General features: G+C 44.3%; 61 protein-coding genes (2 of these 61 cut by a window edge). 8 read left to right on the top strand and 53 right to left on the bottom strand.

The window, feature by feature from the left end; all coding sequences use genetic code 11:
- The 3 genes from F0232_RS05030 to speA form a co-directional block, all read right to left on the bottom strand.
- Positions 1-7,998, bottom strand: the beginning of a protein-coding gene (locus F0232_RS05030) for a retention module-containing protein (protein WP_171750720.1). It extends 9,942 nt beyond the left edge of the window; the window shows 7,998 of its 17,940 coding nt (coding positions 1-7,998); the start codon lies at positions 7,996-7,998; the stop codon falls past the left edge of the window.
- A gap of 659 nt (positions 7,999-8,657) precedes the next feature.
- Entirely contained in the window at positions 8,658-9,587 is a 930-nt protein-coding gene (speB, locus tag F0232_RS05025; RefSeq protein ID WP_061032727.1) for an agmatinase, read from the bottom strand.
- Positions 9,587-11,494 carry an arginine decarboxylase gene (speA, locus tag F0232_RS05020; RefSeq protein WP_105057850.1) on the bottom strand — a complete coding sequence of 636 codons (1,908 nt, stop codon included), beginning with the start codon at positions 11,492-11,494 and terminating at the stop codon, positions 9,587-9,589. Before speA ends, speB begins: the two co-directional genes overlap by 1 nt.
- A 424-nt stretch (positions 11,495-11,918) precedes the next feature.
- Between speA and F0232_RS05015 the strand changes: the two genes are divergently transcribed.
- The 5 genes from F0232_RS05015 to F0232_RS04995 all read left to right on the top strand — a co-directional run bounded on the left by F0232_RS05015 (position 11,919) and on the right by F0232_RS04995 (position 18,301).
- Positions 11,919-12,623, top strand: coding sequence for a class I SAM-dependent methyltransferase (locus tag F0232_RS05015; RefSeq protein WP_017082744.1), 705 nt, complete (start codon positions 11,919-11,921; stop codon positions 12,621-12,623).
- A gap of 235 nt (positions 12,624-12,858) precedes the next feature.
- Positions 12,859-14,295 (top strand): coniferyl aldehyde dehydrogenase, encoded by a 1,437-nt coding sequence (locus F0232_RS05010; protein WP_061032729.1) that lies wholly within the window; start codon positions 12,859-12,861, stop codon positions 14,293-14,295.
- Positions 14,292-14,879: a TetR/AcrR family transcriptional regulator gene (locus F0232_RS05005; protein ID WP_061032730.1), complete on the top strand. Its 588-nt coding sequence runs from the start codon at positions 14,292-14,294 to the stop codon at positions 14,877-14,879. Before F0232_RS05010 ends, F0232_RS05005 begins: the two co-directional genes overlap by 4 nt.
- 493 nt (positions 14,880-15,372) lie before the next feature.
- Positions 15,373-16,947, top strand: a complete 1,575-nt coding sequence (locus F0232_RS05000; RefSeq protein WP_061032731.1) for an ABC-F family ATP-binding cassette domain-containing protein — start codon at positions 15,373-15,375, stop codon at positions 16,945-16,947.
- A gap of 115 nt (positions 16,948-17,062) precedes the next feature.
- Positions 17,063-18,301, top strand: coding sequence for a leucine-rich repeat-containing protein kinase family protein (locus F0232_RS04995; RefSeq protein WP_061032732.1), 1,239 nt, complete (start codon positions 17,063-17,065; stop codon positions 18,299-18,301).
- A gap of 131 nt (positions 18,302-18,432) precedes the next feature.
- Here the strand turns inward: F0232_RS04995 and F0232_RS04990 are convergent, their stop codons facing one another.
- The 6 genes from F0232_RS04990 to thrS form a co-directional block, all read right to left on the bottom strand.
- Positions 18,433-18,882 carry a hypothetical protein gene (locus F0232_RS04990; protein ID WP_105057259.1) on the bottom strand — a complete coding sequence of 150 codons (450 nt, stop codon included), beginning with the start codon at positions 18,880-18,882 and terminating at the stop codon, positions 18,433-18,435.
- 50 nt (positions 18,883-18,932) lie between these two features.
- Entirely contained in the window at positions 18,933-19,247 is a 315-nt protein-coding gene (yqfB, locus tag F0232_RS04985; RefSeq protein WP_061032734.1) for a N(4)-acetylcytidine aminohydrolase, read from the bottom strand.
- A gap of 208 nt (positions 19,248-19,455) precedes the next feature.
- Positions 19,456-19,809 (bottom strand): 50S ribosomal protein L20, encoded by a 354-nt coding sequence (gene rplT, locus F0232_RS04980; RefSeq protein WP_004733517.1) that lies wholly within the window; start codon positions 19,807-19,809, stop codon positions 19,456-19,458.
- A 42-nt stretch (positions 19,810-19,851) separates the two neighbouring features.
- The gene (gene rpmI, locus F0232_RS04975; RefSeq protein WP_004738430.1) at positions 19,852-20,046 is read right to left on the bottom strand and encodes a 50S ribosomal protein L35; all 195 of its coding nucleotides are present in this window, start codon (positions 20,044-20,046) and stop codon (positions 19,852-19,854) included.
- A 104-nt stretch (positions 20,047-20,150) separates the two neighbouring features.
- Complete coding sequence (infC, locus tag F0232_RS04970; protein WP_080566530.1) at positions 20,151-20,702, bottom strand: translation initiation factor IF-3; 552 nt, start codon at positions 20,700-20,702, stop codon at positions 20,151-20,153.
- 2 nt (positions 20,703-20,704) lie between these two features.
- A complete protein-coding gene (gene thrS, locus F0232_RS04965) occupies positions 20,705-22,633 on the bottom strand; it encodes a threonine--tRNA ligase (protein ID WP_171750719.1) in 1,929 nt (642 codons plus the stop codon).
- Between the two features lie 609 nt (positions 22,634-23,242).
- Here thrS and F0232_RS24935 point away from each other — a divergent pair.
- A complete protein-coding gene (locus tag F0232_RS24935) occupies positions 23,243-23,827 on the top strand; it encodes a phage antirepressor N-terminal domain-containing protein (RefSeq protein ID WP_105057260.1) in 585 nt (194 codons plus the stop codon).
- Between the two features lie 266 nt (positions 23,828-24,093).
- The gene (locus tag F0232_RS04950; protein ID WP_105057261.1) at positions 24,094-24,843 is read left to right on the top strand and encodes a hypothetical protein; all 750 of its coding nucleotides are present in this window, start codon (positions 24,094-24,096) and stop codon (positions 24,841-24,843) included.
- A gap of 180 nt (positions 24,844-25,023) precedes the next feature.
- Here the strand turns inward: F0232_RS04950 and F0232_RS04945 are convergent, their stop codons facing one another.
- From F0232_RS04945 to F0232_RS04735, 44 genes are all read right to left on the bottom strand, one after another.
- Positions 25,024-25,692, bottom strand: a complete 669-nt coding sequence (locus F0232_RS04945; RefSeq protein WP_105057262.1) for a hypothetical protein — start codon at positions 25,690-25,692, stop codon at positions 25,024-25,026.
- Positions 25,689-26,312: a 7-cyano-7-deazaguanine synthase gene (locus F0232_RS04940; protein WP_029225518.1), complete on the bottom strand. Its 624-nt coding sequence runs from the start codon at positions 26,310-26,312 to the stop codon at positions 25,689-25,691. Before F0232_RS04940 ends, F0232_RS04945 begins: the two co-directional genes overlap by 4 nt.
- A 1-nt stretch (position 26,313) precedes the next feature.
- Complete coding sequence (locus tag F0232_RS04935) at positions 26,314-27,624, bottom strand: nucleoside 2-deoxyribosyltransferase (RefSeq protein ID WP_105057263.1); 1,311 nt, start codon at positions 27,622-27,624, stop codon at positions 26,314-26,316.
- Between the two features lie 776 nt (positions 27,625-28,400).
- Positions 28,401-28,697 carry a MarR family transcriptional regulator gene (locus F0232_RS25010; protein ID WP_082242625.1) on the bottom strand — a complete coding sequence of 99 codons (297 nt, stop codon included), beginning with the start codon at positions 28,695-28,697 and terminating at the stop codon, positions 28,401-28,403.
- A 50-nt stretch (positions 28,698-28,747) separates the two neighbouring features.
- Positions 28,748-30,010 (bottom strand): tyrosine-type recombinase/integrase, encoded by a 1,263-nt coding sequence (locus F0232_RS04930; protein WP_105057265.1) that lies wholly within the window; start codon positions 30,008-30,010, stop codon positions 28,748-28,750.
- Between the two features lies 1 nt (position 30,011).
- Positions 30,012-30,986, bottom strand: coding sequence for a hypothetical protein (locus F0232_RS04925; protein WP_048666404.1), 975 nt, complete (start codon positions 30,984-30,986; stop codon positions 30,012-30,014).
- Positions 30,986-31,189: a hypothetical protein gene (locus F0232_RS04920; RefSeq protein WP_048666405.1), complete on the bottom strand. Its 204-nt coding sequence runs from the start codon at positions 31,187-31,189 to the stop codon at positions 30,986-30,988. Before F0232_RS04920 ends, F0232_RS04925 begins: the two co-directional genes overlap by 1 nt.
- Positions 31,186-31,554, bottom strand: a complete 369-nt coding sequence (locus tag F0232_RS04915; RefSeq protein WP_017101206.1) for a phage tail protein — start codon at positions 31,552-31,554, stop codon at positions 31,186-31,188. The genes F0232_RS04920 and F0232_RS04915 overlap by 4 nt, the downstream gene beginning before the upstream one ends.
- A gap of 2 nt (positions 31,555-31,556) precedes the next feature.
- Positions 31,557-34,298: a phage tail tape measure protein gene (locus F0232_RS04910; protein ID WP_105057266.1), complete on the bottom strand. Its 2,742-nt coding sequence runs from the start codon at positions 34,296-34,298 to the stop codon at positions 31,557-31,559.
- 112 nt (positions 34,299-34,410) lie between these two features.
- On the bottom strand, positions 34,411-34,974 hold the full coding sequence (locus F0232_RS04905) for a hypothetical protein (RefSeq protein ID WP_105057267.1): 564 nt from the start codon (positions 34,972-34,974) through the stop codon (positions 34,411-34,413).
- An 83-nt stretch (positions 34,975-35,057) separates the two neighbouring features.
- On the bottom strand, positions 35,058-35,546 hold the full coding sequence (locus F0232_RS04900) for a phage major tail tube protein (protein ID WP_105057268.1): 489 nt from the start codon (positions 35,544-35,546) through the stop codon (positions 35,058-35,060).
- A complete protein-coding gene (locus F0232_RS04895; RefSeq protein ID WP_105057269.1) occupies positions 35,539-36,708 on the bottom strand; it encodes a phage tail protein in 1,170 nt (389 codons plus the stop codon). The genes F0232_RS04900 and F0232_RS04895 overlap by 8 nt, the downstream gene beginning before the upstream one ends.
- Positions 36,708-36,905, bottom strand: a complete 198-nt coding sequence (locus tag F0232_RS04890) for a hypothetical protein (RefSeq protein WP_048616549.1) — start codon at positions 36,903-36,905, stop codon at positions 36,708-36,710. Before F0232_RS04890 ends, F0232_RS04895 begins: the two co-directional genes overlap by 1 nt.
- A gap of 85 nt (positions 36,906-36,990) precedes the next feature.
- Complete coding sequence (locus F0232_RS04885) at positions 36,991-37,344, bottom strand: tail fiber assembly protein (protein WP_231900996.1); 354 nt, start codon at positions 37,342-37,344, stop codon at positions 36,991-36,993.
- Entirely contained in the window at positions 37,328-38,122 is a 795-nt protein-coding gene (locus F0232_RS04880; protein ID WP_105057270.1) for a hypothetical protein, read from the bottom strand. Before F0232_RS04880 ends, F0232_RS04885 begins: the two co-directional genes overlap by 17 nt.
- A complete protein-coding gene (locus F0232_RS04875) occupies positions 38,122-38,658 on the bottom strand; it encodes a phage tail protein (protein ID WP_050650694.1) in 537 nt (178 codons plus the stop codon). Before F0232_RS04875 ends, F0232_RS04880 begins: the two co-directional genes overlap by 1 nt.
- Positions 38,655-39,305 carry a phage tail protein I gene (locus F0232_RS04870; RefSeq protein WP_105057271.1) on the bottom strand — a complete coding sequence of 217 codons (651 nt, stop codon included), beginning with the start codon at positions 39,303-39,305 and terminating at the stop codon, positions 38,655-38,657. The genes F0232_RS04875 and F0232_RS04870 overlap by 4 nt, the downstream gene beginning before the upstream one ends.
- Complete coding sequence (locus F0232_RS04865; RefSeq protein ID WP_105057272.1) at positions 39,289-40,269, bottom strand: baseplate J/gp47 family protein; 981 nt, start codon at positions 40,267-40,269, stop codon at positions 39,289-39,291. Before F0232_RS04865 ends, F0232_RS04870 begins: the two co-directional genes overlap by 17 nt.
- Positions 40,266-40,598: a phage baseplate protein gene (locus F0232_RS04860; protein WP_105057273.1), complete on the bottom strand. Its 333-nt coding sequence runs from the start codon at positions 40,596-40,598 to the stop codon at positions 40,266-40,268. The genes F0232_RS04865 and F0232_RS04860 overlap by 4 nt, the downstream gene beginning before the upstream one ends.
- Positions 40,595-41,188, bottom strand: a complete 594-nt coding sequence (locus F0232_RS04855; RefSeq protein WP_105057274.1) for a phage baseplate assembly protein V — start codon at positions 41,186-41,188, stop codon at positions 40,595-40,597. The genes F0232_RS04860 and F0232_RS04855 overlap by 4 nt, the downstream gene beginning before the upstream one ends.
- Positions 41,136-41,612 carry a hypothetical protein gene (locus F0232_RS04850; protein ID WP_105057275.1) on the bottom strand — a complete coding sequence of 159 codons (477 nt, stop codon included), beginning with the start codon at positions 41,610-41,612 and terminating at the stop codon, positions 41,136-41,138. The genes F0232_RS04855 and F0232_RS04850 overlap by 53 nt, the downstream gene beginning before the upstream one ends.
- A gap of 10 nt (positions 41,613-41,622) precedes the next feature.
- The gene (locus tag F0232_RS04845) at positions 41,623-42,147 is read right to left on the bottom strand and encodes a phage tail protein (protein ID WP_105057276.1); all 525 of its coding nucleotides are present in this window, start codon (positions 42,145-42,147) and stop codon (positions 41,623-41,625) included.
- Positions 42,128-42,454 carry a hypothetical protein gene (locus F0232_RS04840; RefSeq protein ID WP_105057277.1) on the bottom strand — a complete coding sequence of 109 codons (327 nt, stop codon included), beginning with the start codon at positions 42,452-42,454 and terminating at the stop codon, positions 42,128-42,130. Before F0232_RS04840 ends, F0232_RS04845 begins: the two co-directional genes overlap by 20 nt.
- Positions 42,454-42,795, bottom strand: a complete 342-nt coding sequence (locus F0232_RS04835) for a capsid cement protein (RefSeq protein WP_105057278.1) — start codon at positions 42,793-42,795, stop codon at positions 42,454-42,456. The genes F0232_RS04840 and F0232_RS04835 overlap by 1 nt, the downstream gene beginning before the upstream one ends.
- Positions 42,796-42,863: 68 nt before the next feature.
- Entirely contained in the window at positions 42,864-44,876 is a 2,013-nt protein-coding gene (locus F0232_RS04830) for a ClpP-like prohead protease/major capsid protein fusion protein (RefSeq protein ID WP_105057279.1), read from the bottom strand.
- Entirely contained in the window at positions 44,857-46,350 is a 1,494-nt protein-coding gene (locus F0232_RS04825) for a phage portal protein (protein ID WP_171750718.1), read from the bottom strand. Before F0232_RS04825 ends, F0232_RS04830 begins: the two co-directional genes overlap by 20 nt.
- Positions 46,343-46,564: a hypothetical protein gene (locus F0232_RS04820; RefSeq protein ID WP_105057281.1), complete on the bottom strand. Its 222-nt coding sequence runs from the start codon at positions 46,562-46,564 to the stop codon at positions 46,343-46,345. The genes F0232_RS04825 and F0232_RS04820 overlap by 8 nt, the downstream gene beginning before the upstream one ends.
- The gene (locus F0232_RS04815; protein WP_105057282.1) at positions 46,561-48,660 is read right to left on the bottom strand and encodes a terminase gpA endonuclease subunit; all 2,100 of its coding nucleotides are present in this window, start codon (positions 48,658-48,660) and stop codon (positions 46,561-46,563) included. The genes F0232_RS04820 and F0232_RS04815 overlap by 4 nt, the downstream gene beginning before the upstream one ends.
- The gene (locus tag F0232_RS04810) at positions 48,641-49,111 is read right to left on the bottom strand and encodes a hypothetical protein (RefSeq protein ID WP_048669324.1); all 471 of its coding nucleotides are present in this window, start codon (positions 49,109-49,111) and stop codon (positions 48,641-48,643) included. Before F0232_RS04810 ends, F0232_RS04815 begins: the two co-directional genes overlap by 20 nt.
- Before the next feature lie 99 nt (positions 49,112-49,210).
- Entirely contained in the window at positions 49,211-49,453 is a 243-nt protein-coding gene (locus tag F0232_RS04805; RefSeq protein WP_243645881.1) for a hypothetical protein, read from the bottom strand.
- Entirely contained in the window at positions 49,425-49,781 is a 357-nt protein-coding gene (locus F0232_RS04800) for a hypothetical protein (RefSeq protein ID WP_171750717.1), read from the bottom strand. Before F0232_RS04800 ends, F0232_RS04805 begins: the two co-directional genes overlap by 29 nt.
- Positions 49,782-49,795: 14 nt before the next feature.
- Positions 49,796-50,323 carry a lysozyme gene (locus tag F0232_RS04795; protein WP_105057284.1) on the bottom strand — a complete coding sequence of 176 codons (528 nt, stop codon included), beginning with the start codon at positions 50,321-50,323 and terminating at the stop codon, positions 49,796-49,798.
- The gene (locus tag F0232_RS04790; RefSeq protein ID WP_048663574.1) at positions 50,304-50,519 is read right to left on the bottom strand and encodes an HP1 family phage holin; all 216 of its coding nucleotides are present in this window, start codon (positions 50,517-50,519) and stop codon (positions 50,304-50,306) included. The genes F0232_RS04795 and F0232_RS04790 overlap by 20 nt, the downstream gene beginning before the upstream one ends.
- Before the next feature lie 299 nt (positions 50,520-50,818).
- Complete coding sequence (locus tag F0232_RS04785; protein ID WP_105057285.1) at positions 50,819-51,193, bottom strand: hypothetical protein; 375 nt, start codon at positions 51,191-51,193, stop codon at positions 50,819-50,821.
- 92 nt (positions 51,194-51,285) lie between these two features.
- Positions 51,286-51,615 carry a hypothetical protein gene (locus F0232_RS04780; protein ID WP_171750716.1) on the bottom strand — a complete coding sequence of 110 codons (330 nt, stop codon included), beginning with the start codon at positions 51,613-51,615 and terminating at the stop codon, positions 51,286-51,288.
- Between the two features lie 226 nt (positions 51,616-51,841).
- Entirely contained in the window at positions 51,842-52,951 is a 1,110-nt protein-coding gene (locus F0232_RS04775; RefSeq protein ID WP_105057286.1) for a hypothetical protein, read from the bottom strand.
- 1 nt (position 52,952) lies between these two features.
- Positions 52,953-53,411, bottom strand: coding sequence for a hypothetical protein (locus F0232_RS04770; protein ID WP_171750715.1), 459 nt, complete (start codon positions 53,409-53,411; stop codon positions 52,953-52,955).
- A gap of 88 nt (positions 53,412-53,499) precedes the next feature.
- Entirely contained in the window at positions 53,500-53,832 is a 333-nt protein-coding gene (locus tag F0232_RS04765; protein ID WP_253821935.1) for a hypothetical protein, read from the bottom strand.
- 234 nt (positions 53,833-54,066) lie between these two features.
- Positions 54,067-54,411: a hypothetical protein gene (locus tag F0232_RS04760; protein ID WP_105057289.1), complete on the bottom strand. Its 345-nt coding sequence runs from the start codon at positions 54,409-54,411 to the stop codon at positions 54,067-54,069.
- A 248-nt stretch (positions 54,412-54,659) separates the two neighbouring features.
- Positions 54,660-55,244, bottom strand: coding sequence for a hypothetical protein (locus F0232_RS04755; RefSeq protein WP_171750714.1), 585 nt, complete (start codon positions 55,242-55,244; stop codon positions 54,660-54,662).
- Positions 55,244-55,663, bottom strand: coding sequence for a hypothetical protein (locus F0232_RS04750; RefSeq protein ID WP_105057291.1), 420 nt, complete (start codon positions 55,661-55,663; stop codon positions 55,244-55,246). Before F0232_RS04750 ends, F0232_RS04755 begins: the two co-directional genes overlap by 1 nt.
- A complete protein-coding gene (locus tag F0232_RS04745; RefSeq protein ID WP_105057851.1) occupies positions 55,650-56,465 on the bottom strand; it encodes a hypothetical protein in 816 nt (271 codons plus the stop codon). Before F0232_RS04745 ends, F0232_RS04750 begins: the two co-directional genes overlap by 14 nt.
- 262 nt (positions 56,466-56,727) lie before the next feature.
- Positions 56,728-57,276 (bottom strand): toxin YdaT family protein, encoded by a 549-nt coding sequence (locus F0232_RS04740; protein WP_050650704.1) that lies wholly within the window; start codon positions 57,274-57,276, stop codon positions 56,728-56,730.
- Between the two features lie 70 nt (positions 57,277-57,346).
- Positions 57,347-57,541 (bottom strand): hypothetical protein, encoded by a 195-nt coding sequence (locus F0232_RS04735; protein ID WP_048617908.1) that lies wholly within the window; start codon positions 57,539-57,541, stop codon positions 57,347-57,349.
- 124 nt (positions 57,542-57,665) lie between these two features.
- On the opposite strand from F0232_RS04735, the gene F0232_RS04730 reads away from it, so the two are divergent.
- A protein-coding gene (locus tag F0232_RS04730; RefSeq protein ID WP_105057292.1) for a LexA family transcriptional regulator crosses the window boundary here: on the top strand, positions 57,666-57,671 show its 5' end (the start). The gene runs 657 nt beyond the window's last position; 6 of the gene's 663 nt are visible here — the first part of the coding sequence; its start codon is at positions 57,666-57,668; its stop codon lies beyond the right edge, outside the window.

Below are 57,671 nucleotides of genomic sequence, written 5' to 3'. Positions count from 1 at the left end.
CAACGTTGGTCCATCACCATCAACGATAGTGAGTGTGACCGTTGAAGAGGAAATATCCTTATCAAAATCAGATGAAGTAAACTCAATCAGCTTAACAATGTCGCCCGCTGAGTGGTCAAGATTACGATTTGGTTCAAACCTTACATCGCCATCCAAAGTGACAAACAGCGAACCTTCAGTGAAAACAAATTCCTGCTCACCGCTGATGTTTTGATTTAAGGTAATCGCAGACCCACCGTCATAAGTGAACTGTGTAATGGTCGCCCCATCAGCACTTTGCGTAGGTAAAACATCAACCGTCGAGGTAGTTGGTGTGCCAGTATTTGGCTCTGTGATGGTTAACGTGCCATCTTGCATCTGTTGAAGGTCATCTTGAATGGTGACAACAACATCACGCTTAACTGAGTCATCACCATCAGTATCAACCGCATAAACAGGTAAGTTGAAGTTAAGGTTGTTATTAAGTGCACCATCAAGGTGGTCGAGTGCCTCAATCAGCGTGAAAGTGAACTGACCTTTGTTAACACTATCAAAATCAATGGTGAATACATTAGTTACGTTACCAGCCCCGTCATCAGTAAACCCGATGTAGTCGCCAGGTGAAGCAGGATCTTCTTTTAGCTGAACAACAAGACCGTTTGATTTCAGCACATCACCTGGGTTGAATTCGTTGGTCGCGATTCTGAAGTGGCTTAAGTCATCACTGCCCACAGTGTAGGTAATGGTTTGTGTTGAACTCACCGCAGAACCACTCGGCGTTGAGCCATCTGCTAGGTTCACTTCCGATAAGTTCACGCTAGGAACAACATCGATGACCGGATCAATCCCATCTTGGATCGTCAATGTGACATCCGCGGTATCAGTATCGTTATCAAAGTCGTTGGTCGTTACAACAATCGTTCTAACAATATCACCCGCTGAATGATCTAGGTTTCGATTTGGCTCAAAACGAACTTCGCCTTCAATCGTGATGTACAGTAAACCATCGGTTACGGTAAACACCTGCTCTGTCGATACATTCGGGTCCAAGGTGACAGCAGTACCACCATCGTAAATAAATTGGGTGACCTTTGCGCCATCAGCACTTTGAGTCGGCATAACATCAATGGTTGGCGTAGTTGGTGTGCCCGCCACTAGATCAGCCAGTGACGGCTCAACAATATTCAATGACCCGTCTTGTACACCTTGTACATCATCGGTAATGGTCACTGTCATTGGTGACATCGCAGACTCATCACCATCGGTATCCACTGCTAAAACAGGTACATCGAAGTTTAACGTGTTGTTCTGTAAGCCATCCACATGGTCTAACGCTTCAAGCAGTGTAAACGTGTATTGACCTAAATTTGTGGTTGAGAAACTGATTGTAAACACGTTGGTTTCTACGTTAGCACCGTCTTTTACAAAGCCGATGTAGTTACCAGAGTTCGCTGGCTGCTCTTTAATCTCAACCTCTAATCCATTCGACTTCAAAGCCCCCGAAGTATTGAACTGGGCAGGGTCAATTCTGAAATGACTAACATCATCACTACCCTCGGTAAAGGTAATCACTTGAGTCATCGATACTGGATTGCCCGTTGGCGCAGAGCCATCAGCCAGATCGACCTCAGAAAGACTCACACTAGGAATGACATTGATGATTGGTAGGTCACCATCGGTAATAGTTAGCGTTACTGTCGAAGTCACCACATCACTATCAGAGTCACTTGAACTGACAACTATCGACTTAACGATATCCCCGCCCGAGTGATTAAGATCGCGGTTCGGTTCAAAGCGAACATCGCCTTGCAGCGTGATATAGAGCGAGCCTTCAGCAACCACAAACTTTTGCTCCCCCGTATTACTCTGGTCAAGCATAAACACGGTGCCATTGTCGTAATTGATTTGGGTGATAGTCGTGCCATCAGCCCCTTCTTGATCAAGAACGTTGACGGTCGTGGTTGTTGGCGTACCCGCGGCTAAGTCAGCCACTGTTGGCTCTTCAATGCTGAGAGCACCATCCACCATGACTTGAATATCATCGGTAATCGTTACAGCCAGAGGCGACATCAGAGAGTCATCGCCATCACTATCGACCGCGTACACTGGCAAGTTAAACGTTAGGTCGTTATTACCTTGAATTGGTGTATGGTCAATCGCTTCTAATAGCGTGAAGGTGTATTCACCTAAAGTCGTGCTGCTAAATGCAAGAGTGAAGACTGTAGTTTCTACATTTGAAATGTCTGTAGTGAAGCCAATGTAGTTGCCTGAACCCGCTGGCTCTTCTCGAATCTCAATAACCAAGCCATCAGATTTCAGCGTACCGCCAGTATTAAACTCACTCGGCTCTAAGCGGAATTTTACAACATCATCACTTTGGTTAGTAAAAGTGATGGTTTCTGTCTGGCTAACCGCACTGCCGCTTGGTGATGAGCCATCAGCCAGATCCGCTTCTTCAAGAGCAACACTCGGCACCGCATCGATAGTCGGGTTATCGCCATCGGTTATGGTCAAAGTAACGGTTGCAGTAACCGGATCGTTATCAAAGTCATTGGATGTCACGACGATGGACTTAACAATGTCTTCGCTCACGGAATGGTCTAAGTTACGGTTGGGCTCAAAGCGCATCTCACCTTGAAGGGTGATGTACAACTCACCTTCTGTGAAACTGAACTGCTGTTCGCCTACGATGCTCTGATCCAATGTTTTAACGATGCCACCAAAAGAAAACTCAGTAACCGTCGCACCATCGGCACTTTGGTTTGGCATTACATCAATGGTATTGGTTGTTACCGTACCATCAGCCAGATTTGGCTCAACAATATCTAACGTACCGTCTTGCATGATTTGAACATCATCGCCGATGGTTACATTCAGTTGAGACACCAAAGAGTCATCGCCATCGCTGTCTACCGCATAAACCGGAAGATCAAAGCTCAGATCATTGTTCGCTAGACCATCTGCATGGTCTAACGCTTCCAATAAAGTAAAGGTGTATTCACCAAGAGTCGTGGTCGAGAAGCTAATCGTAAACACTGGAATTTCAGCATTTGAACCATCAGTAATGAAGCCGATATAAGTGCCCGGGTTCGCTGAATCTTCTTTTATCTCGACCGCAACACCATTCGATTTCAGTGCACCACCAACATTGAACTCAGTAGGTTCAATACGGAAACGGGTCACATCATCACTTTGATTAGTATAAGTAATCGTCTCAGTTTGACTTACAGCACCGCTACCTGGTGCAGAGCCGTCAGCAAGATTGGTTTCAGACAGAGTAACACTTGGCACCGTATCAATGGTCGGGATATCACCATCGGTAATCGTCAGGGTGACTGTCGAGGTCACGGTATCTTTATCGAAGTCGCTTGAGGTGACCTCGATCTGTTTAACGATGTCTCCACCAGTATGATCGAGATTACGGTTCGGCTCGAAGCGAACGTCACCTTGGATAGTGATATACAGTGAACCTTCAGCAACAACGAACTTTTGCTCGCCAGTATTATTCTGGTCAAGCGTTAATACAGCCCCGCCATCATAAGTAAATTGTGTGATGGTCGCGCCGTCTGCCCCTTCTTGATCAAATACATTAACGGTAGTTGTCGTAGGTGTACCCGCAGCCAAATCAGCAACCGCTGGCTCGACAATATTTAGAGCTCCATCTTGCATGATTTGGACATCATCACCGATGGTCACATTCAACTGTGACACCAATGAATCGTCGCCATCGTTGTCTACCGCATAAACAGGAAGGTTAAAGCTAAGATCGTTGTTCGCTAAACCATCCACATGGTCTAATGCTTCTAACAACGTGAAAGTGTATTGACCGAGGGTAGTACTAGAGAAACTGATCGTGAACACGTTGGTTTCGACGTTCGAACCATCAGTCACAAAACCGATATAACCACCTGGTGTGGTTGGGTCTGCTTTTAGCTCAACCACCAGCCCATTTGATTTGAGCGCTCCACCTACATTGAATTCTGTCGGTTCAATTCGGAAACTCGCCACATCATCACTTTGATTAGTGAAGGTAATCGTCTCTGTTTGACTTACCGCGGCACCGCTTGGCGTAGAACCATCACTCAAATTAGTTTCAGATAAAGTAACACTCGGTACATTGTCGATCGTTGGAATGTCACCATCAGTAATAGTCAACGTCACCGTAGAAGTAACAACATCACTATCTGAGTCGCTTGAAGTCACGACTATCGACTTAACAATGTCTCCACTTGTATGGTCGAGGTTACGATTTGGTTCAAAGCGCACATCACCTTGCAGCGTGACATAAAGCGAACCTTCAGCAACCACAAACTTCTGCTCTCCCGTATTGCTCTGGTCAAGCGTAAACACGGTGCCGTTGTCATAATTGATTTGGGTGATAGTCGTGCCGTCTGCCCCTTCTTCATCAAGAACATTCACAGTCGTGGTTGTCGGCGTACCCGCTGCTAAATCAGCGACAGTCGGCTCTTCAATCGTAAACGCGCCATCTACCATGACTTGGATATCATCGGTGATCGTCACAGCAAGTGGCGACATTAGAGAATCATCGCCGTCGCTATCAACCGCGTACACTGGCAAGTTAAACGTTAGGCCGTTATTACCTTGAATTGGTGTGTGATCAATCGCTTCTATAAGCGTAAAGGTGTACTCACCTAAAGTCGTGCTGCTAAATGCAAGTGTGAATACTGTGGTCTCGACATTTGAAGTGTCTGTGGTGAAGCCGATGTAGTTACCAGAACCCGCAGGCTCTTCTCGGATCTCAATCACTAAGCCATCAGATTTCAGAGTACCACCAGTATTAAACTCAGTCGGCTCCAAACGGAATTTTTCAACATCATCACTTTGGTTGGTAAAAGTGATAGTTTCTGTTTGGCTAACCGCACTGCCGCTTGGTGATGAGCCATCAGCCAGATCCGCTTCTTCAAGAGCAACACTCGGTACCGCATCGATAGTCGGGTTATCACCATCAGTAATAGTCAAAGTAACGGTTGATGTCACCGGCTCGTTATCAAAGTCATTCGACGTCACGACTATGGACTTAACAATGTCTTCGCTAGCGGAGTGGTCTAGATTACGGTTTGGTTCAAAGCGCATGTCACCTTGAAGCGTGATGTACAACTCACCCTCTGTGAAAGTGAATTTCTGCTCGCCAGTGATACTCTGATCAAGAGTTTGAACAATGCCGCCAAAAGAGAACTCAGTGACGGTTGCGCCATCGGCACTTTGGTTTGGCATCACATCAATAGTGTTGGTGGTCACCGTACCATCAGCAAGATTAGGCTCGACGATATCTAATGTGCCATCTTGCATGATTTGAACATCATCACCGATAGTCACATTCAGTTGAGACACAACAGAATCATCACCATCGCTGTCTACCGCATATACTGGAAGATCAAAGCTCAGATCATTGTTCGCTAGGCCATCCACATGGTCTAGCGCTTCAAGTAAAGTAAAGGTGTATTCGCCAAGCGTGGTGGACGAGAAGCTAATGGTGAACACTGGGATTTCAGAGCCAGAGCCGTTAGTAATAAAACCGATATAAGTACCCGGATTAGAAGAATCTTCTTTTATCTCGACTGCAAGCCCTTGGGACGTCAGTGCACCGCCGACATTGAACTCGGTTGGCTCAATGCGGAAATTCGCCACATCATCACTACCAGAAGTAAAGGTGATCGTGTTGGTTGCGCTTACTGCACTTCCACTTGGTGAAGAGCCATCAGCAAGATTGGTTTCAGATAAAGTAACAGGTGGAATCAGATTGATTGCCGGATTTTGACCATCGGTAATACTTAACTCAAGCGTTGATGTATCAGTGTCGCCATCACCGTCTTCGGCTAAGAATGAAAACTGTTTGATGATAGTTTCGCTACTTGAATGATCGATATCACGAGCAACCTCAAAACTGAAATCACCGTTAAGCGAGATAGTGACCACGCCCTCAGTGAAACTGAAGGTTTGAGGAGCATCAGGCAGTAAGCTTTGATCTAGTGAATAATCAACACCATCGTAGTTGAATGATTGAATTGTCGAACCATCCGCACCTTCGAAATTAAACAGGTTATACGAAACAATAGTATCGCCCGCTAAAGTTGGCTCAGTAACTGACTCAACCTTATCAACGAGCTCAACAACATCATCTGTGACATTGACGAGAATCTCAGCGGCTTCTGGTGTACTCGAACCGCCAGATAGTGCAGAACGGTCTCCATCCGCGTCAACGGCATAAATAGGCAGAGCAAAGGTCAACAACGCGTCTTCAGCGCCTTGGTGAGAAAGCTCTTCGTACAGAGTGAATTCATAGTTCCCCAATGACGGACTATCAACTTTAACGTCAAAGACCGTAATTCTAGAGCCATTGACTTCAACATAGCCTTCGTAAGTTCTTACACCGTTAGTTTCATCAATAAGCTCAAGCAATACGGCTTCGCCATTAGACGTTAAAGAACCACCAGCATTAAACTCCGTAGGTTCAATCTCGTAATGATCGATGATGTCGCTTTCAAAAATATCGGCAGTGATGCTTCCGCTACCCGCTACGGGCGCGGTTCCCTCTTGAGACCCACCAACAATACCAGCTTCATCAACATCAATACTGTCAACATTGGTCACAACCGGGCTATCGCCATCAGTAATCTCAATGTTAATGGTATTAGTTACAACATCTTGGTCAAAGTCCGTAACCGTGATCGGCAGCGAAAAAGAGAGTGAGTCAGTGCCGATCTGTTCGATCGGATTAAACTGCTCAAATTTATAAGTGCCATCGGTATCAAGTGAGATAGTAAGGACCACCTCGCCACGACCTTGGATTGCCAGAGTGATCGTCGTGCCATCATCAGAAAGTCTGGCCAGCGTGTTCTGATTATCACTGAGCACACCATCAAATTGAGCCAGTGCGCTTGAGTCAAAAACAGCTGACTGTAGATTATCACTACCAATATTTGCAAAGGTGCCTTCAATTGCAGCACTGCTTGTTTCAACGTTATCGATAGACACGCTTTCGGCAGACGGATCTACCCCATCAAGGACGGTTACTTGCGCATTAATTGGTGTGACGAGCTGATTACCTGCGGTATCTTGGCCCTGTATGTCAAAGGCGATGTTAATTTGGTCACCCGTAAAGGAAACCTGTCCGCCACCAATCGACGGAACATGATCTATCGGCTGAGAAATGGTTGTGGTCAGCGATAATTCAATGTCATTTCCAACACTTACTGCTTCAATATCGATGCGCAGCACTTCATCTGTACCTTGAACACCAATAATCGAATTAGAGGCTGAATCATACGTAAAAGTAACCGGTTGGCCACTAGAGGTAATGTCGCTGTTGAGTTCACTAAGGAGCGAAGCGAGAGAAAGTGTTTCTGGAGCAAAAGAATCTGGGTCAAGCGCTAAGCTACCCGCAACAACGGTATCAGTAACCGTCACCGATTGAGGGTAAGTATTGCCTGAAATGGAACCTTCTGTCAGTGTTTCAGCGATGGATTGACCACCCGATGAGAGCGTGATCGATCTGAGCTCTTCTCTGTCTTCATCAACAGATTGATCTTCTAGACCAGAAGTTTCAAAGAAGGTCGAAGGATGAGTTTCTATGTAGGTGTAATCTATAGTAACAAAGCCTGCGTTTGCAGAACCCTGACCGCCACCAGCAGCCGTTGCTTCTAGGATTTGAGTTGGATCGGCACCGGCTAAAATGGCATCTTGAATCGCCGCAAGGTCGTCATCGTTAAATGATTCATCGTCAGCTTGTGCCAAGTCAATATTCACTTCTCCGGCGATTGGCGCATCTGCCCATGCCAACTCGGGGTCGACACAACCGACACAATTCTCACCAACCTCAACAACGCCATTAGGTACGCCTAAGAAAAGTTCTGCATCATGTGCAGTAATAACAATCTCGTTTTCACGGATGATATCGCCAACCGAAACTTTTCTGGCACTGCCGTCAGGCTTAACTACAACCACATTTCCGCTAGTAGCTTCAACAACTACAGTCTGACGCGAAACTTCGATATCCATATATCCCCCGATGTCACAAATCGCTTCTTAAAGAGCGGTGAACATTATTTGTAATAGCAATCTCAGGTTTGATTAACTTATCTCTCACTTCTACTAATCACCTTCAGATGATTAGTAGAAGTGGCAGAAAAGAGAATAAATTTCACCTGTTTTTTTATAGTTTACTTACCTTTAAGCCTAGTCTTCCCCATAAAAAATGCCATGTCTGTGCTAGTAGACGCCTTCTTACAAAGAAGTCTATTTTCTAAGGGTTTCCAGAACACTAGTTAAAAGTTAATAGGGTACTGATTTATATGCAAATAAACTCACAATAATACGCACCTCTGAATTTCATAAATTTATACCGCAATAAAGTTAACAAATCATTAGCGAAAATAAGGCATTAATTGAAGTGAGCTATGCATCAACAACTAAACAGCAACAATTCCCATCTTTGAGACAGTAAGCAGGCTATTGATTTATAGAAACCACAAAAAACCAATAAAATAAGTTGCATAAGAGATATTTGGCAGCAGATTAACCAACTTTTCCCATAAGCGTTATGGGGCTTTGTGATAGCTCAGTCAGTTGGATGGTTAGAAAACAAAAAAAGCCCACTAAGTTGAACCTTAGTGGGCTTTAGAACCAGTATATAGCGTTATGCTGTTACCGATGAAACATTATGATTTAGCGAGGCGATTTGCAGTCCAAACATAAAGCAGCTCAAGCGCAATCGTCGCACCAGCTAACGCTGTAATTTCGCTTTGGTCATACGCTGGAGAAACCTCTACAACGTCCATACCAACCATGTTGATGCCCTGCAAACCGCGGATGATTTTCAGAACTTTATCTGAGTTCAAACCACCACACACTGGCGTGCCAGTACCCGGCGCAAATGCAGGATCCAGACAGTCGATATCAAACGTCAGATACACTGGCTTGTCACCAACAATACCTTTCACTTGAGCAATGATCTCGTCTACGCTCATGTCGTTAGCTTGCATCGCGTTAATTACGTTGAAGCCATGACCTTCTTGTTTGTACTCGGTACGAATGCCGATCTGCACCGAATGTTCTGGCGAGATAAGGCCTTCGTTTGGGGCATGGTAGAACATGGTGCCATGGTCGTAACGGCTGCCTTGATTGTAGGTGTCAGTATGTGCATCGAAGTGGATCAACGCCATCTCACCGTACTTCTTGCCGTATGCTCTTAGCAAAGGCAATGTAATGAAGTGATCACCACCTAAACCAAGCAATGTTTTTCCACTGCTTAAAATCGCATCAGCTGCAGCCTCCAAACGCTGAGTTAGGTCTTCTGCGTCACCGCAATCAAACACAAGGTCGCCAGCATCAATCACCGAGGTATGCTCAAATACATTGAAGTCCCACGGGAATTTCTTACCTTCCCACGCCAAGTTTACCGATGCACGACGAATCGCATCAGGGCCCATACGAGCACCCGGGCGACCAGATGTCGCCATATCTAGCGGCGCACCCAAAACAACCACATCAGCATCGTTGTCGATTGGGTTTTGCACCAATGGACGACGCATAAATGTCATCGCATTGGAATACAGCGAATAATCTGGTTTCGTAAATAGATCGTTCATTAAAAATCCTCAAGATAGGTGTAACCCATCAAGCCTTGCTCTAGCTCTTCAAGTACGCTTTGCTGCTCTTGCGCTGGTACTTTCGCTGTTACCAATTCTTTGTAGTTCTGACGAATTAGGTCCATATCAATGTGAACGTAACGCATCATGTCTTCTACCGTGTCGCCTTCGTTGATGTAGTCGATGTTCGCTTCTCCGCTCTCATCAACATTCACCACAACACTGTGCGTATCACCAAATAGGTTATGCATATCACCCAAGATCTCTTGGTACGCTCCTACTAGGAAGAAGCCCATTAGGTATGGTTCATCTGGATTCCACGCAGGCACTGGCAACGTTGTTTCAATGCCTTGACCATCAACATACTGGTCAATCGTACCGTCAGAGTCACAAGTGATGTCCAATACAACAGCGCGACGCTCATCCGCATTGTCTAAACCGCTCAATGGCAATACAGGGAATACCTGATCAATACCCCAAGCGTCTGGCAATGACTGGAATAGTGAGAAGTTCACGAAGAACTTGTCTGCTAAACGCTCACTCAACTCATCCAAAATTGGACGGTGGTAACGGTTCTTAGTACTCATACGAGTGCTAAGCTCGTAGTTGATACGCAAAGACATCTGCTCAGCCCAAGCACGGTGCTGAAGGTTCAGCATACCGGTCGCAAATTGGTTGTGCGCTTCTGCAATATCACTCTGCGTATCGTTGTAGATCTCTATCAACGCACGGTCGTCGTTACCAGCATCGAGTTCTAAGAAGTTCTTCCACATGTTGTTAAGCAACAGCGGTGCGTCTGCTTCTGGCGCTGCCATGTCTTCCGGTGAGTAGCTTTCAGTACCAATCACGTTGGTGATCAACACAGCATGGTGCGCAGTCAGTGAGCGACCAGACTCCGAAATAATCACAGGTTGTGGCTGATTGTAGAGTTTACAAATATCCCCTACTGTCATCACGATGTTACGAGCGTACTCAAGCAAGCCGTAATTCATTGAGTTTGAAGATTGGCTACGTGTGCCGTCGTAATCGACTGCCAAGCCACCACCAACATCTAAGAACTTCAGTTGAGCGCCAATATCACGCAGTTCACAGTAGAAACGAGCCGCTTCACTCACGCCATTTCGCACGTCACGAATGTTTGCCATTTGCGAACCAAGGTGGAAGTGCACTAACTCTAGAACATCCAGTTGGTCTTCTGCTTTCAAGCGTTCAATAACGGTCAATACTTGTGATGCAGACAAACCGAATTTCGACTTCTCACCACCACTTGCTTGCCATTTACCTGCACCTTGAGAAGCAAGACGAATACGTAAACCCAAACGAGGTTTTACGCCAAGTGCTTTCGCTTCAGAAAGAACAAGATCAAGCTCTGACAACTTCTCTAGAACGATAAATACTTTGTGCCCTAGCTTTTCGCCAATCAGAGCAAGACGGATGTATTCTCTGTCTTTGTAACCGTTACACACGATCACAGAACTCGCTTTTTGAGCCAGCGCCAATACCGCTAATAGTTCAGGTTTGCTGCCCGCCTCTAGACCTAGCTGCTTTTGCTCTAATTGAGCTTGGCTCGCTAAGATCTCATCAACCACTTCTTTTTGCTGGTTAACTTTAATCGGATAAACCAATAGGTAGCGGTTGTCGTACTGATATTCTTCAATCGCTTGGTTAAATGCGTTACAGATATTGTGCACACGCTGATGCACTATTTGAGGAAAACGCACAAGAGCAGGTAAACCAATATTTCTTTGCTCTAACTGTTTTACGATCTTACTTAGTGGGACTTGATGATCCGTTTCGCTTGGTGAAACATACACTTCACCGTTGTCATCAATTCCATAAAAACCTTGGCTCCAGTGCTTTACATTATACTCAGCACGGATGCGTTCCAAATTAACCGAATTTTCCAATTCTAGAGACCTCACACTATAGGGCCATCGACAGAAGATACCTCTTTGGAATAGCGAGGTATAACCCAACAAAAAACGCTCAAAAACGATTTGTTGGCTGCATTAACCGATATTATGAAGAGCGAGTCCAACCATTGATATTTGTGGTTACGATTACGTTTTTTTATCGACAGATCGACTTAAAGTGACAGGTAAGGAATTACAAGGTTTTAGGGCAAAAAGCAGGCTGAAGCGCATTAAATATAAAGCACTTTCTCATAAAAAATCAGGTGAATAAAATAGCATTCACACCTAAAATTCTTGGCTATTTTGGTGATGTTAAGTCAGGTTTGTGACAAATATCGGCACTTCAATATCACAACTCTCGCTATCACTAAGATAGTCAGTATCCTGTTCTTCCATACCTATTGATGAGTGTTAAATCATGTCCGAAATGTACACCACCTACGCAAAGCAATACGACTCTGCTGCTCGCGATAATATTTATAATGCCCTATTAGAACGCCCATCAACCATAGCCTTACTAGACGATGTTAAAGGGCTCGATATTGTCGACCTTGGCTGCGGCTCAGGTATATACGCACAGTGGTTTATCGACCAAGGTGCCAACAAAGTCACGTGTACCGACCTGTCTCAAGATATGGTTGACCTAGTGAACGGAAAACAAATCCCCAATGTGACCGCATACGCGCAAGATGCTGCTCTTGGTTTACCTAAGGAAGCTGATAACAGCGCTGATGTCATCGTGTGCCCATTGGTACTGCATTACATTGAAGATCTAAAGCCTGTCTTTGATGACGTGTATCGCGTTTTGAAACCGGGCGGCTACATCGTGTTTTCCACTCACCACCCTTTTGCGGATTTTGAATGCACCCTTTCAGGTAACTACTTTGAACGCGAATTCATTCAAGAAGAGTGGAACACGGTTGGAACACCCGTTCAGGTAAGCTTCTACCGCCGTTCATTAACCGAGCTTTGCCAAGCTGTTAGTCAATCTGGCTTGCTGATTTCACAAATCACCGAAGGCACAATCGACGAGAAGGCCAAAGCCATCTCAGAAGAAACGTACGAGCGCTTATCGAAAAACGTTAACTTCATCTTTATGCGTTGCGAGAAAGTCTCAGCCTAACCCGCAATCAAATCGCGTGTGCCTTTAACTACACTAAAGGCACACGAACATTTCTCTGCCAAACCAGTCACTTCTTCCTTAATACCAACTTTTCCGTTGTTGCGCCCACTTAACTAAATCGCCAGTTCATTGCACAAAAAATAAACTTTTCTTGTCCATATCTTGTATTCGATCCTAACTTCTTGTAATTTTAACTGACCAACCAATCGGTCAGCCTTCGAATTTAGGGGATACTATGAGCCATAATCTAGACCTTGAACCAAACACGTCGAGCACCAACGACATGGATCAAATATTCAACCGACAACAAGATCACTACCGTAATAACGTTAATCCAACACTTGAGCAGAGACGAAATGATCTCTCAGTCTTGAAAAAACTATTAATGCGCTACCAAGAGCAGTTAATTGAAGCGGTATCAGAAGATTATGGCCATCGAGCAAAGCACGACAGCTTAATTGCTGACATCACCCCTTCCCTACACCAGATTAATTACAGTGATAAAAATCTTAAGAAGTGGTTGAAGCCTTCACGTCGTAAAGCCGGCTTGATGCTAACACCAGCCAAGATTACTGTGCATTATCAGCCAGTAGGTGTGGTTGGCATCATCGTGCCTTGGAACTTCCCAGTTATGCTCTCTTTGGGTCCTCTCATCACAGCATTGGCTGCAGGTAACACTGCAATGCTCAAGATGTCTGAGTTTACTCCTGCAACAAACCGTGTGTTGAAAACGATGTTGGCCGAAGGTTTCAGTGAAGAACAAGTGGCCATCATCGAAGGTGAAGCCGATGTTTCTGCTAAGTTTAGCCAGCTGCCGTTTGACCATATCCTGTTTACAGGCTCAACCTCTGTTGGTAAGCACGTAATGAAAGCAGCAGCTGCTAACCTAACGCCGGTTACACTTGAGCTAGGCGGAAAGTCTCCGACCATCATTGCGCCTGATTTCGATGTTGCTGACGCGGTAGAACGTATCCTGTTTGCCAAGAGCTTAAATGCAGGTCAAATCTGTGTCGCACCGGATTACATCTTGCTTCCACGAGAGAAAGTCGATGCATTTATCACCGCTTACAAGCGCTACTTCAAGAAGCTTTATAAAGCAGGAATTGAGAGCAAAGACTTAACCTCAGTGGTTAATATGCGCCAGTACAATCGATTAAAAGGTGTAGTTGAAGATGCGAAGTCAAAAGGTGCTGTGATACACACCGTTACCGAGCAGGCACAAGACGACGTGAACCACAGAATGACACCGCACCTTCTCACCGAAGTGAATGATGACATGGTGGCAATGCAAGAAGAGTTGTTTGGTCCTGTGCTTCCTATCGTGCCGTATGATTCAATTGACGAAGCGATAAGCTACATCACAACAAGAGAACGTCCACTTGCGCTGTACCTAATGAGTCACGACAAGAAAACCCAAGACCGATTCCTATCGGACACTCATTCAGGCGGCGTTTGTATCAATGACTCTTTGGTGCATGTAGCAGCAGAAGACGCACCGTTTGGTGGTATTGGCCCTTCAGGCATGGGACACTACCACGGTATTGAAGGCTTCAAGACCTTTAGCCATGCAAAAACCGTGTTGACTCGAGGCAAGATCAACTTCACTAAGTTGATGCACCCTCCATACAACAACCCAATCAAGAAAATGATGTTCAAAGTACTGAATCGATGATTACAAAAAGGCAAAAAATCCTAGATGCTGCGCTCCTACTCTTTTCCCAACAAGGGTTAGAGGGCACATCTACTGGGCAAATAGCGAAGACCGCCGGTGTAGCGAAAGCGACACTGTTTCATCACTTTGAGAACAAATCTCTACTGATTGATGAACTGTTTCGTGAATTGAAAGTAGAGCTATTTTCTACTCTGGCTCAGCACACCGAAATCGCTGAACAAAATCGCTATCAAGCCTTTAAATTCATGTGGATGACCGGAATTGAGTGGGCATTGGAAAACCCAGTCGCCATGAAATTCTTCACCAATGTGCACTTTGACCCAACGACTCAAACTCGTGAAGTCATTGTTTCGCAAATGTTTGCGTCACTCGATGACATCATTTTGAAAGGACAGCAGGCCGAAGAGTTGATGGTGTTAGACATTAATCTCGTGAGACACTTCATCCATAGCCACTTTTTGATCTGTGCGAACTGGCTTATTGATCAACAAGAGCCGCAGCCAGAGCAGTCAGAAATGTACATCAACGACAGTTTTGATATGTGCTGGCGTGCTATTGGTGGTCAAGCTCAGTCGTCCTGTTAGCTAGATTATCTGCGAGCTATAAGCTAAGTACCCTGCCATTTAGCAGTGTCAGATTTCATCGAATCAATAAAAGCGTCTCATCGGCGCTTTTATTATTTGGGTACATTTTAATCACTTTACCCTGTTGACTTTTTAAGCCCGCATTCAGTACCATTCCACCATCATTTCAAAGAGAATAACGCCATAATGAAGTACTAACATCCTGACATCCGATTTATTTTTTAAAAATCATTTGGACACTCGGGGTTAGTGGGCGTTACTTCGTCATCTATTTTCGCGACAAATTAGGCTCTAAAAAGATCCGCCGATTAACGGCCTGTATCTTCCAGAGCACACCTAAAAGACAGAAACCATCTCAATACCGCTTTCTCTCTTTCATTGGTCATCTACCTAAGTAACGCCTATGGCGATCTGTTGTTAGCATCCAGTTGGATCTTGCTCAGAAAAGCGCCTCGCCCCTTTTACTCGTTTATACGTAAAGGGAGGTATTTTTATGCCTACTATTTTAGCCAACAATCTCTCATTCCAACTCGATACTGGTGAATGGCTATTTCAAGACGTCACCTTCAATTTGAACTCAAGACTGACTGGCTTGGTTGGAAGAAACGGAGCCGGAAAATCGTTGCTACTTTCATTACTCACTGGGCAAGTGCAGCCGACATCTGGGAGTGTATCTAGACAAGGCTCGATTGGTTTCTACTCACAATTGCCTTCAGAACTTTTGGATAGCACGATCAGCATTGCTGATTTCTTAGGTATCACGAATAAACTCAATGCCTTGCGAGCTATCGAACAAGGCAGCTGCGAGCATCAACATTTTGACATCGTTGGTGACGATTGGGATTTGCAAGACAACATTCAGAGGCTATTGGCCAATCTGAAAATAACCAGCGAGTTGACCACGCCATGCAACACACTAAGCGGTGGGCAGCTTGCCCTTTTACAGCTTCATCAACTGTTTACTTCAGACCACACCATACTGATTCTCGATGAGCCGTCGAATCATTTAGACAGTGACGGGCGCAGCTGGTTAATAGAACAGTGCCAACAATTTGAAGGCAAAATACTGATGGTTAGCCATGACCGAAGCCTGTTGAGGCACATGGAAGGGATCTACCACCTCAACAGTTTGGGGTTACGTTTCTATACAGGAAACTACGATGACTACTTCAAACAAATGTCGAATCAGGCCGATGCACTAGATAAACAGATTGCTCATCATCAATCAGAAAAGAGACGACTTGAACGCCAAGCTCAAGCCAACAAAGAAAAAGCACAACAGCGAGAGGCGCAAGGAAACCGACTGCGAAAATCAGGCAGTCAGCCCAAGATCTTACTGGATGCAATGAAAGACAAAGCCGGACGAACACAAGCAACATCAGCCACTAGCCAAAATAACTTAAAGGAGCAAAATCAAGATAAGCTTCAATCTCTTAAAGAACAAAAAGAGCAACTGAAACCGCAGGCCTTGTATCTACAACAGAGTAATAGCAAGAAAAAGAACGCGCTATTAACTGTTGAAGATTGCCGACTTGAATATGGGTCTGGTACTGCTATCAATTTTTCTCTGTCACAAGGTGACCGCTGTTATCTAAGCGGCGCAAACGGCTGTGGTAAGTCGACACTGTTGAAAACGATTCACAACGAGCACTCGCATTACACTGGTACCATCAAACGCTTAGGATCTACGGTGTACCTTGATCAACACTTTGGTTTATTGGATACCCATAACACCATGTTCGATAGCCTCATGACACATAGTGATGGGCTAACAGAAAGTGAAGCTCGGACATTGTTAGCAGGCATAGGCTTTAGGCGCGACTCCGTTTACCGCAAAGTCGCTCACCTAAGTGGTGGAGAGAAAATGAAGCTAGCGATGTTGATTGTCAGTCATAAGCAAGACTCCCCATTACTGCTGCTTGATGAGCCAGACAATCATTTAGATATCGACTCAAAGCAGATATTGGCGTCAGCTTTACGTGGATACCAAGGAGCTTTTATCTTAGTCAGTCATGACTTGGATTTTGTTGAGGAGGTCGGCGTTAGCCAAAATCGTATTCAGCTTTAACCTTGATATCAACAACCACTGAGTTTAGATAGGCGAGTATTGTTGCGGATACTCGCCTTTCTCGATTGAGACAAGTAAACTACGCGCCTCGAACATCTATTCATAAGGCTAAGGTTTGCATACTCTAGAACAATTAAAATCAGGGCAACTTAAAGGTATTAAGCGCTTAAAATTATCAGAAGGTCTCACTGAGTTTCCATTAGAAATCTTGGACCTCGCCGATTCACTAGAGATTCTGGATCTTTCGGGGAATCAGCTATCAGACTTGCCTGAAGAGTTATCACAGCTTACTCACCTGCGTATTATCTTTGCGTCGAATAATCTGTTCACGCACCTTCCTGATGTTCTTGGGTCACTTCCTAAGCTTGAAATGATCGGTTTCAAGACCAACCAAATCAAAACCGTAAGTGAAGTATCTCTACCACCTCTATTACGCTGGTTGATCCTGACCGACAACGCCATCGAAGTTCTACCGAACTCACTGGGCGAAAGACCAAGACTGCAAAAGCTAGCACTCGCAGGCAACCAGCTTCGCGCTTTACCTGAGAGTATGGAAAAGCTATCCAACCTCGAACTGGTTCGCTTGTCTGCAAACCAACTGACTGAGTTCCCAGAATTCCTTATCAAGCTACCTAAACTGGCTTGGCTAGCGTTTGCGGGTAACCCTTTTTGCAAACACCCTAGCAGCTTAGATAGCGTGCCTGCGGTTAGCTCTCAAAGCTATTCACTAAATCAAGTACTTGGCCAAGGCGCATCTGGCGTGATCTCGCATGCAAGCTGGCTAAACAGCGACTTTGATTTTCCACAGGAAGTGGCGGTTAAAGTGTTTAAAGGCGAAGTCACCAGTGACGGCTACCCACATGATGAACTGGAAGCGTGCCTTCAAGCTGGTCACCATAACAACTTGGTAAAGTCCATTGCTCAAGTTGAAGAACAAGATTACCTAGCTTTGGTGATGGAACTCATTCCAAGCAGCTACTACAACCTAGGGCTACCACCAACACTCGAGACTTGCACGCGTGATACTTTCCCTGAAGGTTTCGAACTTCCGATCTCGCAAATCGACAACATTATGACTCAGATGATCAATGTATTTAATCACCTGCATGACAACCAGGTTTGTCACGGTGATTTGTATGCGCACAACACCCTAGTCAATGAACAAGGCCAAATGATCTTTGGTGATTTTGGAGCGGCGACCATCTACGGTTACCTGACTGAAGAGCAGCAACAAGGCATTCGACGCATCGAGGCCCGCGCTCTCAAGTACTTTATTGATGACCTACTAACGGTTTGTGCCAAGCAAGATGTTGGAAGTGAACGGCACTCACGCCTAACAAACTTTGAAGCATAAACGCAACAGATAAACCAAGTTGATAGAATGCTAACGCTCGGTTAGCTTCACAAGAAACAACAAAGCCAACATCACTGTTGGCTTTTTTCTTTTTGGAAGGTCTATCTCTTTAGTAAGCTCGACAAAAGAAGTTAACGCTCAACTTGCACCAGCTTCAGGTACGAATGCAGCTCGCTGTTCTTATACTCCACCGCTGAGTGAATATTAAGGTCAGCTCGAGCTACAACCGCGAATTCATATCGGTTGTCGCCTTTAGTAATCTCAACGTGCAGTAAGCCATCTTTTAACTGCCACCGCCCTACCGTCTTAAAGCGATCAAATAAACGGTACTCAGTAAGAGTGCCATCGCCTTTAAAATGCACTTCAGTAATGTATCCAGCCGGGCAGCTTTTCACCCAAACACGATTTTCAATATCACGGACAACAAAATCGCGCTTGGTTTCTCGCCAAGCTAAAAACGTTTCGCTGTCGTAAATATCGGTGTCGAGATCAGCTCGAGGAATTAACGGCTGTTCCGTTTGCTCGCGACAATAAAGCTGAAGCAAGATTTGCGGTTTAGTATCGCTCGATAACTCAGTCATTAATCCTCCCTATCTATCCAAGAAAAGCACTACAGGTTCGTTGTTAGCGATTAAACCAGCTCGTAAGAAACAACGTAAAGCTGAGATATACCTGGGTAGATATCTTGAATCACATCTTTCAACACTTGCAGCGTCATGTTCTCTTGTTGTGCATGGAACTCGCCCAGTTCATCGAACAGGATCGGTTCTACGCTAATGATCTTAAGATTACAGAATACGCGCCCTGCTTCTAACGTTGATACTTCAACAACGCTACCCGGTTCGTAATCACGCTCTGATTCATCGCGAATGGTGATGGTCTTTTTGCCAGAAAGGATGTCAGCTTCGAAACGTTCGAAGAACGTCATAGTGGTTGGTGCGGTCATTTATTCAGTCGCTTAACATTAAAGGTTAGGTAGATGTTTATATACCAGAATGCTTGTTCAAGCGAATAAAAATTAGATGCGGAAGTTTATCTCGTCATTCCCAAGACTGACACAGGAAGGAGTTGGGAATCTCTAGAGGAGAAATTACAGGCAATAAAAAAGGAGAACCGAAGTTCTCCTTTTCTTAAACCTTAAAGCTAACTCTAAATTATAGAGATGCTTTCGCTTTTTCAACTAGAACAGCGAATGCTGCTTTGTCGAATACTGCGATGTCAGCAAGAATCTTACGATCGATCTCGATAGATGCTTTCTTAAGACCGTTGATGAAACGGCTGTAAGATAGACCATTTTGACGAGATGCCGCGTTGATACGTGCAATCCAAAGTTGACGGAATTGACGTTTCTTGTTACGACGGTCACGGTAAGCGTATTGACCAGCTTTGGTAACTGCTTGGAAAGCTACGCGGTAAACACGTGAACGTGCTCCGTAGTAACCTTTAGCTTGTTTTAGAACTTTCTTATGACGTGCACGAGCTTGTACACCACGTTTTACGCGAGGCATTATGCTTCTCCTAAACTAAACGAATTTATAAACTAAAAAGAATTAAGCGTATGGCATCATACGTAGAACTTGAGCAACTTCACACTTAGGAAGGATCGAGTTCGGACGTAGCTGACGCTTGTTCTTAGTAGTACGCTTAGTCAGGATGTGACGTTTACCAGCGTGCTTAAACTTAATACCACCAGCAGTTTTCTGGAAACGCTTAGCAGCACCTTTGTTGGTTTTCATCTTAGGCATGATGAATAACTCCGCATTGTTGAGTTGTTAATAACATAGTAATTAGGGCGAATAAAACCCCGCAACCTGAGGCTGCAGGGTTCAATTACTTGCAAAGCCGTTAATTACTTCTTTTTAGGGGCCAATACCATGATCATCTGGCGACCTTCAATTCTCGTTGGGAAAGATTCGACTACTGCAAATTCTTCAGTATCCGCTTTCAAACGATTAAGAACGTCAACACCGATGTCTTGGTGAGCCATTTCGCGGCCACGGAAGCGAATTGTTACCTTCACTTTGTTGCCGTCTTCAAGGAAACCAGTCAGGTTGCGTAGTTTTACCTGATAGTCTCCAATATCAGTTCCAGGACGGAATTTAACTTCCTTAATCTGAACCTGCTTTTGCTTTTTCTTCTGCTCTTTCGCAGCTTTGCTCTTCTCGAAGAGGAACTTACCGTAGTCCATCACACGACAAACTGGCGGCTCGGCGTTAGGGCTGATCTCTACTAGATCCATACCAGCTTCATTTGCAGCTTCCATCGCTTCAGCGATTGAAACTACACCAACAGCTTCGCCGTCAGCGCCAGTTAGACGCACTTCACGAACGCCACGAATGTCACCGTTTAAACGGTGCTGGTTTTGTTTGGCCGGTTGCTGGCCACGTCTTCCGCCTTTAATAGCTATTCCTCCAGATTGAGCTTACGGCTTGAAACCTCAGCTTGGATGTATGAAATAAAGTCATCCACTTTAAACTTGCCAAGGTCTTTACCTTTACGTGTACGTACTGCAATTTCGCCGGCTTCCATTTCTTGGTCACCACACACAAGCATGAACGGTACACGTTTCAAAGTATGTTCGCGGATTTTAAAGCCAATCTTCTCATTTCTCAAGTCTGCTTTGACTCTAAATCCACTTTTTTGCAGTTTTTTCGTAATTTCTTGTACATATTCAGACTGTTTGTCTGTAATGCCCATTACAACTGCTTGTTCTGGCGCCAACCACGTTGGGAAGAAGCCAGCGTATTCTTCAATAAGAATACCGATGAAACGCTCTAGTGAACCTAAAATCGCGCGGTGGATCATAACTGGCGTGTGACGCTCGTTATCTTCACCTACGTAAGTTGCACCTAAACGCTCTGGTAATGCAAAATCGAGCTGCACTGTACCACATTGCCATGCACGGTCCAAACAATCATGCAAAGTAAATTCAATCTTAGGTCCGTAGAATGCACCCTCGCCTTCTTGAATCTCGTATGCAATCTCCATTGACTCTAGTGCAAGCTTAAGGTCAGCCTCAGCACGGTCCCACATTTCGTCAGAACCTACACGTTGCTCTGGACGAGTAGACAGCTTAACAACGATGTTTTCGAAACCGAAAGTTGTGTAAGTGTCGTAAACCATTTCAATACAAGCTTTAACTTCTTGTTGAACTTGGTCTTCAGTACAGAATACGTGAGCGTCATCTTGAGTAAAGCCACGAACACGCATGATGCCGTGAAGTGCGCCAGACGGCTCGTTACGGTGACATGAGCCGAACTCAGCCATACGTAGCGGTAGATCACGGTATGATTTAAGACCTTGGTTGAAGATCTGTACGTGACCCGGGCAGTTCATTGGCTTGATAGCGTATTCACGGTTCTCTGAAGACGTTGTGAACATCGCTTCTGCGTATTTGTCCCAGTGACCAGAACGTTCCCAAAGTACACGGTCCATCATTAGTGGGCCTTTTACTTCTTGGTAATCGTACTCAGTCAATTTTTGACGTACGAACACTTCTAGTTCACGGAAAATAGTCCAACCGTTGTGGTGCCAGAACACCATGCCTGGTGCTTCTTGCTGCATGTGGAATAGATCCAATGCTTTACCAATCTTACGGTGGTCACGCTTAGCCGCTTCTTCTAGACGAACTAGGTGAGCTTTAAGCGCTTTTTTATCATGGAATGCAGTACCGTAGATACGTTGAAGCATCTTGTTGTCACTGTTACCACGCCAGTAAGCACCCGCTACGTTTAGTAGTGTGAAGTGCTGACAGAAACCCATATGTGGTACGTGTGGACCACGACACATATCGATGTATTCTTCATGGTGGTATAGGCCTGGACGGTCGTCTTTAGAAACGTTCTCGTCTAGGATTTCCATTTTGTATGTTTCGCCGCGAGCTTCGAAAGCATCACGCGCTTCCTGCCAGCTAACTTTCTTCTTAACAACCTGGTACTTAGTCTTCGCTAGCTCTTTCATGCGCTTTTCGATCTTTTCTAGATCTTCTTGCGTTAGAGAGTGCTCAAGGTCGATATCGTAGTAGAAACCGTTATCGATGGTAGGACCGATCGCCATTTTCGCTTCTGGGAAAAGCTGCTTAACCGCGTGGCCTAAAAGGTGAGCACAAGAGTGACGAACGATCTCAAGGCCATCAACTTCATCTTTAGCAGTGATGATTTCTAGGCTTGCATCGTTTTCGATAAGATCACAAGCATCAACACGCTCGCCGTCTACACGACCAGCAATGGTTGCTTTCGCAAGACCAGGACCGATTGATAGGGCAACATCTAGAGTTGATACAGGGTTGTCAAATTGACGCTGACTACCGTCAGGAAAAGTAATAATTGGCATTATTTGTCCTTTACAGTGGTGTTGCACACCAAGCAACACATGAAAATTATTTAATATATTTAATTCAAAAAGTTAGAAAACTTAATGGGGATATATGTAAGAATTGGTACAAATTTGGGTACAAATACAGATGTGCCCTTATAAGTACTGGGGCATTGTAACGAATTAACATAAAATAACAATGCTGCACTTAAGGCAAAGCACGATAACTATTGTCATTATTGCTTTCTAGGCTAAATCTAGGTGCCCCCCCTGAGAGGCCATGAAGTTTCAGTCATATTACTACTCGTTACCACCTACTCAAGATCTTGATTTATTGCGTTCCTAGCCTCATAATCAAATTTCACTGGCAAAATCCAGTGACGGGATTGGTCCCCCGTTTTAGTGAGTTAGTCTCTATGCACAAAAGGATGTATAAAACATCCAGCTTTTTGCTGGTTTTTTTATGCCTGCGATTCAGCACACCCAAATTATGGTGGACTGGATTGGGCAGCTTCGGCTGGCCGTTTCCTTTTGTGGCGGTAGGACCAACCCGATTCAGTTCACCACCCAAAGTTTGGTCCCTTTGCGTGGTGATTAAAAACCACGAATCACAAAAGGGGTTATCCCATGAATAACCAAATTCGAGTACCATTTCACGGTTCTAATCTATTCCTCATTCAACATAATGGTGAACCATATACACCTATGCGTCCGGTAGTTGAAGGTATGGGGCTTGCTTGGCAAACTCAACACCGAAAGCTAACTACTAATACGGAGCGTTGGGGTGTCACCATGATGGTTATCCCCTCTTTGGATAGGCACAACGAAGCAACATGCATCCCCCTTCGAAAACTCTTCGGCTGGCTCCAAACTCTGCAACCTAATCGAATCCGTGCAGATATCCGCGACAAAGTAATCCAATACCAAAACGAATGTGATGATGTTCTTTGGCGATACTGGAACAAAGAAGCAAACCAGCTCCCAGCCCATACTCCAACACGTGTTACCACAAAGCTTTTAATGACGTTAGAAAACGGCCGCGTGCTCGGTACTGTTCCAGTTGGAAATGACGTGATGGTATTCGAGCGTTCAAGGCTTCCTGAATTGCTACGTGAGCCTGGTTACTTTTCTATTGAGGATTATGCGAAAATTGCTGAAACAGCGAATTCTAGGTTGGCAATGTTGTTAGCTGTGAAGGGAAAGAATTGTTGAGTTGAATAGATAAAGGCGCCAATTGGTGCCTTAATCGTTTGTATGACTCTTCTACTCTCTACAAGTCAACAACTTGCATAACTCGCCTCGTAACATCTAGGCTAGCTTCATCAACCTTTACCCAAGTAGGAATAAGTTGGGCGTCTTTAAATGACCGTTCACTTTATGTTCATTGGTAAAATTCACATATAGGAGCCTCAAACCTTTTGCGTGTGTATGCATATGTTATTATCCATAACTAATTTGACTTAGTTAAAGGACTAATTGTGGATATCAAAATCATCGTTGCTCTAGTCAGCCTCGCTGGGATAGCTTTAGGCGCGTTAACTAGTGGGTTAGGCTATTTTTACAAGGTAAGAGCTGAAAGATTAAAAACTACTAAAGAAACACTCTATTACCTATTAGAATTCCGAGCTCATTTTAAAGCATCTTCGTTTTCTCCCGAAGACTTGTCAGCCGAGTACTTGTCAATATGTAACGATTTCTTCAAAAAGAAGCAAATACCTAAAGAAGCACTACCTCAAGGACTGACACAAATACTAGACCAAATGTTTTCTTCGCTTATTGAAACTATGGCTCCCAATATCTCGGTTGATTTCTTAACTGCATATGAAAAAAGCCTAAAAAGCTTAGCAAATGACAATCCTGTTCTTGCATATAGGCTTAGAGGCAAAGAAGCATATGCAGGAATCTTCGCACTGATGAATGATTATTGCCAACAACTAAAAACAATCAAAGAGTTCAATAACGAAGACATACCCCCTGATTTTGTGGAAAGTCAGATTGTTAAAATGAACGACTGGGGGTTTACAGAACAACTTGAACAAACAGATAAGGATATTTCGCTAGTTGCAAAACGCTGTGATTTTGCAACTCGCTGGGAAGTGAGAAAGATTCTTGCAAACAAAAAGAAGCCCGTCTATAGCTTAAGAGATTTTGATATAGAAGATAAACTAGAGCTCTTACTAGAAAACTTGATGGAACTTCACACAGAGGATCAGGCTAAAGCTTTATAACATCAGCGCTTGAATATAATTCAATAGATATGATTTTTAATATCTACCATGGCATTAAGTCAACTAGTTAGACAACTTGACTCTAGTAAACCGAAGCTCAGAGCACACTACCTATAATAACCTATGTAGTTCTCTTATTTTGGCAACATAGATTATGTAAAAGTAGAGCATCTGATGTAATCAAAAAATGAATGATTGCTGGGGATTTTTTGACGTAGCAAGAGTACTCCATACCCAAGAATCAAAACTTCTACGAGATATCGATAGTAAGTCAGCAGCAGAACAAAATGATTTATGCAAAAACTCATAGTCCTTCTGCACAATCCCAGCTTCTTGCGCAAAAGTTCGAATATGGCGGTCAACCGCTACAGAATCTATTCCAACTAGACACTTCATGTAATCGACAGTTTTTGGTCCAACTCCATCTAATTCAAGAAGCTCAACTCCAAAACTATCTAGTTCTAATTTTTCTCTTAGATCTGCCGAAGTATTTACATCATTTGAGTACATAAAACGAACGATACTCTCGAACCGATTGATTTTTGTTGTATGCGACCAGTTAAGAAAATCTGCCGTTTGTTGATTATCAATCATTTCAATAAGAGTAGATGACGTTCTTTTTTCTGAATGCGAGTTAAGAATAAATTCAACTCTGGGCTTTACAACAGATGCATAATTTAGCCCAGCCTGAAGGATAGAATCAGCCAATATAGCTCCCATATGATCATATACAGGACGGTGCACTCGTTCCTCTTGAGATACACCTAACTCAATGGCGTAATCTGCTAGCTGTCTAGCAGATTTCAATATATCAACCGCATATTCAATTGTTTTTAAATTAGTTTTCATATCTCAATAAATTCAGAAAGCGCGTTTAGACGCTCGACACAATTTGGGCAAGCGCCACAAGGAAATGAACTTGAAGCCTGGCATGAGAATGTCCTCCCTATGGGAACATCCAGTTTAAGAGCTGCACTAACTACATCAGCTTTACTTGCGAACCTAAAAGGTGAATGGAATCTAACAGGTCCAATTGATTCTGTCAGTCCATCTAATTTATTCATAAAAGCAGAAGTACAATCGATCTCTTTTGCATGATTACTGTTTATAAAACCAGTAAATACATTGAAAATGTTCAATGTTTGAGCTCGTGCAGCTGCGGCGGCGAAAAATAACATGGTTCTATATGGTATGTATAGGTCTTCATCTATAACATTTTCATTCCATAAATCAGCTTCTTTTATAAGCCTTGATTGAGAACCTTCAAATATTTGACTTATATCAACTCTTTCTGGTTTTACTACAAGATCCAGGGGAATTACTTCGTTAAGCCTTGCCCACTCTGTTTCCACACAATGCTGACCATAGTCAAAAAATAGGGGGTACACTTCGATACCTTTAGCTATGAGCTGATACACAACCGTTGTGGAGTCTAAACCACCAGATGTTAGTACTATTGCTTTTTCCATTTTATTTATTTTCCATGCCCGAAAGAATATCAAATATAGAATTAAGGCTTGAATCAAGGTCTGTTGAGTATGAGTTACTACCCATGATTACCATATTATTATCATTTTCCGCATTTGGATCATAAGTAACAACGGGTTTTTGAGTCGCTTGAGCTATACCAATTTCAATCAATGTTCCAGGATCACGATTTAAAGGAATAGCGAACACTACATCGCATTCTTCAATAAGTTTTACATCCTGAAAATATGTCTGCCTTCTCTCAAGTTCTGAAGACTCTTCATTTAGTTCACCGTTCTCAACAATTGGTCTACGGAGCGTGAAATTATGATATTCCATACTCGCTATAGCATAGTCCAGATCCTTTCTATCTATATACGAAAAGTCCGGTGCCGCAAGGTATATGTTGTATTTAGGTCTTTCATGCCAAGGTAAATACACTCCTCCTAGTCCTTTCGTAACATCTAATGGTAGAGATAGATTTCTTTGCACATCACGTTTGAAATCGTCTGGGAAAGTTGTTTGAGAGTAGCTAGTGGCAGCAATAGAGGCTACCCATGCTGCATTCTCCCAACCTAAATCTTTATGCGCTATAGCTGCGGCAGAGTAAACATCTCCAACCCCTACAGAGTTTTGAGTTATCCCTAACTTTGCGGGTATTCTTACTGAGGTATCAGAAGTCAAATCAAATACTCGACTTCCTCCTCGATTTTCTTTCAGTATGAAACATTCGACGGACAAAGAAGATGCTAAACCTATAAGTGGAGTAATATCTTGTTTAGCATTAGATTCAAATAGTTCGGAGGATGTAGATGTAAGCAAAAGAGAAATTCTTCCACTATAGAAATCTAGTTCTGAAAAAGATTCTATTCCATAAGCTATATCAAAACTAAATTTGGCATTGCTAGAGAATTGCTCAAATAATTCTTCAAGATTAAAGCTCCCTGGAAAAATCAACACATCTTCAAAACTATCAAGTTGTTGGTGTACGCACTTAAGTTTAACCTCTTTATTATCCCTTAATAAGTCCTCATAACCCTGATGTGCTAGCTCTTTTACATCAGAGATAGAGATAACATTAGGTGATCCAGTAATATCCCCGAGAATAATGACTTCTTCACATCCATGTGCAATTAGGTAACTTTGTGCTTCTTTTTGCAAGTATTCTGGGCAAATTATGGCTGCGCTATAACGCTTATCACTAGCCCAGAGACCTCGACATGCATGAACAACTCCTCCGAGTCTTAGTTTGCATTTCTCGTTAAAGGTTGAAAGCGTGTAATCAACAAAAACCTCTCCAACAACTAGAACCATGAGTTCATCCTCTAGATTTAAATGTGTCGAACATCAAGTTGAATCAATGGCAATGGGGTTGTTGTAACTCTAGTAACTATCCCCACATATGAATGCCCATCATTCATGCACGCTGCTAGATAATTAAACTGTGTAGGAAGAGCTCCACACTCTAAACCACTCTGACTATGAACAGCTACAATTCGAGGTTGACCTAGTTGAATCAATACTGTGGTGCCAATAGTTGGTAGTGAACCATGAGTACTGTAATAGCTAGCTTGTCCCACATCTTCGAGAATACATGAAAAGGATAGTTCGCATTTGTCCGTCCCACTTTCACCACCCGTTTGACCTGTAGCATCTCTCACACCCGTATAATCCGTAAAACGTCCAGAGCCTGTACTTCCCATATAAAAAATCCTTTCACTAACAATATCAACGCGTAGCGTCGCAGAAGCACTGACTATAACGTAACAGACAAATACCCTCTCTGATGCATATCTCATATTCTCCAACACGCATAACTACAAAAAAGTAGTTATCTAGCAATGAAAGTTAAATTTATTTTCAGCGTTACGCATCACGACTCAATCAGAAACGACTAGATGTGTTGAGAGAAAACTATTTAGCGGTGGTGACCATATGACCCGAAAAATTTTTATTTCGCGGGGTGTGGACCCGTTTGAACATTTATAGGCTCCAGAAGAACCTATCTAATTAATTTATATACATAATCTAAAATCACCCGTGAGCTCTCATAACAGCGACAGCACAATCAAACGCTTGTTTGATACGGTTCAGCGAGAAACCAAACGACGATACCGAAACTCAACTCCACCAAAATCTAACCCAACGTTTACTCTTGTTAGGTAGCATCTCAGATATAAACTTCTCAAAAGAGAACTTGCCCAACTTGGTGACAAATCACATCGCTTAGCAATAAGTTGCGCTGTCACTTCCTCATGCTGTTTTATCGAATCCAATACTCTCAATTGTGTCTTACTCAACCTCACCCATTTCACCTGGTGCGGAGCAAGTCGCGCAGCCGCCACTAAAACGTGACTCAAATCACTTTTTTGCTCAAAATTACCCATACTAATACTGTCCTCTGCAATTAAGATCTAGATGGCTTTTACTTGTTTATTTAACTGATCATTTTTAATGTGGACGTTTTTCGAAAATCAGGTATAAAACAGGTTCGCCAGCAATTTTTTAGCCACGAATGATAGGTTTTGAGGGCTTCTGACTTCTGTAATTCTATGTGAGTGTGAATGTACGCTTGTTCCAGTTTTCCCTTAGCATGATTCAATAACGTCTCAGCAACCAGGTAATCAATCCCGATATCAGCCCACACGGTACGCGCTAACTTTCTTAGGTCATGAGCTGTCCAACTTCCTTTCGCTATGGCTCTAATCATCTGGCTGGCCTCAGCGCTTGATACTGGTCCCTGGTCTCGTTTGGAAGATGGAAAAAGGTTGTTCCCTTTATAATGTTTAGCCAATTGCCATGCTTTATAGGCCTGAAGCAGACTGACCCACTCATCGGTTAGGGGGTATAAGATCTCTTTTCTTGTCTTCGTATCATGTCTCGGAATTTTCCAACGCTTGGTGACGAAACAAATGTTGCACCACTTCGCTTTACGCGTTTCACCAATACGTGTGCCGTGGCTGACCATCATCAAGCACAACATCCGAGTCAATGGCTCAGCTTGACCAAACTGCTCAAGTAAGTCCGCAATTTGCCCGACGAGCAATTTACACCCTTTAGGCTTGATTTTGGCCTTTACAAAATCAGTAAACACCATGCCATTTAGCGGATCATGCCCAATTTTGTTCATTTTTCTCGCTTGATTAAACGCCACTTTTAACGCCTGAAAGATCGAGCGAATATAACTGATTGAGTACAGCCCTTCGCGTAAAGGCTTCATCAATTTTTTTTCAATCTCGCGATGTGAAAGCCCTGCAATCTCGACACAGTGAAGACGTGAAATCAGGTGTGAGTCAATCATGGCCTTAAGCGAAGTCAGCCGGTTTTTAGATAAGTGCCCGTTTCGCGTCTCCATATCTAAATACCAAACCAACAACTCATCGACGGTAGTAAATTCATTAGAGCGGGCTCTGATGCCAATGGAGAGCTCTTTTACTATATGCTCGACAACGTCTGGGATGTGTTTCGCGCTCAAGTTAGGGTATTTCCCAAAGACGTGAGCGGTTTGCTTGCTACCTCTGTACTCATAAAAAACCCAAGAGCCTTGCTGTCTGTTTTTCTTGTAGCGTAAATACACCGAGTACCGTTCGTCTTTCAACTGCCTCACATGAGTCAGCTTTGCATATCTCTTGATCTGTGCATCTGAAATCTTACAGCGAACAGTAGCGGCATGATGAACACCGGCATTCAACTTAATCATTCTATTCTCCTGTTAAAGTGGCTTTAATACTCATGCGCCTTGGTTGTAAGCCTTGGCCTGAAAACGAAACGCTGTCTATTGAGCACGTTCCTTGGAATGCACCAGGGAAAGAGCTATCGAGAATCAATAGCCCCTCCGCAAATACCGCTGGGTTCGGCGGCGCTTCGATACTGAGCTTTCGTCCCTCTCGCTGCATTCGTCTGAGTTCGCTCGCGCATGCCTGCTCTGCTTCTTGTTGACTGTTTCTGTCTTTACCTATCGATTTAAATGGCGCCTTACCTTTTCTCACTTCCTGTCGAGTGCCGTCCTCAGTCGAAAGATAAAATGCCTTAACACCGGCGACATCCGTTCGTCCATCGAGGTCGATACTCACGTTGATGAAATTCGGAAGTTGTGGCTGATTACCACTGGCCTGCGATAACGTGATGGTTTCAATGTCTTTGCCACTGGCGCTTCTGGCTTCCCCCTTGGGAGCAAAAATAAAGCGACCATCGATAGGTTTAGCGACAGCATCATATTGCTTAGCCAGCCGGTACAAAAACGAAGGCGCACTTTCATCAGTACGATCGACATGCGCGATTTCAATTTTTTGTAATCTCGGATGCACAAAAGTTTGAAAGCCATGAGGGGTCACATTATCCGCAACAACTTGAGCCAGTGTTGTCTTGTCCCAGCTCATCGATTTACGCTCTCGATAACCGGTTTCATCTTTAATACTGAAAGGGGCGACAGACAACACCAAAGTCACTTCTCGGGGATGTAAGCTGATGGAACGTTTCGATATTTGAAATTCATCACGCAGCACTTCACCCAAATAGACTGAGTACTTTTCTCCCTTCGGGGGAATGCCGTCAATGTCATCAGAGTTGATCGTTAAAGAAAGGCTATCCCCCTCAATCCCGTTGCCATCAGATAGACGCCACGATTTAAGGCGAGCCAATAACAGTTCGCTATTTTTGCCGACTAGTTTGAACATTAGTCCCAAGACCTCGTAACAGATTGAGTGGGTTTCACCGTAGATATTTCAGGAATATGGACATGGGTATCTGCAGTGAAGGCATCACCACGGACATGCGGATTAAGGCGATAAAACGCGATCTCTAACTGATCGCTGTCTTGACCTGTTTGTTTAAAGAGTAAATCAGTGATTAATTCCCCTTTACGCGCAAATATTTTCATCCACGGTACTCCAAGAGCTGCAAAGACATATCCGTCACCATGGCGCGCCCATCATGAATAAGCTCACTGCGCCCCTCTTTAATCTGTTTGATCGTCCAACGGCCCAGGTTAAAACCTTGACCGTCACTCACTTGTTGAGGCTCATCAATCAAGGCACGAATCACGTCCACGGACTTAGCGGCGCTGTATTGAAGCCACTTTGCTGTAACATCTATCGTCTCAAGTGGTCTGCCCGTTCGCTCTGAACGCGCATTATCAATGAGGCCGACTTCGGAGTAAGCGCCTGCCGTTGTTCTATCAAACTTCGTTATGGGCGTTTTATCTCCAACCGAAAACACGAACTCCCCAATCACTAAATGATGCATGGTTATCCTCTATCAATGGCTGACACGTTAATGGAATCGTCGATGGTAAGCCCCGTTAAAGAGTCATATTGGGACTTCATTTGCTGGTCAATTTGAGCGGTAACCTGGGCTGCAATTTTCTGTTCATCCATACCTGGTGCGGCCTGAATAGCGACATCAGTTTTAAAGATGACATTGGGGGTTTGACGGATGAGAGATTCGTTTTTTTCTTTCTCGACTAACTTTTCAGATACCGTTTCCGAAGCCATGAGTTTATCGTCGGGCGAATCCAGCTTATCGCCAAACCATCCCCCTAAAAACTCACCACCAAGATCGCCTAATAACGAACCGGCTAAACCGCCTATCACAGTACCGACACCAGGGAAGACCATTGTTCCGATAGTCGCGCCAAGACTGGCCCCTCCTATGCTGCCAAGTAGCCCACCACCTTCGGCCAAGGCGGTTTTGGTGTCGCCTTCGGTGACGGCCGTTGCGATATTGCCGGCACTGATCGCCATATCAAGCGGCCTAAGTAATTTGCCTAAGCCTGCTTTACCCGCACCTTGAGCCACATCACCGGCGAGCGCAATGCCATCTTGCGCCATCGCAACGCTTGGCATCATCGCTAATGCGCCACCGCCTAACGATAATGGCAAAGCGCCCCGGTTGGCCGTCATCATTGTGCTCGCCATGTTGTAAGCTCGAGCAAGCGGGTTTCGTGAACGTAACTTACGTGGAGGGATTCGGCTTTTTGACCGACGACCACTGGCACCCAAACCACCGCCACTTCCTCTCCCGCCACGACCAGAGCCCATGCTCATCATGGCTCGGTTTAGCCGGCTAAGTTGTTTCGTTGCAAAAGCCGCTGCTCGGCCACTTTGTTGGGTTTCTCGATTTAAGCCCTTTCGAAACAAGCGCCCTTTATCGAGGGTATTACCAAAGATAAGGGAGGCGGCTTTGCCTGCTAACATCGCGCCTTTAAACGCCAATAAGCCAGCAACACCAATTCCAACCGCAGCCGTAACGCCCTGGTTAGCTTCGGCAAAATCCGCCAATAGATTGATGCCATCACCTAATGGCTCAAGTACCCAATTGAGCGCAGGTAAAAGAGCGGTACCAACGATCACGCTTAAACGGTTCACCTTGTTGATGAACTGAGAAATGCCGTTTTCACTGGTGTTTATTCGCGCCTCATATTCGTCTTGTAATGACTGAATATGTACGTCTTGCCCTTGCTTAGCTAACTTGAGCGTTTTACGAAATAGATCCGTGTTACCCGCCAGTGAAGCCACAGCCCCTTTCGCTTCTTCACCAAAGATTTGAGTGATTAATGCACTTTGCTCTTCTAATGGCGCATCTCTTATGGCTTCAAGCACTTGCAATAACGTCCCCGAAGCATCGTTTTGCATTGATGTGGCGAGATCTACTGAATCGAAACCTACGGTTGATAACGCGGTTTGCTGCGCTTTGGTTGCTGCGCCGCCAAGAGTGAGGCGACCTGAAATATTCTTAAGTGCGGTTGCAGAGCGTTCTTCCCCCATACCTGCAGACAACATCGACGCCGAAAGCGCCGCGGCTTCATTAGCGGAGAACCCCGCCATTTTGGCAGACGCGCCTTGCCTAGCCATTACGCCTGCAATGTCGCTAGCTTTCGCATTCGAGTTGTTCGATAAATGGTTGGCAAGGCCAGCAAGGCCCATTGCACCATTTTGATCTAACCCTAATGCGGCTTTAAATACCGCGAGGGTTTCACCCGCTTGGCCTGCTTCCATATCGAAAGCGACACCCATTTGTGCAGAATCGAGCACGAACTGTTTTAACTCGGCTTTGTCTTTGATGCCGCTTTGCCCACCAGCTGCCAACATAGCGTTGATGTCATTGGCGCTCATCGGTGTTTCAGTGGAGGTTCTTAGCGACCAATTACGCATGGCATCTGCTTCTTCAGGGGTCATATCGACCACCTTTTTCACATCAGCAAACGAGCTTTCGTTCTTAACTGCCGACCACACCGTCGCCGCTATTGGTGCTGCAGCCATGGCAAGCGACGTCGCTTGACCGCCAATCTCACTCAATTTTGCATCGCGAGTATCAATTCGTGATTGAATTGATTTCATCTCTTTCAAGTGACGGTTTTGTTTGGCGATAGCCGCTGTGGCCTTTTCTGCCTGAGCTTCGAGCTTTCTTTGCTCATCACTCATACGGCCAGTATTGATCCCAGACTCTTTTAACGCGGCGCCCAGCCCTCTGAGTTTATCGCGCTGCTTATTTTGGCTATCGGTTAGCTGGGTAACCCGTTTACCTGCCGCTTTATAGGCCGCATTCAACTCATTGGTTTTCACCTTGCCCTGGTGAATCTCATCGTTAAACGAATCTAGCCGTTTTTGCGCTTCGTATAACCGATTCTTTAAATCAATGGCCCCTTCGCCCGAGGCCTTTTTCAGTTGAGAATTGAGGCCTTTTATCTCCGCTTGTGTCTTACTGTATTCAACCCGAAGACCCGAAGTTCGCTGTTTGTTGTCTTCCAGTTCTTGACTAAGGCGAGTCACCTTTGCTTTAGCATCATCAAGCTGACCGGCTAACTTAGCTGCTCGCTTGCTGGCAGACTCAAAACCATTTAATTGCTTCAGCTTGCCATTAAGTGAGATCACCTCTCCACGCTGGCTTTCAAGTGCCGCGGTTAACCGCTCTGTGGCTGTGGTCGTTGAAACAATGTCCTCAAGACCATTGACGGTGGTATTCAGAACGAGGTTAATTTTCTCGGACATTATTTCACCCCAAGTTTGGCGAGAATAAGCTCATAACGACGCACCGCGACATCTTGTGGCCATCGCCTTAGTTCAGACTCAGATGTATTTCGGTGCATTGGAACGAGGTCGATTAGGCTCTCAACGTCATCGGGCGAAAGTACGCCGCCGATTGTTGAAAAAAAGCGCCCACCTGCGGTTTTAGCGCCAGATAATCATTGATTGAGAGAAAATCAAGATCGGACCTTTGCAAGCCCGTGATCACCTCAAACATGAAATCTTCACGCGCTCGCTCTTCGGTGATGTCCGCCAACGCTTCGGAATGCGCGACTTTAGGAATGGCAAACTTCACCTTATTAATCTTGTCACCTACTTCATTTTCGAAAGGATGCAGCAAGGCAAACTCTACCGACTTACCATTAAGCTGTTCACCCTGCAGTTCATCTGATGGTTTTAGAATCAAATCACAGATGTCGTCATAGAGCTGATTGAAGTCAGGCACCGCTAAGGTTTCGAACTCTTCTTTGGTCACATCACTGCACGCCATAATCACGGCTTTACGTTGTTCGAAGAGCTGTTTAGCCGTGAGTTCTTGTCCGGCTTCGATGTGTGGCAGCTTACGGAACTGCGCAACAGGGATCGTTTTAAGGGTCACGCTTTCACGCGAGAAAAAAGTCAGTTTGCTTTGATTTTTCATGAATTTTTCCCATAAAAAAAGCCACCCGATTTGGGTGGCTTAGGTTTTGATTGCTAACCCCAAATTCGGGGTTAGCTCCAATCCTAACTAATACCCGCCGTCCCCATCAAATCCACACCGCCAACGACGGTCTTGCCCGTATCGACATTAATGTCGTGAATGACAGTACCCGTATCGGTGAGTTTGTATGCTTTACAGGTACCTTCAATGGTTACGGTTGGCTTTTCTCCCATCTTCACTGCATCTTTTTTGATGTTGGTGATTGGCCCGTACATCGAGTAAACCTCTTGGTACTTCGCCTGATCGGTGTCTTTTCCTTTTTCCGTCACGTTAATTTGAGCGTTATCCATAAAGAAGCGGCCAAGGGAATTTTGGATTTTTTGATGATCACCACGTACTTTAAGCGTCCACTTAAGTGGCTCAAAGCCCACGACATCTTCAGACTCGACAAACGAGCCCTCGTTGGACACCGTCTTGGTTTTAATATCAACCGGAGTGAACTCCACGATTTCGTTCATCAGTGGCACAGATTCAATCTGCGCCGAGAGCCGCATGCGAATACGATCAGCCATTGACGACCTCCTCTAACCACGCTTCGATAAGGCCGTTGTCTACACTCATTTCATAGACCATGTGCTCATTCGGAGCATAGCGACCATAGTTAACACACAAGTACCAACGCCCAGAGGTATAATTCTCTAGGTTGTTTTTGCTTGGGTGTAGGAATGCTTTGAATACTGGGATAACGCCCTGAGCCACCAAGTTTTGGCCCCAGTTCGTTAAACGGTCAACAACTTGCTCCATGAACTCTTCGGTAAGCTGCTTACCCATCAACGGTTGGCTGGTTTCTTCCAGCTTACGCGCCATCAAATCTTCCAAACCGACATGAGAAAGAAAGCGCCCGGTATTAGAGCGGTTGCCAATGATAGACATTCCCCCCATTCGTGTGCGAGCAATCGTCACCACGCCATGCTTATTCAGGAAATTGGCTTGAGTGGTTTTATCGTTAATTTTGTAAGAAACATTACGAGCAGTTTCATCACAAAGTACCCCTCGATTTTGCGGACTATCCCAGCCTTCAACCGAGGCCATCGCTGCCACCAAAGCAATAGAAGCAGGCATAAGAGATTGCACGCCGTCATAGGTTTTCAAAAACCATGGGTCGATAATCGACAGTTTATCTTGTCCCGTCCCTTCCGAGCCAAATTCAGCGGCAAACTCTGCAGCTGCCATATCATTGGTATTTGGGCCATCAAGAACCGGACGACAGCGAACGTCACGACCAATAAGCGCCAGCTTTTGACCCACGGCTTTCGAGTTAAAGCCTGGCGCCGCAATGATGGTTGGCGTTTCAGCGCACGCCTTAACGGTTTCAAGGCCGGTGATCGCTCCTGTAGAACTGTTTACCCCGCCGATGATATTCGCTTCAGTCACGGATGCGTCCGCATTGGCTTCTACAATCGTGACGTACACAAGGCACTTAACGTATTCAAGTAAGTAGCGAACCACATTAGGCAATGTGCCTTGCCTGGTCCCGACGCTATCAAGCGATAACATCGCATGACTGTAATTCCATAAACGCGTTGGCTCGTTATAACTCAAGCCTGTACTCTTATTTGGCGCGGTACCGGTTAAGTGAACCACCTGTAATGCGAGTGGCCCCATGCTTGGTTGAGGCTCAATGGTGTTAACTTCTACCCCATTGAGCTCAAAATCTTGGATTGGCGTGAGCATTACTTGCCCTCTTTTTCCGTGGATTTAGACGACACCTTGACTTCAATCGCTGGCCCTAATTTCCCGTTTTGGATAAGGAAGACCGTTTGTTGAGGCAAAAGGTGGATAGTTTTTTCATTTGGAGACACCCAACGACCATTCAATCGAAACTCTTTGATGATCGGGTATTCCAATGTTTTTACTTTTGATTTCTGCACAGAGAAACGCTCCAATAAAAAAGCCCTTCACATTGCTGTAAAGGGCTTTGTCTAGATACAAAAAAACCGCCTTATGAGAAGCGGTTTATTGGGTTGGCTTTTCTGGCCAAATGACGTCATTTGGATTGGAAAAGTTTTGGGGTAAATCGCGAAGCGCTTGACGGTACGCTGCAAACGCAAGCTTCTTTTCATCTGTAATTGGAGCATCACCCACTTGAGTAAAATCCGTCTCCATAAGCTTTGAATGACGCTCTGCTCGAATAAGTTCCCATAGCGCCTCATGTTCAGCCTCTAGGCAAATCTCTGAAGCTCGATCTTCACTAAAGCCCATTTCGATCAAAATGCCTAGTTCTGCGGGCACATTGTAAAGTGTCTCTCCATTAGAATAAGTCAACTCTTTGATATAGTAACTCATGTCGCCCTCAGTCTTTTCTTGCATAACGTTTATCGTAATCTAACGTATAAGCTAGACGATGCTCTTCATAGTCAGAGCCAAGAAATGGATCATCGATATGATACGCCTTAACTTTCCATTCAATTTCAAAATTTGCAGGTGAAAATATTCCTGCTGACACTTCCCCATCCTCTCGGCTATACCAGAGCTGGCCATCGAAACTTTTTCTTACGTGATAAGTCAGCCCACCTCTGAGGTAGCACCCACTTCGCCAAGAATGGTCTACGACCTGCCCGGATTCATACCCTGCATATAAAGGCTTAACATTGCTAATGGGGCGAGCAATACATTTCATACCAAACTGAACTGCTCGGACAGTTTTTCGGTAGGTTTGAGAAAATCGTTTGATGGTCAGGTAATTTGCATCCCCACTCCAGAAAGATCCCACACCTTCTATTTGCAGATTTAACCCTGCAATAAAAGCCCCTTGCCCGAAAGGAGCCAGATTTCGGTCTTCCGAAGACCCTCTTGAAATAGTGATTCGTGAGCACCCCTCTTCATTATCTGGCATTCTCCACCAGACTGGATAAAAATGGTCGGTACTCAACCCCGTTAAATCAATCACCGACTTATAGACACTTTGACCATTGATATCTTTTGCTTGAACGTCATCACGCCAACGATCAAAGCTATCTTTGGCTTCAACCAGTTTTTGATCAATCTCCCCCATTTTTCCTGCAACTTCTTGCGACAACGCTTGTGAAGCTGCTGTCTGCTCTGCCGAAGTTCGCTGTAAATCTGTAATCTTTTGTTCGATACTCATTAACCTAGCTCCGTTCTTAGCCGCTCACTAAGCAACAAATGCTGATGAGCTATTTTAATTTGTGTTGTTCCCAAAGAGATCGTTGTGATAGCAGTGGTCAGCACCTCTTCAGACATCAGTAAATTCACATTCTCGGTCCCGACCTCGATTGTCACGCTGCTGCTCGGCAGTGGCGACACATCCAGTGTGAATTTCTGTAACCAACTCGAATTCGCCGATTTGTATGTCAGTAATGTATTCGGGGCTGAATACACCGCCAACAAAGTACCGGATTCTAAAAAGAACCCCACTTCACGAACCTCATATTCTTGGCTGCCTTTGAATACGGCGCCCATTCTCAACTGTGTGGGGCTGAGCTCCTCCCAGTCCAAAATGACTTCGCGTTGAAGTTCGTTTTTCAACGCATTCTGATCTGTCGTCGGTGTATAACTACGATCCCCCACAGCAATGTATTTGATTGCTCCTTTTAGCCCTTGGTGGCGAGCGCTAATAAGCTCAGCGAGCCCCGCATCGGTGTATTGCACGACATAACTCATGCTACTGCTCCAAATTCAAAATCAGTTGTAATAATTAGGCGTGTGGCTGCGCACCAATACAGAGAAGCAAAGCCTGATGAGGCTTTAATGTTACCGCTGCAGTGATCGTCTTTCGCAATAACGCTATTGTGCTTCACCGCTGAAAATTCAAACCCAAATTCAGCGCCAAGGGCCATAATGAAATCAACCGTGTCTCGCTCAGACTTCGTGCTCTCAATGCGACTTAAGACTCGGGTTGTCGCCGCCTTATCAAGCGGCTGGTTTCGTTGCCATGCGATACATTCAATATGATACGGCGCGTGTCTTGGTTGCATTTGATGCCAAGGTGTCACTTCCACATCACAATCAATCGCATCCAGTGCAATAGACAAACCAAATCGCGTTCCGGCTTTTCGATGAATATCAAACGCCTTATCCACCGTTTTACGTTGACTTTCTAGCGTGTCTTTTGGCTTCCAATCCGTTACACCTCGCTCACCCGCAAGCAAAACCACAAAGGTTTTCTCCGTCAATAAAGGTTGTTTGAGGTTGGGATACGGACAAAAAGTGGATTGAATAAGTTCTGTCCAAGCAAACTCCAAAGCCTCTTCAATAAGAGAAGCATTATTGGGCTGAACCGATAGAAACGCCTTATTCAGATCGGACATTCACCATCACCTCCGTACAATGTGGCGCTTCATCCCAAGCGCACACCACATCCACTGCCGGTGCTTGAACCTTGGCCCGTTTCGCACCCAGCTCATAAAAGATATGGGCCACTTCTTCCCGGTCAATAATGCCGCCAAGCCTTTGTGCTTTTTCGGCAAACTGCCAAGCCACAACGACCGCCGACGCCTTTTCGACCTCATTGTTGGGATCCGCTCCTGTAAAAAGCGTCACTTCAATTTGATAAGGCTTAGGCGTTGCCGCTTTTACCGTGACCTCATCCGACTCTTGCGCGATGTCATCGCGGTTTAGGTATTGTCTTGCTCTTTCAAGCAATGCCGCACTTGGAACACCATTGGGTGATGTGCGGCTTAATAACGCCACACAAACTTTGCCTGAATTAGGTTCTAGCATCCTAGCTTGCGCATCTTTGATAGGGTTAGGTAAGGAGGTTTCAGGAAACTCATAACGCATTACCAGAGCATCTTTTTCAGAATTCACCGTAATGGTGGGCCGCTCTTCTAAAGTCATGGCATGAAAACGATAACCAAGCCGAGTGCCCGTTGTATGAAACTGGAAAGGCGCTAAATCAAAACGCTGAAGCAGGCTTTGATTAGACTCCATGACTGCAGGCTTTGTGGGAAAAACCGTATCATCACCGGCTTCTATGACCTGACGCTTTAAACTGTATTGCAACGCCAACAAATCTACCATTTCGGTATCGGTCACGTACTTACGAAACATCTGCAAAGCTTGATGGTTCTGCTCTCGTATTTCAGCGGTTCGTTTTAAGACAAACGCTTGTGTCACCTGAGCGAGCAGCTCACCTTGATTATTAAAGGCCTCGCGTAATTGTTTCGCTTTATCTTCATCTCGCTGAGCGCAATATTCCACCGCAAAATTGATGTATTCATCCAGCAGAGATTCAAAGTTGGGCTCACTGAAAGCTTGAGGTTTATTGCTCATAATACCCCTCTCAATTGCAGAGGTTCACCGCGCCATGTTCCCGAGACTTTCACTCTGAATCCATTCAAGTGTGGGATGGCTTGGCACTGAATGCCTTGATAATCCGTTAACCCATTTAATGGATTGGATAAAGCCTCTAACGTTAGATTTTGAACTATCATGGCTTCGGTGGGTGTCTGCTGCTTTCCCAAACGCGAAACCGCTCGATTACCAACGCCTCGGCGTTTTACTCGTGAACTGACTTCTGTCGTTAGTACCTTTGCAAAACGACAGCTCAAGGCGCTGGCACCGGTTACCGTTTTCCCTGTTTTTGGGTCAATACCAATCATTTTTGTTGCTCCGTTGGCTTGGTTTTCGCAGGACCAGGAAGTATGCCAGGATGATCGTGTTCGTTATAAATCTCTCGGTCAGCTTGCATCGAACGAGTATGATCGGCGACCTCTCCCGTAGCTTGATAATCCCCGTCCTGCCAAGTATCACCATAGATCTTCATGCCCCCTGGATACCGGCAAATAAGAGAGCCGTTATCGAGGTTATAAAGCTCTGACATGCCGTTACCGTAATCGGTCATCACCTCGTTCTCTTTGAGTGTGGGGCTTTGAAAGTGAGTCGAAGGTAATCCCATTAACGCCACGGCATTGTTTAAGTTGTCACCGCTTCCCAAATTCATCAGCAAACACTGCTCGTTAACTGAAGGGCGCCGATAATGGCTGACCCTTCCTGCCGCAAGCACAAAAAAAGGGATCCTCTTTACAAGATTATCCCCTGTCTGAATATCGACGGTGTTTGCCTCTGCTTTCACAACAACACCTAGGCGCAGTAGATTGGCCGAAGCGCGATTGTTCTCTTCTAACTCTTCATGTAATTCAAGCACCTTCTTCTCTAATGCGCTCACATGCTTCATCAGCTTGGTTAGCATGGTGGGAGCCCCCATCAATGTAATGCCAGCTCTCTTCCACTGGGCCTAATCGAATACGCTGCTTCATCGTCACGGTTCGTGCAAACACCCCATTTTTTGGATCAAATTTGCTAGGAAGATTAGACACCACTATCGCACCGTCTAAATCGCTCGACGCACCAAATTGTTGATTCAACAATTCTCGCTCTACACGCGTTGAAGCGTCCAACGCTTCCAAATCAAACCCATCCATGGATATAGGTACTTCAACCAAGAACCTCAATTCAATGTCATGAAGGTGACGCCCGTCGTTGGCATATTCATTCACCGGCTCGGCCTCACCAATGTGATAACTGATGGTGGTGTGGGCCAACTCCACCGCTTGGCGTCGATAAACAGTATCGACCTTAAGCGTAAGCCGCTGCTCTAAGTGATTGACCACCAATAAGACCCACTCACGCGGCGAGCGAAAGAACGTGTTTGAATTCACGATGAAAAAACGCCTCAAATTTACGATTAATATCGGGTAAGTAGTTCTCAACAATCGAATCCACATCATCCGCAATATCGATGTTGACTCTTTCTATGGGAGATCTCGACTTACCGCGCCTTCGCCATACCAAGAGTTCATCGCTATCCATCGGAAAAATAAACGCGCCAGCAAAAAAATGCTCACCCACTCGGACACCTAAGCGGTTTTGAACGGGCTTACCCAGTCGGTGAACACCAATTTCACGAACACCAATCCACAGCTTCGACACGCGACCGTTTTTGTACACTCGAAATCGCGAACGCAGCGCTTTGTTATCAATACTGAGCTCATAGCCAAGCTCTGCCATCGATACCCCTCGTAACCATCGAGAGGTGAGCGAAGCCGCGCGAAGTACTGCTTTCGGAATTTCTTCTGAAAACGCTTCATAACGACGAATAAACTCAGTATCTAAAAGCAATTGGGAACGACTAAAATTCAGACCACTCATGCTGCGCACCTTGGGGATCGAATACCAGGACATATTCCCTCATAAGCTGACTCGTGCCGTTGGGACTTTTAGCCGCTGTATCAAAAACTAACCGGTACCGTTTATCGCGATAAAGCAAAGTACAGCTTTCAGGGAGCTCAGAATCCGTAGCCAGTAAATACACTTGATTCACGCCCTTCTCGTGACTTCGGATGTATCCGATCACTTCAATCTGCTTTCCTTGTGGTGTCATCAAAAAAAGAGGACGACCAAAACAACGTTGGATAGATTGACGAATAAGACGCCGAGCCGATTCAAACTCACTCATCACGAGTCGTTAGTCACAAACTCAGTGAGTACACCGCCAGTCAGAAGCACCCCACCATCAATGAACACCCCAACCGGTTGAGATACGTCCCCCGATGCCGTGGGCTTTGTCTTGGTAAACTCACCGTTTTTAAAGTAAGCCGCTTCGGATGCAAAGCTTACGCTATCACCGGCTTTAATCGGGCCATCAAAATGACCTTGTGTGTAACACACCACCATCTCACCAGCTTTTGCCGTAAAGTTGGGCACCACTAATAAAGCTCCAAGTAGACAAGGGACATCTTTCTTAAAACCACCCGTTGGCACGGTCGCCACAATCTTTTTCCCATCGCTTAAACGCATATTGTCACCATTAAAAAAGGGCGAGCAATGCTCACCCTGTGAATCAAATCAAACTGTTCTTCCAAGCTTTACCCAAAGGTCGCTTGGGCAATACCACGGCGATCCAATACCTTCGACATTAAGTCGTAAGTAATGCGGAACTTGGCACCATCGCTGCTCCAACCGTCGCCCGTTTCTAGCCATGGGTCTTGCTGGCCATCTAAGAAGCCCATCACTACGGTATCAAAGTCTTTACCTGTTAGTGCCAGAGCGCCATTCACCTCGCCTAAACGCGCGGTTTCAATCACCTTACCGAATTTTCTATAAGCCGGGTTAAAGGCATCCGGTTTACTCGCCGTATTCAAAACCGCTTCAAACATTGAGGCATGGTCTGGACTCGCAATCAGAACCTCACCACGAAGATCTAACGCATCGCCTTGCCCTGCTTCACCACTGAGTGGGATGGTGGTTGCTGTCGCAAATACCTTATGCAGAGCCATAATCATCGCCGCGTAATCGCCTGCTGGAATGTCATTGATAAAGTTACCCCAGTCTTTATCTTCACCTACTTTAAAGACATTGCCACCATCGGCCATTTTGCCTGCGAGGATAGCGTTAAACATCAGCTTGTCTGACAGACGATAACCGGACTGCATGAATTTACGAGGCACCTTCGCCACTAAGCCAATTTCATCATTAATGATGGCATGACGAGTAAACTGGATTTCACGCCCAAAGGTCGCAAGCTGAATGCGCTCACCGCTGCCTTTTAAGATCGCCGCTTTGTATTCGCCATCTTCCGCTACTTTCATCAAGTCCGGCGCGTCATTAACCATCACTAACTCAGTTTCACGAAAATCCGTCAGGTTCTCTACGTTAGCCAGTTCACGCCACATCGGAGCTCTTGCTTGCGCTTCATCGCGCATCACGGTTCGAATACCTTCAGTGATGATGTCGCCAAAATCACCGGAGTTAAACGCTCGGTTCACCAATTCATTCTTGGTGATCGCGCTTCGAGCATTCACATCGAGGCAAGCGCGCGCCATATTCAGTAATGACTCATGACCGAACGCGTTGTCTTTTTTTAAATCCTCAACACCACAACGTGCATTCAACGCATTTTGCAGTTCCTCTTTGACATGGTTACCGTTGCCAAGTCTCATGTGCGTAGCCGTCAAATTCGCTTCAGGCTCTTGTTGACCTGCCGCTGATTGGCTGCCAATACTTTCTAAAATCTTAGTGGATGCCTGTCCCACTGAGCACGATAAGTCAGCCAGCATTTCATTGGTGAGTGCCTCGCTGACTTTATGTTGAGCACACAACGCACGAATATCTGCTTGGCGTTGGTTCTCTGCTTTTACAGCGTTTTGTAATTCTTCATTTGGTTTCGGCATGTCGCTTACCTGCTTAGGTTTGTCTATTTGAGGTTCATTTGGCTGAGCAGACGCTGCTAAAGGTGTCGGTTCATTCACCAGTTGCGTTAGCGAATTCATCAACTCGGCTGGCGCTTGTTTGAAATTCTTAAAATCAGATTCATCGAGGTTTTGTAATGCGTTACTAAGGTCAACCGCTTCAACCACCTCATCAACAAGCCCCCACTCTTTAGCGGCTTGCGCGGTGAACCACGTTTCTTTCTCCATGGCAGTCAGTACTTCTTCAAGAGGTTGACCCGACTTTTCAGCGTACGCTTCAGAAATGGTCTTGGTCGCCGCTTGCAACTGTTGAAACGCTGAGTTGATTTCCTTCTCACCGCCCCACGCTCCGATAGTAGGGTTATGGATCATCAACATGGCATTTTCAGGCATACGGATAGAGTCACAAGCAAGCAGGACATAAGTCGCAATGCTCGCGGCCATGCCATCGACAATGCCCATCACCTTTCCTTTATGCGCCTTCAGTGCGTTATACATTGCAAGACCTTGGTAAACGCTGCCTCCACCACTGAGCATTCGCAATTCAACCTCTTTATTGTTGGCCACTTGCAACGCCGCAATGATTTCCATTGCATCAATATCCCAAGCACTGATATCTCCATGCACCCAAATCTTAATCACATCGGCTTCGTTCTTAAGCGTGTACCAGCTATTCTTTGGTTTTGGCATTGTTTGCCTCTTCTTTTTGATTGTTGAGCTTCACCGCATGAGCAGGGTCCGACGTACTCACGATGTGCATATCGTTCATTTGTTGACGTTCAGATTGAATTTCGCGACGAGTCGACAACGGGTTAATATTACGTTCACGTTGTGCATGACTTAAGGAATGCAAACCTAAACGGGTTCCTTTTTCGACGCCTACCATTTCTTTGCTAGGGTCAATCCATGGCATCACTGGCGCCTGATAGATCGCATTAAAAATAGAGTCTCGCTTAACCCCTGCGGGGATGTTGACTTCACCGGCTAACATCGCCATCTGCAAAGCATGTCGATACTGTGGACGAGTCCAACCTAAAACGAACTTTCGCTGCAACACTCGATAACGACTGAACGAATCGATTAACTCTTGGCGCTGAGCGGAATAACTGCCGTTGCTATAGTCTCGGGTGACGCTAGAGTTGTTCACTCCTGCGCCACCACTGGCTAATCGAAGCTGGGCATTTCGAAACGGGCTGCTCATGGTTTCTTTTCGGTTGTTCTCCACCACCCCTGCATCTTCACCGGGTGCCAGTTCAAACGAATTTCCCATCCCTAAAAACAAATCGCCGCCGCGATCAAACGCGTCCGTTGCATTTGAATTCAATGTCGGATCTCGTTTTATGTAATAAGCAAAACGACTCGCTATCTGGGCACTAATACGCTCAGATCGGTCGTAATCTTCGATGTCATCGACCAAATCCAAAATGGAATGCAAAAGGGAAATGCCACGGTTTTGATGAAAACGCCGAGTAAACTTTAAATGGCAGACAAACTGCGCATCGACATCAACGAACTCAAACCCTCTTGAGTCTCTCTGAATCAAATAGCTCACAGCCTGCCCGAGCTTGTTTCGCTTGATACCTTCAAACAGCCCACCTTCAGCTTCCGTTATGTGGGAAGGAATAAAATCAGGCTCAAAGGGTTGCACCGCAAAGGGCGTCTCTGTTGGGTAATTCAAATCACTGTGCTTACCCATGAACATTCGACAAAACACCTCGCCATCACGAAACCATGTTCGACCCGCAAGCCACTCCGTTTCCGCGCGAGAATGTTCAGCATCGATGTTTTGATTTAAAGAAAAGTTCTCCCACCAGGTCATGATCGCCTGAGCGCATTCGACATGCACTTCCCCTTTGTGATTTAGAGGCTGAGGCTCCACCATGATGCCATTCGGACCAATCACATTGGCACAAAGCTCATCCAAAATGGCCGTAACAAACGGGTTATTTTCATCCATATGTCGGGCACGTTGATACACCGCTTTCGCGCCTCTGTTCAACGAATTGGCATCGCCTTTTGATTGTTTATTTGTCTTTTTGGTGTGCGGATTACGGGAAAGTGCTGCATTGTATTTATTCAAAAGCCGTCTGTCGTAGGCACGTTCCAACCCTTTCCTAGGACTGAATATGGCCACGATCTTGTCGAGCAAGTTTTGGCTACTCAAGATAATTTCTCCGTATCATAGAGCGTCGTCCCCCTTGAACTTGCAGAGCGATAAGGCGCTGCAAACGCTCTATCTCTTTACGCACCGTCGCTAAACTCGCCAAGGTCAACTCTTCATCTTCTGCCGTCTTCACCGACTGTTGCTGTAAGATTTTCTGTTCGGCTTCGAGGTACCACTGCAAACGTTCTTGATTGGTCGGTATCACTAAACTCATCCGAAAATACCTCTTGAGTGGTTATAACGTTTCTTAGGCTTGCGCTCGAAAACAGGCTGTAAGTCAGCATCAATCACATTCGGGTTAATCTGCCATTCAGACGCCCAAGGGGGTGCGCTTTCCCAATGGATGTCATCACCACCAAGAAAGTGCATCCCCGCTTCGGCATACGCACATAAATCAAAACTTTCGTTACTCGTCTTATCAGGGCAAATCCATTGGCCTTTTTCATCGATGAATTCCGCCGTCAGTTCATCAAACCACTCTCTTTCCGCCCAGGCGGGCAAATGGAAATACCGAGAGCCAAATTCTTCACGGGAATAGCTGGCCACCACACGGTTTTTTAGTCGATTGGTGTGCAGCAGTAATAAAGGGATCTCACCATGCGCCAGTTTGCTGCGCTTATCTGGGTAAGATTCTTTAATCAGTGAATCCATGTCTTTGTTGCTGGCCCCTTTCACAAGTCGAAACAAATGGGCCAACCCTTTCGCTTTAAGGCGGTTATAAAACTGATAAGCAAAATCGGTCACTGAAGTTTTCTTACCGTCTTTTTCAGAAGCCGAACCACCAGAATCACACAGTGTTAATATCGGTTTCATGACTCGCCCACTGCCATCGGCAACGGGGTAAGTTTTCTTGATCACCTGGTCGATGAGTAGGTCCCAATCTTCCGCGTAAATGGCAGGGTTAATACGATCACCATTTCGATGTGGTGTCGTTAAAATTTCAAAGCGGTCGATCACCCAACGTTGCAGACCTTCGCCAAACACTTGAGCTTGAGCCACAAACCGAGCATTGGATTTTCCACCTTGAACATCGATACTCATGATCAAGAAGCGACCACCAACAGGCACCACACCACGCAAATAAGGATTACCTTTGGCTTTTTCCATCAGCTCATGCACACCAATGTCTTTTCCTTCGATTTGTAAGATATAAGGACGGCCAACATCAATGTTATAAAAAGACATCAAAGAATCTTCATCACCGCTCTCTTCATACAAGGTTTGAGCCGTGAGATAACGATAAACTAAGTTCTCCCAACTCTGGTAGGCCGCTACGACACCTTCAAACCCAAACGACGCCCATTTAGACTGGCGTATTTTGTCTTCATCCGTGACCTCTTCACCAAACGAGTCCACCGCCCCTTCACGAAACCAACGGGCCGCTAAACTTTTTTCTTGTTTTTGGTGCTCATCAATACGGTGCAAACAACGTGGACATTGGCAATAAGTAGACTTGGCCACATCTTGAGGATCTGAATACTTGTCTTCCCAATGCAAAGTTTCAAAATCAGGAAGGAACCAAAAACCACAATCATCACACTGCCAATAGAAACGCCGACGATCACCTTGATTGTAGAGCTGAGCAATTCCCCCACACGGCTGGGCTTCATGAGGGCCGAGCTCTGCCGGTGACTTAGGTTGGCGAACGAGACGCCCTGGTGAACTTTCTGCCATCGCCATCCCAGAAGACTTTGCATTCTGAATCCGCTTAAGCATCAGCTGAAATTTGCTCCCTTCTTGCCCTACGCCATCATCGGCCCGATCGTAATCCGAACAACCGGCGTAACGGAACGTTTCGGCAGATAAACTGCTTTCGGTCGCAGAGTCCAAACTCAAATTCATCCCATTAAGAAAGTGCTTAAACGTGAGCGTATCGTCGGATTTCCGACCGGTTCGTAGCTTGTTGATCTCTTCCGTCGCAGCAAAGCAACGAGCAAGATCCTTTTTAGACATACTCTCTGCTTTCTTTTTTGTAGAATAGATCAGCAACATATCGCCAGGGTCTTGCGTCACCGTATAATTAATCCACCCTTCAACCAGCCCCTTAGTTTTACCTGAACGCGCTGGCCCCATTAAAATCACCGCTTCGTAAATACGGCGCGATAAACACTCCATCGGCTCTCTAATGTAAGGAACTTGACTCGATAAGAACTTCGTCACATCCGTCCCATCAGAAATCCACAAACCTTCATCAGCGGCAAGAACAGGACTTTTATTGGCAGGTCGACACAAATAAGCCAACTTTCTTCTTATTTCTGCGGCGTCCGCAAACTGAACACCTAAACGGGGATCAAACGTTTTCAAGCTCATCTGCAATTGCCTTCAAATCGAAATTCAATAATTTATCCAAATATTCAAGCTCTTGCGGGGTGGCACTGGTTATCGCAGACTCAACACGAGTGATCACTTTCTCTTTAAAACTCTTCACACTGGCAAGGCAAGTGCCGATTTCAAGCTCATAGTCAGCTTTATCCACACATTCACCGGTCTCGTTCAAAAGCGCCAATTTTTCACGTTCCGACTGGATATAAGCCCTAAGCTCTGCGGCCGTTTTAAAACCCATTAAATCCGGAGCATCACTTTCTTTAATCATTGCTTTACATAAATACGGGGCAACTTGAACCACATCGTAAAGGGGGATATTGCCTTTGTAGGCGATTGGCTCAATACCTGCAGACTTAAGCTTTTTTCGGATCGTAGAGCGGTGATAATCGAACGCTTCCAACTCGGTCAAATTCCAAAGTCGTTTTTCATTGTTCATTGAAAGCCCTCTGAATGAGTCTCGCCTCTCCGTGTGTCAAGCCCTCGTAAGAAATGAATTACGGACAATAACGGATGACGACCACCAAAGTAGTCAGTGTTATTCGCCCATATTTGTTATCGCACTCTCGTAGCCATAAAAACTACGTAAATGCTCGATTTGGTCAGCGCAATTGCGCCAAGCTTCTAACCACACCGGGTCGCGCTCTACCGCTTCACCGTAGGTTTTAGGCGGAGAAGTAAAAGGTTGTGTGCAAGAAGTCAGATACACCGCCGGAGGAAGCACCAACCGGTCTTGGTATTCAGTGATGACCTCAGTCGTAGTACAACCACTCAGAAGCATCAGGAATAGGCACATCTGCACATTTTTCATGAACCAGTACCTCTTTTATTTGGATCACTGTGCGAATCGTTTCAGCATTCCGAGCGTCCTTAGCTAGCAGCAAAACATCAGCGGCCCTTTGCGCTTGCCTAACTTCATCACTTAAGGTTTTAACGGTGATAGACAGTGATTTATTTTTGTTCAATGAGTCTTGAAACTGCCCCTGAAGCTCACCGTAGCGCTTTGCCTGCACTTTGGTTAAATCAAGTAGATACGCAGAGAAAACAAAGCTACCAAGCAACAAAATAACCAAACCTATCAACAAAGCACTTTTGATAGAGAAGTTCATAAAGCCTCTCCTTTTTACCAGCCGTTCAAACAAACTTGTTGTTCTAATTCGCGACGTTTCACGACCCCTGAACATTGACTATCAGGGTCCCTGCAGTTTTTGCCGTTAACATAGACCCAACGTGAAAATTCGAGGCACGCTTTTAAAGGTTGGTTTTGGTTAAATAACTTAAGCATGGTGGAACGTTTAAAGTTGCCAACGCCAAGGTTGAACACAAAGCTCACCAGGACATCAAACTGAGCTTGAGTAACGTCAGTGGTTAGGTGTTTGTTTACAGAATTTTCGGCACTTTTCACATCAGCGATGAAATTACGGGCGATTTGCTCTTGGGTCACAGTATCGCCTTGCCTGACTCCTTGAGTATGGCCAAGGCCGTGAGTCCAGACTTTAGCGCTGCATCGGTAAGCTTGAGTTCGACACCCTTCAAAATTGGCAATATGCCTTAAGCCTTGTTGGCTAGTTCGCAAATCCGAAATTAAATTAAAAGCAAGCGCGAGCACGACAGCGACTGAACACACCCCCTTAGAGATCGCGCTTCGCATAAACTTTCACCGCTTTTTCTGGATTCGCTTTGATTATCTCTACGATCTTTTTTTTGTAATACCGGTTAGTAAAATAAGTCACTATCACAAAAATCAAACCTATGACGCTAACCCAATCTTGCAAAGTCAATGCACCAAAGCCTGCATAGGCCAGAGCACTCACGTATGAAACGAAAGAACTGATTTTCTCTTGCATATTGCGCTCACAAAAAAGCACCCGGCTTTCACATGAATACGGGTGCTTTGTCAGTTATAAACGGTAGAAACGAAAAAACCCCGCCGAATGGACGAGGTCTTGCACAGTATTTTTATCGCACTTTTTTTAGGGGAAGTCAATCGATTAAACAACTTATATTTTAATTCGCCACTTGTGTATCTAAATATATCTCCACCTTAAGTCTAAGGCAGAGAATATTTCTTTCACTAATACCGAGGTATCGTATGAGCTGTATTATTAAATACAAAAATATGATTACATCAAACCTTGCAATTCAATTACTTTACAATTCTAATCGCATGAATTTCACAATAAGTAGACTTCTTAGAAGCCCTCCATGGAACTCCTTTGTAACCGTCTATAACAACCTCACTACCAGTATGTAATGCTGATAAAGCTATACTAAGGGTTCTGCCTATTCCTACATTCTCACTGGTCAAAAAGTATCCCGACTCACACCCTGAGACAATATCATTTACGAGAATTCTTATATCGCCCTCTGCATTTTCGCTATTGTAAGAATTAATACCTCGAATCGTAGTTTTTGTTCCGGCTACGTAAGTACTAGAGAAAGCCCAAGATGACCAAAGACTAAATAATAAACCCATTACAAGAGAATTAATCATAATAGATTGGTTTCCGATTTTATACATTATAATGCATCCTTATATATTATCCATTTCACTTAAAATAAATTCAATAAAATTTTACTTATATAAAATAAATTACATTTTCCAAAAATAATTTATTTTAGTACAATATGTTTTAAACTTTCAACGCCACCTCTTAATGTGCAGTTGTCCATTCCGGCAACCCAAACTTTTTTTTGAGAGGCGTAAGCTGTTAGAACCATGCTTAAAGTAATTTTACCTTCGGGTGTAGTTCCATCAAAAAAATAATTATACCATTGGTTGCTATGACACGCTGGTATTCCTTTAGGCTGTTCTTCTAGGGTGATTAGAACTTGCTTACCAAATGAAGGGCCTGATAAAACCTGAGTTATTTTAGTAGGGTTGGCTTCACTTGCTGAGCATAATCTCGAAAACAAAAATAATAAAAAAAATAATTTTTTCATAATTACCTAAATTTGATTAATTTTTATTAACCTTTTTGAAAGACAAACTTCCTGCCTCATCTAAAAGGAGATACTTAAAGTAAATAGTGTTATTAGCCCAGGTGAAAATTATTAAAATATTCCCTGAAAATTAACTGTGGATTATTTACTTTTAGTCGATAAAAAGTCACATTCCAAATAGAAAAATTCTTTTAATCCACACTAAACAAACGATAGCTACAACATCCTAGCCAAAGTAACCTGCATTATCATCATCATCATGTGACCAATCATGGTTATCATTGCCGCCATAACTAGGCCCGTGATCATCATCATGTCCCCAGGAATCATTATCCGAGCTCCAATCATTACCTTGATTGTTATTTCCAGAAGAATTTGATTCGAACATATCTACAACATCATCGTTAGTTATAATATAGCCTGCTTGACCATATGTTATTTGCATATCAGGCACATCTACATAATTTCCTTTGATTCCAAAAGAAAGCGTTATACCAGCGCCTGATGGATCGCCTGTTACCGGATGCTCATATTTCAGCCCAATCCCAGTAGGCACTGAACCTCCTATAGTGGTACCATTTAGGTCCGTTACATCTCCCTGGAAAAGCCCAACATCTAAAGAAATCCCAAAATCTGTATCTCCCGCGGTTGTATCAAAATATCCTCCAAGTCCAAAGTCGTCCGCTGCTAACCCAAAAGCTGCATTAGCTCCAAACCCAGAAAGTGACCCCCCTACAGTAATGGTATAATCTGAAAAGTCTTTCATACTATTAATCTTTCTAGACATAGAAGAAATCCTTGAATCAGTACTGTATGAATTAGGGAAGATGGAACTCTTATATTGACTAATAACTGTTACATCTTGAAATTTTGTGTGTTTCCCAAATAATCTTTTAGGTATTGTAATTTCAGTAAGTTGCAACCCATCATTATTGATAGTCTTGTATTTTATATCGTTAAGATAGTTATTATTAATTGAAGATATAAATTTAAAATCTGGAACACCATTATTAAGAGTTATTTTCAAGTCGGATTGTGAATCATGGTCATTGGACCCTCCGGTTCTAATATTAACTCCAAACTTTAAATATGTAACAAATCTTTCCCCAGTAATAGGGATAAAGAATGTCGTATCTCCATTTATTATCGGAATATATCCCGAATTATTTGGTTGAGAAAAAGCAATATGAACATAATCAATTTCATTTTTCACTTGAGTAAAATATGAATCCTTCTCGTTTGATAGACTTTCCCAATCATCAAACCTGCCATCTATTGATACTCCCGCTATTGATGATGTTGAAATCACCAATAATAATAGTATTAATATTTTCATTTCATTCCTTTAAATTTATAAATCCGATGTTATTTTTTGTGCTGTATCTATAATCTTCGTCATACAACCAGTATCGCCCAGGTTTAAATGAGTCCTTTAAAAGAAAAATTTTTTTTCTTTTTTTATCAGTAATTATTTTTATAGTTATCCTATCACCTACAGGATGTGAGTTTTCACTAGCTATGAAATGTAGGCCTTTTAACTCCCTTATTAACTCATCTTTATTAAAGCGCCCACCATCATCAATTATGAGAACATTTTCATTTAATATTTCAACAATATTAACCCTTGCAAAAAAAGGAAAAAAATTCAATATTATGAAAAATATCACAATAGGTAAGGTTAGAAAGACTTGATATCCATTAAACCCTTTCCTAAGTATCAAAAAACACAAAAGGAACAATGCAGGTATTAAAGTAACTTGTGAAATCAGAAACATATTGTCTAATAAACTTAACATTAAACTGATAACTCCCCCTCAACTCAAATCTAATTTATTAATTTAATAGGTAATTCGATAAAATCAATTACCCAAGTAGAGTTTCTGATTAACAATTTATATCTCCTATACAAACAAAATTCGCATCAGCGGTATTACCCCAAGAGTTGCAAGTTTCTAAATAATTGACCCTGATAGGAGTTTTGGAGTGATACGCTGACATAATTGAAGATAATGTTGCTTTATATCTAAGAGAAGAGCTGTCCATAGCAAAGCGTCCTGTAACATTACACCCTTTACTAACATTGTTTTCGATTTTAAATATGATCACCTCTTTATCTCCGACAGAATACGGAATATAACCTATCACCTTTCCATGTTGTGATGCTGCAGAAGTAGAGAACGCAGCTATGACAAGAGTAAGAGCTATAAAACTTTTCATTTCAATCCTTAAATTTCCCTTCAGTTAATGATTTAATAGTGAGGCTTATGCCACAACTAAAACAAATATAAAACTAGATAATTTTACAAAGAAACCCGATCACATAGGTATACATAAATTAAGAGTGTGTGGAGCGACTCTGCATAAGAACAACTATTTAGATGAAATCTAATTCGCAAAAATAGAAGTCAACGCTAATTAAGAAACGCTCTACATTAACTTTATGCACTATTTTTAGCCGCCAATTTGAAACTCTATGATCTTGCATTTCCTACCAACATCAGTATCTACGCCTATAGTTACTAACGTAACTGTTTTATTAGCGGCGTAAGCTGTTAATAATGCAGACATCATTGCTTTACTACCAGGGTCAGAATTGTTGATATATGACCATGCTGGATTTAATGGCCCGTTATGACAATGCCAAGAATCTGGTCGTTCCGATATAACCCTAAAATGAAAGTTTTCAGGAGAAGATACATAAATTGCTTTGATTTTAAATGGGGCTGGATGTTCAAACGCCACTGTAAATGGAGAATATATAGCAAAAAACAAAAGTAAAAACCTGATAAACAACATCAACATAACCTTTATAAAACAAGTAGTTATAAAAAAACACATAAGTCAACCACAGAAAATAGCAGGTTTTCACTAGTAAAGTCACAGTTGACAAATACAAATCACAATATGCAACCAAAGTACTAGTCACGTGAATATCATACACCAAATTAACCTATATTTCATATACTTATTACATTCCCCGTGACTATAAAAAACATATTTCACTATATAGGTTGGGGTTAACCTTACGCTCTACGCCTCAACTGCTAGTACTTTACCATCTGCTCTTCTTGATCGTACCTACCCTGCAATGCTAAAACGGCTGCACTGCGCTTATCTACCAGGCATTTAACCAATTTTCCTAGAATCGACTCGTACTTCTTAAATCGTGAGAAGGTAACAGGTAAAGTTTGGCAGAAGTAAGCGAAGCGGGTTTCTTGCGTCCAGCCTATGCGGCCACCATCACAGCATGGGCAAGTTCTTCTTGCTCGATTCTTCGCAATGTACTTACCGCTACCATCACATTCAGGGCAGACTTGGCCAAACTGCTGGGTCGCTTCTGCAATAGCTGTCCTGACTAACGCTTCCAATGCTCTATCGGGATATGGACCGCGCCATGTATCCATCAGCGTGTTGGCTTCCTGTAAGGTGGTTTGGTAAAGCTTTTTAAGTGCAGGTCTATCTTGCAAATATTCAACGAATAACACCAAAAAACCTACTGGTGCTTCCTTCCAGGCTAGACCAACGATTGCCAGCTGCTCATCCTGAGAAAGTCCCCCCTTACCGCCAGAACAGAGGTCGTAGGTGATCCCTTTTACATTGAACTTTGCCAAGAGCTTTTCAATTTGCATTATGCCCTCGCTCCTAGAGCTGCGACCCTTGCAAATACCGAGTTCTTTCGAAACTTCTTAGGATTAGGGCGCTCAATCTCATTAAGTGGTTTGACCTTAGATTTATCGGTCAAACGCATCGCGTTCCTTGAGGGGAGCGAGCCATCCTTGGCTTTATCTGCGTACTTCTTCAACGTTTTTCGGAACTTCACTCTAGCCTCACGTTCGCTTAGCAGGCCTCGACAAACAAAACCCACCTCTTGCGATGTCCAGTACTCGATATCCCCCTTGGGTTCACAACGCAGCATTCGAATAAATGCCTCGTCAATATCAACCAACTCTTCACGTCCCATAGACACAAACTCTGGCAAGCTTGGTGGCCATCCCCCCCCTTCCAACAAAGCCTGATTGACTGCACGACGAATCTCACTGACCGACATCGTTGTAATCGCTTGAGTCCAAGTCGATGGTAGTGCCTGATACGGCCATTTCGTCCCGTAAGCCTCCACAAATTTGACTTGGATCCAATCTTCCAGATTCAAAAGAATTACCTTGTCGCCCAATCGATGTGGCAGTGTGTCCGTATCGTTCGAGCAACTCTGCGTTGTATTGCTCGACTCGATTTTTTGGTGCAGTCTGGCTTGTTCGAGTCTTTTCATGGTCGTCGTTCCATCGTTCTTGATTCAAGTAAGTCGTTAGGTGCAGCTTATCGAAACCAAACTGTCGATTGGCCACACGAGTTTCTACATCTCGACAGAGCATCTCGGTGAACACTTCCGGAGGTTCACTTTGCGCTGTCACGATACTTTTGAATTTTGCTAACGAATTCTTCTTCGATTTCTTGGTTGGGTATGCGGCCCAAAGCCGATCAAAGCAAGATTCAACCACAGACACATGATCTTTATTGTTAGTAGTCTCTGGTAGTCTCTGTGTAGTCTCTGTTTTAGTTTGGCGCTTTTGTGCAGCACAGGTTGGCGCATTTGTACTACACTGCTTGGCGCATTCCGCCAAACTAGAATGGCGCAATTGTGCAACCAGATTTGGCTCATTGATTTTGTAAAAAATACGGCACGGAACACCCTGTTTTTTCTCTTCAAGAATGCCTAAATCACGCAGTTTTTTTCGTGCAGTGTCTAGCTCGCGCCGTGTCATTCCAGTTTCATCTTCCCACTCGGCCTGAGTTTTATAGAAGTAACCGGAAGCATTGGTTCTTCGGCTCCAATAAATCGCTTGGCTTAGCATTAATGCGCCCGTAATGCCGATACCCAACTTGACGAATGGCCGATGAAAAGCGATGGGCCTATCTAAAAATTCGATCATTTAACCGCCCTCGCCTTCATGGTTTGTAGGATTTGCTTCGCTTTATTGCGCGACACCACATAACGACAATTGCCGTTGTTTGCTATCCACAGCATTTGGCCGTGGTAATTTTGATAAGAAAGACTCATTGCACAAAGTTCTCTTGTTTTGTTAATTCGCGTGGTTATTAAATGCATTCAGGTGGTCAGCCTTTTTGCGCCATCAATGTTTCTAAGTATTGAAGTAACGGCTCGTGAGAGCCGGCGCTCTCTTGTAGCTCTCGGTAAGCATCACGAAGTTGGTCAGACGTGGCATGTTCACCAAGTAAAAGTATCGAGCGGAGTGCTTCAGATGACTCTTTGCTAAAATCGGCGAGTAGTTGGTCACGGTTCGCCATGGTTTGACTGGAACCAATAGCAGCAACTGAATACCCAAGCGGGTTTAAGAACTGATTCAGTGCAGCCGTTGCCCTAGCTTTGGGCATTGCTGCAATAATTGCAGGCAACAAATCCATCACGTTAGCTTTGGCCTCTGTGCTTGTTCTGCTGACATAACGAAATAAATTTTGAGTGTTGTTTGGATTGTTGAAAGCCGACGGCACTTTGAGAAGATGTTCCCTTTGGCAGTCTTCCTCCTCGTAGATTTTCATCTTGTGATAGAAACGAGAAATGTATTCTGCAATTTGTTCTTTCGTCGCGTCACTTCGCCAAGCGACTACCGCGTTATGCATAACGCTTTTTAAACTAGGTTGCATGGTTATTCCTTACTGGTTGTTTATCCAGAATGTTGGTGATCAGCCTTAACCTAAAAAATTTAATATGATGTTAGAAAATATCTGGCCTCAGTTGATGTTTATCGACCTCTCCATTGGTTATGTCATGTAAGTTTTTTGCTAATGCAGCCCCTGGGATTTTGTGTCCAGTAATCACCAAACGTAAGTACCCTGTACTTGTTTTTAGCTTCTTAGCCATAGATTTTCTTTGCGTATCAGATAACTGACACCAGTATTCTTTATACATATTAAGCACCTCTTAGGTACATAATACACAAACAAAACGTACCTTCAAGGATATGTACCTTTTAGGAACAAGACTTTAAAGTAACAACATGTTCTAAGTAGTTAAAAATGCTCAGGTAGATGTAATGAAA

It is taken from the genome of Vibrio sp. T3Y01 (assembly GCF_013114525.1).
Lineage (GTDB): Bacteria > Pseudomonadota > Gammaproteobacteria > Enterobacterales > Vibrionaceae > Vibrio > Vibrio chagasii_B.
The sequence above is the reverse complement of the archived record's forward strand: the minus strand, read 5'-3'. Positions and strand labels throughout refer to the sequence as shown.

What these genes read in the sequence shown, in the direction of transcription:
- F0232_RS04840 (WP_105057277.1), bottom strand. Translation starts at nt 42,454, where the DNA reads ATGAGTGAGTTTGAATCGGCTCGGCGTCTTATTCGTCAATCTATCCAA.
- thrS (WP_171750719.1), bottom strand. Translation starts at nt 22,633, where the DNA reads ATGCCAATTATTACTTTTCCTGACGGTAGTCAGCGTCAATTTGACAAC.
- F0232_RS04820 (WP_105057281.1), bottom strand. Translation starts at nt 46,564, where the DNA reads ATGAGTTTAGTGATACCGACCAATCAAGAACGTTTGCAGTGGTACCTC.
- F0232_RS04930 (WP_105057265.1), bottom strand. Translation starts at nt 30,010, where the DNA reads ATGATTAAGTTGAATGCCGGTGTTCATCATGCCGCTACTGTTCGCTGT.
- F0232_RS04810 (WP_048669324.1), bottom strand. Translation starts at nt 49,111, where the DNA reads ATGAACAATGAAAAACGACTTTGGAATTTGACCGAGTTGGAAGCGTTC.
- F0232_RS04765 (WP_253821935.1), bottom strand. Translation starts at nt 53,832, where the DNA reads ATGAAAAGTTTTATAGCTCTTACTCTTGTCATAGCTGCGTTCTCTACT.
- F0232_RS04805 (WP_243645881.1), bottom strand. Translation starts at nt 49,453, where the DNA reads ATGCTTCTGAGTGGTTGTACTACGACTGAGGTCATCACTGAATACCAA.
- F0232_RS05000 (WP_061032731.1), top strand. Translation starts at nt 15,373, where the DNA reads ATGCCTACTATTTTAGCCAACAATCTCTCATTCCAACTCGATACTGGT.
- F0232_RS04855 (WP_105057274.1), bottom strand. Translation starts at nt 41,188, where the DNA reads ATGCTAACCAAGCTGATGAAGCATGTGAGCGCATTAGAGAAGAAGGTG.
- F0232_RS04870 (WP_105057271.1), bottom strand. Translation starts at nt 39,305, where the DNA reads ATGTCCGATCTGAATAAGGCGTTTCTATCGGTTCAGCCCAATAATGCT.
- F0232_RS04830 (WP_105057279.1), bottom strand. Translation starts at nt 44,876, where the DNA reads ATGCCAAAACCAAAGAATAGCTGGTACACGCTTAAGAACGAAGCCGAT.
- F0232_RS04735 (WP_048617908.1), bottom strand. Translation starts at nt 57,541, where the DNA reads ATGTATAAAGAATACTGGTGTCAGTTATCTGATACGCAAAGAAAATCT.
- F0232_RS04945 (WP_105057262.1), bottom strand. Translation starts at nt 25,692, where the DNA reads ATGAAAACTAATTTAAAAACAATTGAATATGCGGTTGATATATTGAAA.
- F0232_RS05015 (WP_017082744.1), top strand. Translation starts at nt 11,919, where the DNA reads ATGTCCGAAATGTACACCACCTACGCAAAGCAATACGACTCTGCTGCT.
- rplT (WP_004733517.1), bottom strand. Translation starts at nt 19,809, where the DNA reads ATGCCTCGCGTAAAACGTGGTGTACAAGCTCGTGCACGTCATAAGAAA.
- speB (WP_061032727.1), bottom strand. Translation starts at nt 9,587, where the DNA reads ATGAACGATCTATTTACGAAACCAGATTATTCGCTGTATTCCAATGCG.
- F0232_RS04800 (WP_171750717.1), bottom strand. Translation starts at nt 49,781, where the DNA reads ATGAACTTCTCTATCAAAAGTGCTTTGTTGATAGGTTTGGTTATTTTG.
- F0232_RS04925 (WP_048666404.1), bottom strand. Translation starts at nt 30,986, where the DNA reads ATGTTCAAACTAGTCGGCAAAAATAGCGAACTGTTATTGGCTCGCCTT.
- yqfB (WP_061032734.1), bottom strand. Translation starts at nt 19,247, where the DNA reads ATGACCGCACCAACCACTATGACGTTCTTCGAACGTTTCGAAGCTGAC.
- F0232_RS04885 (WP_231900996.1), bottom strand. Translation starts at nt 37,344, where the DNA reads ATGCAAGAAAAGACTGAGGGCGACATGAGTTACTATATCAAAGAGTTG.
- F0232_RS04760 (WP_105057289.1), bottom strand. Translation starts at nt 54,411, where the DNA reads ATGTTGTTTATCAGGTTTTTACTTTTGTTTTTTGCTATATATTCTCCA.
- F0232_RS05005 (WP_061032730.1), top strand. Translation starts at nt 14,292, where the DNA reads ATGATTACAAAAAGGCAAAAAATCCTAGATGCTGCGCTCCTACTCTTT.
- F0232_RS04875 (WP_050650694.1), bottom strand. Translation starts at nt 38,658, where the DNA reads ATGAGTTATGTCGTGCAATACACCGATGCGGGGCTCGCTGAGCTTATT.
- F0232_RS04940 (WP_029225518.1), bottom strand. Translation starts at nt 26,312, where the DNA reads ATGGAAAAAGCAATAGTACTAACATCTGGTGGTTTAGACTCCACAACG.
- F0232_RS04755 (WP_171750714.1), bottom strand. Translation starts at nt 55,244, where the DNA reads ATGCAAATTGAAAAGCTCTTGGCAAAGTTCAATGTAAAAGGGATCACC.
- rpmI (WP_004738430.1), bottom strand. Translation starts at nt 20,046, where the DNA reads ATGCCTAAGATGAAAACCAACAAAGGTGCTGCTAAGCGTTTCCAGAAA.
- F0232_RS04795 (WP_105057284.1), bottom strand. Translation starts at nt 50,323, where the DNA reads ATGCGAAGCGCGATCTCTAAGGGGGTGTGTTCAGTCGCTGTCGTGCTC.
- F0232_RS04935 (WP_105057263.1), bottom strand. Translation starts at nt 27,624, where the DNA reads ATGGTTCTAGTTGTTGGAGAGGTTTTTGTTGATTACACGCTTTCAACC.
- F0232_RS24935 (WP_105057260.1), top strand. Translation starts at nt 23,243, where the DNA reads ATGAATAACCAAATTCGAGTACCATTTCACGGTTCTAATCTATTCCTC.
- F0232_RS04790 (WP_048663574.1), bottom strand. Translation starts at nt 50,519, where the DNA reads ATGCAAGAGAAAATCAGTTCTTTCGTTTCATACGTGAGTGCTCTGGCC.
- F0232_RS04865 (WP_105057272.1), bottom strand. Translation starts at nt 40,269, where the DNA reads ATGAGCAATAAACCTCAAGCTTTCAGTGAGCCCAACTTTGAATCTCTG.
- F0232_RS04920 (WP_048666405.1), bottom strand. Translation starts at nt 31,189, where the DNA reads ATGAAAATATTTGCGCGTAAAGGGGAATTAATCACTGATTTACTCTTT.
- F0232_RS05010 (WP_061032729.1), top strand. Translation starts at nt 12,859, where the DNA reads ATGAGCCATAATCTAGACCTTGAACCAAACACGTCGAGCACCAACGAC.
- F0232_RS04780 (WP_171750716.1), bottom strand. Translation starts at nt 51,615, where the DNA reads ATGAAAAAATTATTTTTTTTATTATTTTTGTTTTCGAGATTATGCTCA.
- F0232_RS04770 (WP_171750715.1), bottom strand. Translation starts at nt 53,411, where the DNA reads ATGTTAAGTTTATTAGACAATATGTTTCTGATTTCACAAGTTACTTTA.
- F0232_RS04835 (WP_105057278.1), bottom strand. Translation starts at nt 42,795, where the DNA reads ATGCGTTTAAGCGATGGGAAAAAGATTGTGGCGACCGTGCCAACGGGT.
- F0232_RS04740 (WP_050650704.1), bottom strand. Translation starts at nt 57,276, where the DNA reads ATGCAACCTAGTTTAAAAAGCGTTATGCATAACGCGGTAGTCGCTTGG.
- F0232_RS04915 (WP_017101206.1), bottom strand. Translation starts at nt 31,554, where the DNA reads ATGCATCATTTAGTGATTGGGGAGTTCGTGTTTTCGGTTGGAGATAAA.
- F0232_RS04895 (WP_105057269.1), bottom strand. Translation starts at nt 36,708, where the DNA reads ATGCTCACGCCAATCCAAGATTTTGAGCTCAATGGGGTAGAAGTTAAC.
- F0232_RS04845 (WP_105057276.1), bottom strand. Translation starts at nt 42,147, where the DNA reads ATGAGTGGTCTGAATTTTAGTCGTTCCCAATTGCTTTTAGATACTGAG.
- F0232_RS04750 (WP_105057291.1), bottom strand. Translation starts at nt 55,663, where the DNA reads ATGTCGGTCAGTGAGATTCGTCGTGCAGTCAATCAGGCTTTGTTGGAA.
- F0232_RS25010 (WP_082242625.1), bottom strand. Translation starts at nt 28,697, where the DNA reads ATGGGTAATTTTGAGCAAAAAAGTGATTTGAGTCACGTTTTAGTGGCG.
- F0232_RS04880 (WP_105057270.1), bottom strand. Translation starts at nt 38,122, where the DNA reads ATGAGTATCGAACAAAAGATTACAGATTTACAGCGAACTTCGGCAGAG.
- F0232_RS04815 (WP_105057282.1), bottom strand. Translation starts at nt 48,660, where the DNA reads ATGAGCTTGAAAACGTTTGATCCCCGTTTAGGTGTTCAGTTTGCGGAC.
- F0232_RS04775 (WP_105057286.1), bottom strand. Translation starts at nt 52,951, where the DNA reads ATGAAAATATTAATACTATTATTATTGGTGATTTCAACATCATCAATA.
- F0232_RS04910 (WP_105057266.1), bottom strand. Translation starts at nt 34,298, where the DNA reads ATGTCCGAGAAAATTAACCTCGTTCTGAATACCACCGTCAATGGTCTT.
- F0232_RS04990 (WP_105057259.1), bottom strand. Translation starts at nt 18,882, where the DNA reads ATGACTGAGTTATCGAGCGATACTAAACCGCAAATCTTGCTTCAGCTT.
- F0232_RS04900 (WP_105057268.1), bottom strand. Translation starts at nt 35,546, where the DNA reads ATGGCTGATCGTATTCGCATGCGGCTCTCGGCGCAGATTGAATCTGTG.
- F0232_RS04785 (WP_105057285.1), bottom strand. Translation starts at nt 51,193, where the DNA reads ATGTATAAAATCGGAAACCAATCTATTATGATTAATTCTCTTGTAATG.
- F0232_RS04745 (WP_105057851.1), bottom strand. Translation starts at nt 56,465, where the DNA reads ATGCTAAGCCAAGCGATTTATTGGAGCCGAAGAACCAATGCTTCCGGT.
- F0232_RS04905 (WP_105057267.1), bottom strand. Translation starts at nt 34,974, where the DNA reads ATGAAAAATCAAAGCAAACTGACTTTTTTCTCGCGTGAAAGCGTGACC.
- F0232_RS04860 (WP_105057273.1), bottom strand. Translation starts at nt 40,598, where the DNA reads ATGATTGGTATTGACCCAAAAACAGGGAAAACGGTAACCGGTGCCAGC.